Origin of the sequence: Methanosphaera sp. DEW79 (assembly GCF_003266085.1) — an archaeon.
GTDB classification, from domain to species: Archaea; Methanobacteriota; Methanobacteria; order Methanobacteriales; family Methanobacteriaceae; genus Methanosphaera; species Methanosphaera stadtmanae.
The window spans coordinates 1-57,671 of sequence record NZ_MUZW01000019.1 but is presented as its reverse complement, the minus strand read 5'-3'; the positions used below and the strand labels follow the sequence as shown (position 1 = coordinate 57,671).

General features: G+C 29.0%; 57 protein-coding genes and 6 tRNA genes (1 of these 63 running past the window's edge). 24 read left to right on the top strand and 39 right to left on the bottom strand.

Annotated elements, in window-relative coordinates:
• From mfnA to rplJ, 3 genes are all read right to left on the bottom strand, one after another.
• Positions 1-1,036, bottom strand: partial view of a tyrosine decarboxylase MfnA gene (gene mfnA, locus BZ132_RS01760; RefSeq protein WP_011405939.1) — the 5' portion only. Its footprint begins 134 nt before the window's first position; only the first 1,036 of its 1,170 coding nucleotides appear in the window; it begins with the start codon at positions 1,034-1,036; its stop codon lies off the left edge, out of view.
• 289 nt (positions 1,037-1,325) lie between these two features.
• The gene (ppsA, locus tag BZ132_RS01755) at positions 1,326-3,623 is read right to left on the bottom strand and encodes a phosphoenolpyruvate synthase (protein WP_112149343.1); all 2,298 of its coding nucleotides are present in this window, start codon (positions 3,621-3,623) and stop codon (positions 1,326-1,328) included.
• 162 nt (positions 3,624-3,785) lie between these two features.
• Positions 3,786-4,271 (bottom strand): 50S ribosomal protein L16, encoded by a 486-nt coding sequence (rplJ, locus tag BZ132_RS01750; RefSeq protein ID WP_011405937.1) that lies wholly within the window; start codon positions 4,269-4,271, stop codon positions 3,786-3,788.
• A 299-nt stretch (positions 4,272-4,570) separates the two neighbouring features.
• Here rplJ and BZ132_RS01745 point away from each other — a divergent pair, with 299 nt between their 5' ends.
• Positions 4,571-4,795, top strand: coding sequence for a KEOPS complex subunit Pcc1 (locus tag BZ132_RS01745; protein WP_011405936.1), 225 nt, complete (start codon positions 4,571-4,573; stop codon positions 4,793-4,795).
• A 35-nt stretch (positions 4,796-4,830) separates the two neighbouring features.
• On the opposite strand, the gene BZ132_RS01740 is transcribed toward BZ132_RS01745, so the two are convergent.
• Positions 4,831-5,583 (bottom strand): peptidylprolyl isomerase, encoded by a 753-nt coding sequence (locus BZ132_RS01740; protein WP_011405935.1) that lies wholly within the window; start codon positions 5,581-5,583, stop codon positions 4,831-4,833.
• Positions 5,574-6,689: a nucleotidyltransferase family protein gene (locus BZ132_RS01735; protein WP_011405934.1), complete on the bottom strand. Its 1,116-nt coding sequence runs from the start codon at positions 6,687-6,689 to the stop codon at positions 5,574-5,576. The genes BZ132_RS01740 and BZ132_RS01735 overlap by 10 nt, the downstream gene beginning before the upstream one ends.
• A 123-nt stretch (positions 6,690-6,812) precedes the next feature.
• Between BZ132_RS01735 and BZ132_RS01730 the strand changes: the two genes are divergently transcribed.
• Positions 6,813-8,102: a dihydroorotase family protein gene (locus BZ132_RS01730; RefSeq protein WP_286940267.1), complete on the top strand. Its 1,290-nt coding sequence runs from the start codon at positions 6,813-6,815 to the stop codon at positions 8,100-8,102.
• A gap of 53 nt (positions 8,103-8,155) precedes the next feature.
• Here BZ132_RS01730 and BZ132_RS01725 read toward each other — a convergent pair whose 3' ends face one another.
• The 5 genes from BZ132_RS01725 to mcrB all read right to left on the bottom strand — a co-directional run bounded on the left by BZ132_RS01725 (position 8,156) and on the right by mcrB (position 13,484).
• Positions 8,156-8,662, bottom strand: a complete 507-nt coding sequence (locus BZ132_RS01725) for a hypothetical protein (protein ID WP_286940265.1) — start codon at positions 8,660-8,662, stop codon at positions 8,156-8,158.
• Positions 8,663-9,162: 500 nt separating this feature from the next.
• A complete protein-coding gene (mcrA, locus tag BZ132_RS01720; protein WP_011405931.1) occupies positions 9,163-10,821 on the bottom strand; it encodes a coenzyme-B sulfoethylthiotransferase subunit alpha in 1,659 nt (552 codons plus the stop codon).
• Positions 10,821-11,618 carry a coenzyme-B sulfoethylthiotransferase subunit gamma gene (gene mcrG / locus BZ132_RS01715; RefSeq protein ID WP_011405930.1) on the bottom strand — a complete coding sequence of 266 codons (798 nt, stop codon included), beginning with the start codon at positions 11,616-11,618 and terminating at the stop codon, positions 10,821-10,823. The genes mcrA and mcrG overlap by 1 nt, the downstream gene beginning before the upstream one ends.
• A gap of 6 nt (positions 11,619-11,624) precedes the next feature.
• Complete coding sequence (mcrD, locus tag BZ132_RS01710) at positions 11,625-12,137, bottom strand: methyl-coenzyme M reductase operon protein D (protein WP_112149341.1); 513 nt, start codon at positions 12,135-12,137, stop codon at positions 11,625-11,627.
• Between the two features lie 18 nt (positions 12,138-12,155).
• Complete coding sequence (mcrB, locus tag BZ132_RS01705) at positions 12,156-13,484, bottom strand: coenzyme-B sulfoethylthiotransferase subunit beta (protein ID WP_112149340.1); 1,329 nt, start codon at positions 13,482-13,484, stop codon at positions 12,156-12,158.
• Between the two features lie 669 nt (positions 13,485-14,153).
• On the opposite strand from mcrB, the gene BZ132_RS01700 reads away from it, so the two are divergent.
• Positions 14,154-15,077, top strand: coding sequence for a hypothetical protein (locus tag BZ132_RS01700; protein ID WP_286940261.1), 924 nt, complete (start codon positions 14,154-14,156; stop codon positions 15,075-15,077).
• 337 nt (positions 15,078-15,414) lie between these two features.
• Here BZ132_RS01700 and BZ132_RS01695 read toward each other — a convergent pair whose 3' ends face one another.
• The 3 genes from BZ132_RS01695 to BZ132_RS01685 are packed head-to-tail and all read right to left on the bottom strand — an operon-like array spanning position 15,415 to position 18,217.
• Entirely contained in the window at positions 15,415-16,845 is a 1,431-nt protein-coding gene (locus BZ132_RS01695; RefSeq protein WP_011405926.1) for a Ni/Fe hydrogenase subunit alpha, read from the bottom strand.
• A 22-nt stretch (positions 16,846-16,867) separates the two neighbouring features.
• On the bottom strand, positions 16,868-17,785 hold the full coding sequence (locus tag BZ132_RS01690; RefSeq protein ID WP_011405925.1) for a F420-non-reducing hydrogenase subunit G: 918 nt from the start codon (positions 17,783-17,785) through the stop codon (positions 16,868-16,870).
• A gap of 3 nt (positions 17,786-17,788) precedes the next feature.
• On the bottom strand, positions 17,789-18,217 hold the full coding sequence (locus tag BZ132_RS01685) for a hydrogenase iron-sulfur subunit (RefSeq protein ID WP_011405924.1): 429 nt from the start codon (positions 18,215-18,217) through the stop codon (positions 17,789-17,791).
• A 659-nt stretch (positions 18,218-18,876) separates the two neighbouring features.
• Here BZ132_RS01685 and sufC point away from each other — a divergent pair.
• Both sufC and BZ132_RS01675 read left to right on the top strand, forming a co-directional pair.
• Positions 18,877-19,614 carry a Fe-S cluster assembly ATPase SufC gene (gene sufC, locus BZ132_RS01680; protein WP_286940258.1) on the top strand — a complete coding sequence of 246 codons (738 nt, stop codon included), beginning with the start codon at positions 18,877-18,879 and terminating at the stop codon, positions 19,612-19,614.
• A gap of 2 nt (positions 19,615-19,616) precedes the next feature.
• Positions 19,617-20,834, top strand: coding sequence for a SufD family Fe-S cluster assembly protein (locus BZ132_RS01675; protein ID WP_112149337.1), 1,218 nt, complete (start codon positions 19,617-19,619; stop codon positions 20,832-20,834).
• Positions 20,835-21,291: 457 nt separating this feature from the next.
• Here the strand turns inward: BZ132_RS01675 and BZ132_RS01670 are convergent, their stop codons facing one another.
• Together BZ132_RS01670 and BZ132_RS01665 are read right to left on the bottom strand one after the other, a co-directional pair.
• Complete coding sequence (locus BZ132_RS01670; RefSeq protein WP_011405921.1) at positions 21,292-21,561, bottom strand: PRC-barrel domain-containing protein; 270 nt, start codon at positions 21,559-21,561, stop codon at positions 21,292-21,294.
• A gap of 92 nt (positions 21,562-21,653) precedes the next feature.
• Positions 21,654-22,253 (bottom strand): GTP--adenosylcobinamide-phosphate guanylyltransferase, encoded by a 600-nt coding sequence (locus tag BZ132_RS01665; protein ID WP_011405920.1) that lies wholly within the window; start codon positions 22,251-22,253, stop codon positions 21,654-21,656.
• Between the two features lie 158 nt (positions 22,254-22,411).
• Between BZ132_RS01665 and BZ132_RS01660 the strand changes: the two genes are divergently transcribed.
• The gene (locus tag BZ132_RS01660; protein WP_286940257.1) at positions 22,412-23,281 is read left to right on the top strand and encodes a zinc metalloprotease HtpX; all 870 of its coding nucleotides are present in this window, start codon (positions 22,412-22,414) and stop codon (positions 23,279-23,281) included.
• Positions 23,282-23,298: 17 nt separating this feature from the next.
• Here BZ132_RS01660 and BZ132_RS01655 read toward each other — a convergent pair whose 3' ends face one another.
• Genes BZ132_RS01655 through mcrC form a run of 10 tightly spaced genes read right to left on the bottom strand, consistent with a single transcriptional unit; the run spans position 23,299 to position 30,051 of the window.
• Positions 23,299-24,666, bottom strand: coding sequence for a methanogenesis marker 14 protein (locus BZ132_RS01655; RefSeq protein WP_286940255.1), 1,368 nt, complete (start codon positions 24,664-24,666; stop codon positions 23,299-23,301).
• A 4-nt stretch (positions 24,667-24,670) separates the two neighbouring features.
• Positions 24,671-25,603: a tetrahydromethanopterin S-methyltransferase subunit H gene (gene mtrH / locus BZ132_RS01650; protein WP_011405917.1), complete on the bottom strand. Its 933-nt coding sequence runs from the start codon at positions 25,601-25,603 to the stop codon at positions 24,671-24,673.
• Positions 25,604-25,630: 27 nt separating this feature from the next.
• Positions 25,631-25,825 carry a tetrahydromethanopterin S-methyltransferase subunit MtrG gene (gene mtrG / locus BZ132_RS01645; RefSeq protein ID WP_011405916.1) on the bottom strand — a complete coding sequence of 65 codons (195 nt, stop codon included), beginning with the start codon at positions 25,823-25,825 and terminating at the stop codon, positions 25,631-25,633.
• Positions 25,825-26,010 (bottom strand): tetrahydromethanopterin S-methyltransferase subunit F, encoded by a 186-nt coding sequence (gene mtrF, locus BZ132_RS01640; RefSeq protein ID WP_011405915.1) that lies wholly within the window; start codon positions 26,008-26,010, stop codon positions 25,825-25,827. Before mtrF ends, mtrG begins: the two co-directional genes overlap by 1 nt.
• A 4-nt stretch (positions 26,011-26,014) precedes the next feature.
• Positions 26,015-26,764, bottom strand: a complete 750-nt coding sequence (gene mtrA / locus BZ132_RS01635; protein ID WP_011405914.1) for a tetrahydromethanopterin S-methyltransferase subunit A — start codon at positions 26,762-26,764, stop codon at positions 26,015-26,017.
• Between the two features lie 16 nt (positions 26,765-26,780).
• On the bottom strand, positions 26,781-27,074 hold the full coding sequence (mtrB, locus tag BZ132_RS01630; protein ID WP_011405913.1) for a tetrahydromethanopterin S-methyltransferase subunit MtrB: 294 nt from the start codon (positions 27,072-27,074) through the stop codon (positions 26,781-26,783).
• Complete coding sequence (gene mtrC, locus BZ132_RS01625; RefSeq protein WP_011405912.1) at positions 27,075-27,863, bottom strand: tetrahydromethanopterin S-methyltransferase subunit MtrC; 789 nt, start codon at positions 27,861-27,863, stop codon at positions 27,075-27,077.
• Positions 27,864-28,562 carry a tetrahydromethanopterin S-methyltransferase subunit D gene (gene mtrD / locus BZ132_RS01620; RefSeq protein WP_011405911.1) on the bottom strand — a complete coding sequence of 233 codons (699 nt, stop codon included), beginning with the start codon at positions 28,560-28,562 and terminating at the stop codon, positions 27,864-27,866.
• A 2-nt stretch (positions 28,563-28,564) separates the two neighbouring features.
• Complete coding sequence (gene mtrE, locus BZ132_RS01615; protein WP_011405910.1) at positions 28,565-29,434, bottom strand: tetrahydromethanopterin S-methyltransferase subunit E; 870 nt, start codon at positions 29,432-29,434, stop codon at positions 28,565-28,567.
• Positions 29,435-29,448: 14 nt separating this feature from the next.
• Positions 29,449-30,051, bottom strand: a complete 603-nt coding sequence (gene mcrC, locus BZ132_RS01610; protein WP_048059684.1) for a methyl-coenzyme M reductase I operon protein C — start codon at positions 30,049-30,051, stop codon at positions 29,449-29,451.
• 288 nt (positions 30,052-30,339) lie between these two features.
• Between mcrC and mmp10 the strand changes: the two genes are divergently transcribed.
• Complete coding sequence (gene mmp10, locus BZ132_RS01605; protein WP_011405908.1) at positions 30,340-31,581, top strand: methyl coenzyme M reductase-arginine methyltransferase Mmp10; 1,242 nt, start codon at positions 30,340-30,342, stop codon at positions 31,579-31,581.
• Positions 31,582-31,603: 22 nt separating this feature from the next.
• On the top strand, positions 31,604-32,335 hold the full coding sequence (locus BZ132_RS01600; RefSeq protein ID WP_011405907.1) for a class I SAM-dependent methyltransferase family protein: 732 nt from the start codon (positions 31,604-31,606) through the stop codon (positions 32,333-32,335).
• On the opposite strand, the gene cofG is transcribed toward BZ132_RS01600, so the two are convergent.
• The 4 genes from cofG to BZ132_RS01580 form a co-directional block, all read right to left on the bottom strand.
• A complete protein-coding gene (gene cofG, locus BZ132_RS01595) occupies positions 32,332-33,435 on the bottom strand; it encodes a 7,8-didemethyl-8-hydroxy-5-deazariboflavin synthase CofG (RefSeq protein ID WP_011405906.1) in 1,104 nt (367 codons plus the stop codon). The genes BZ132_RS01600 and cofG overlap by 4 nt on opposite strands.
• A gap of 38 nt (positions 33,436-33,473) precedes the next feature.
• A complete protein-coding gene (locus tag BZ132_RS01590) occupies positions 33,474-33,923 on the bottom strand; it encodes a DUF2120 domain-containing protein (protein ID WP_011405905.1) in 450 nt (149 codons plus the stop codon).
• 5 nt (positions 33,924-33,928) lie between these two features.
• Positions 33,929-34,870 (bottom strand): GTP cyclohydrolase MptA, encoded by a 942-nt coding sequence (gene mptA, locus BZ132_RS01585; protein ID WP_011405904.1) that lies wholly within the window; start codon positions 34,868-34,870, stop codon positions 33,929-33,931.
• A 214-nt stretch (positions 34,871-35,084) separates the two neighbouring features.
• Positions 35,085-35,594 (bottom strand): Lrp/AsnC family transcriptional regulator, encoded by a 510-nt coding sequence (locus BZ132_RS01580; RefSeq protein WP_011405903.1) that lies wholly within the window; start codon positions 35,592-35,594, stop codon positions 35,085-35,087.
• Between the two features lie 431 nt (positions 35,595-36,025).
• Between BZ132_RS01580 and BZ132_RS01575 the strand changes: the two genes are divergently transcribed.
• Positions 36,026-36,718: a hypothetical protein gene (locus BZ132_RS01575; protein WP_011405902.1), complete on the top strand. Its 693-nt coding sequence runs from the start codon at positions 36,026-36,028 to the stop codon at positions 36,716-36,718.
• A gap of 213 nt (positions 36,719-36,931) precedes the next feature.
• Here BZ132_RS01575 and BZ132_RS01570 read toward each other — a convergent pair whose 3' ends face one another.
• Complete coding sequence (locus BZ132_RS01570; RefSeq protein WP_011405901.1) at positions 36,932-38,104, bottom strand: tRNA (guanine(10)-N(2))-dimethyltransferase; 1,173 nt, start codon at positions 38,102-38,104, stop codon at positions 36,932-36,934.
• Positions 38,105-38,390: 286 nt separating this feature from the next.
• Between BZ132_RS01570 and BZ132_RS01565 the strand changes: the two genes are divergently transcribed.
• Together BZ132_RS01565 and BZ132_RS01560 are read left to right on the top strand one after the other, a co-directional pair.
• Complete coding sequence (locus BZ132_RS01565) at positions 38,391-39,485, top strand: DegT/DnrJ/EryC1/StrS aminotransferase family protein (RefSeq protein WP_011405900.1); 1,095 nt, start codon at positions 38,391-38,393, stop codon at positions 39,483-39,485.
• A 62-nt stretch (positions 39,486-39,547) separates the two neighbouring features.
• On the top strand, positions 39,548-40,399 hold the full coding sequence (locus BZ132_RS01560) for a TIGR00269 family protein (protein WP_286940248.1): 852 nt from the start codon (positions 39,548-39,550) through the stop codon (positions 40,397-40,399).
• Here the strand turns inward: BZ132_RS01560 and BZ132_RS01555 are convergent.
• From BZ132_RS01555 to comB, 3 genes are read right to left on the bottom strand one after another with little or no spacing between them, the layout of a single operon-like run.
• Positions 40,394-40,609 carry a DUF1922 domain-containing protein gene (locus BZ132_RS01555; RefSeq protein ID WP_011405898.1) on the bottom strand — a complete coding sequence of 72 codons (216 nt, stop codon included), beginning with the start codon at positions 40,607-40,609 and terminating at the stop codon, positions 40,394-40,396. The two genes, BZ132_RS01560 and BZ132_RS01555, sit on opposite strands and share 6 nt — an antisense overlap.
• A gap of 9 nt (positions 40,610-40,618) precedes the next feature.
• Complete coding sequence (locus tag BZ132_RS01550) at positions 40,619-41,914, bottom strand: TraB/GumN family protein (RefSeq protein ID WP_011405897.1); 1,296 nt, start codon at positions 41,912-41,914, stop codon at positions 40,619-40,621.
• 16 nt (positions 41,915-41,930) lie between these two features.
• Positions 41,931-42,629: a 2-phosphosulfolactate phosphatase gene (gene comB, locus BZ132_RS01545; protein WP_286940247.1), complete on the bottom strand. Its 699-nt coding sequence runs from the start codon at positions 42,627-42,629 to the stop codon at positions 41,931-41,933.
• Between the two features lie 217 nt (positions 42,630-42,846).
• Here comB and BZ132_RS01540 point away from each other — a divergent pair, with 217 nt between their 5' ends.
• The 9 genes from BZ132_RS01540 (at position 42,847) to comE (ending at position 52,797) form a co-directional block, all read left to right on the top strand.
• Positions 42,847-43,371 carry a hypothetical protein gene (locus BZ132_RS01540; RefSeq protein WP_286940246.1) on the top strand — a complete coding sequence of 175 codons (525 nt, stop codon included), beginning with the start codon at positions 42,847-42,849 and terminating at the stop codon, positions 43,369-43,371.
• Complete coding sequence (locus BZ132_RS01535) at positions 43,356-44,264, top strand: methanogenesis marker 7 protein (RefSeq protein ID WP_286940245.1); 909 nt, start codon at positions 43,356-43,358, stop codon at positions 44,262-44,264. Before BZ132_RS01540 ends, BZ132_RS01535 begins: the two co-directional genes overlap by 16 nt.
• A gap of 247 nt (positions 44,265-44,511) precedes the next feature.
• Positions 44,512-45,369 (top strand): Mrp/NBP35 family ATP-binding protein, encoded by an 858-nt coding sequence (locus BZ132_RS01530; protein WP_011405893.1) that lies wholly within the window; start codon positions 44,512-44,514, stop codon positions 45,367-45,369.
• A 320-nt stretch (positions 45,370-45,689) separates the two neighbouring features.
• Entirely contained in the window at positions 45,690-46,307 is a 618-nt protein-coding gene (gene psmB / locus BZ132_RS01525; protein WP_011405892.1) for an archaeal proteasome endopeptidase complex subunit beta, read from the top strand.
• A 657-nt stretch (positions 46,308-46,964) separates the two neighbouring features.
• Positions 46,965-48,872, top strand: a complete 1,908-nt coding sequence (locus BZ132_RS01520; RefSeq protein ID WP_011405891.1) for a beta-CASP ribonuclease aCPSF1 — start codon at positions 46,965-46,967, stop codon at positions 48,870-48,872.
• Positions 48,873-49,223: 351 nt separating this feature from the next.
• Positions 49,224-50,252 carry a phosphoribosylformylglycinamidine cyclo-ligase gene (purM, locus tag BZ132_RS01515; protein WP_011405890.1) on the top strand — a complete coding sequence of 343 codons (1,029 nt, stop codon included), beginning with the start codon at positions 49,224-49,226 and terminating at the stop codon, positions 50,250-50,252.
• A gap of 27 nt (positions 50,253-50,279) precedes the next feature.
• On the top strand, positions 50,280-51,311 hold the full coding sequence (gene comC / locus BZ132_RS01510) for an L-sulfolactate dehydrogenase (protein WP_011405889.1): 1,032 nt from the start codon (positions 50,280-50,282) through the stop codon (positions 51,309-51,311).
• A gap of 402 nt (positions 51,312-51,713) precedes the next feature.
• Positions 51,714-52,232, top strand: coding sequence for a sulfopyruvate decarboxylase subunit alpha (gene comD / locus BZ132_RS01505; RefSeq protein WP_286940241.1), 519 nt, complete (start codon positions 51,714-51,716; stop codon positions 52,230-52,232).
• Positions 52,219-52,797 carry a sulfopyruvate decarboxylase subunit beta gene (gene comE, locus BZ132_RS01500; protein ID WP_048059682.1) on the top strand — a complete coding sequence of 193 codons (579 nt, stop codon included), beginning with the start codon at positions 52,219-52,221 and terminating at the stop codon, positions 52,795-52,797. The genes comD and comE overlap by 14 nt, the downstream gene beginning before the upstream one ends.
• A gap of 112 nt (positions 52,798-52,909) precedes the next feature.
• Here the strand turns inward: comE and BZ132_RS01495 are convergent.
• The 6 genes from BZ132_RS01495 to BZ132_RS01470 all read right to left on the bottom strand — a co-directional run bounded on the left by BZ132_RS01495 (position 52,910) and on the right by BZ132_RS01470 (position 53,583).
• Positions 52,910-52,984: transfer RNA gene (locus BZ132_RS01495), tRNA-Glu, on the bottom strand.
• Positions 52,985-53,031: 47 nt separating this feature from the next.
• Positions 53,032-53,106: transfer RNA gene (locus BZ132_RS01490), tRNA-His, on the bottom strand.
• A gap of 35 nt (positions 53,107-53,141) precedes the next feature.
• Positions 53,142-53,225 (bottom strand) — tRNA-Leu (locus BZ132_RS01485).
• A 104-nt stretch (positions 53,226-53,329) separates the two neighbouring features.
• Positions 53,330-53,404, bottom strand: a tRNA-Glu gene (locus BZ132_RS01480).
• 19 nt (positions 53,405-53,423) lie between these two features.
• Positions 53,424-53,497 (bottom strand) — tRNA-Ile (locus BZ132_RS01475).
• A 13-nt stretch (positions 53,498-53,510) separates the two neighbouring features.
• Positions 53,511-53,583: transfer RNA gene (locus BZ132_RS01470), tRNA-Asn, on the bottom strand.
• Between the two features lie 313 nt (positions 53,584-53,896).
• Here BZ132_RS01470 and BZ132_RS01465 point away from each other — a divergent pair.
• The 4 genes from BZ132_RS01465 (at position 53,897) to hisE (ending at position 57,633) form a co-directional block, all read left to right on the top strand.
• Positions 53,897-54,907 (top strand): radical SAM protein, encoded by a 1,011-nt coding sequence (locus BZ132_RS01465; RefSeq protein WP_112149329.1) that lies wholly within the window; start codon positions 53,897-53,899, stop codon positions 54,905-54,907.
• Positions 54,908-55,131: 224 nt separating this feature from the next.
• A complete protein-coding gene (gene gatB, locus BZ132_RS01460) occupies positions 55,132-56,490 on the top strand; it encodes an Asp-tRNA(Asn)/Glu-tRNA(Gln) amidotransferase subunit GatB (protein WP_011405885.1) in 1,359 nt (452 codons plus the stop codon).
• A gap of 41 nt (positions 56,491-56,531) precedes the next feature.
• Entirely contained in the window at positions 56,532-57,338 is an 807-nt protein-coding gene (locus BZ132_RS01455; protein ID WP_048059681.1) for a CBS domain-containing protein, read from the top strand.
• Between the two features lie 7 nt (positions 57,339-57,345).
• Positions 57,346-57,633, top strand: a complete 288-nt coding sequence (hisE, locus tag BZ132_RS01450; RefSeq protein ID WP_011405883.1) for a phosphoribosyl-ATP diphosphatase — start codon at positions 57,346-57,348, stop codon at positions 57,631-57,633.
• Positions 57,634-57,671 lie beyond the last annotated feature (38 nt).

Here is a 57,671-nt window from a genome sequence, read left to right as displayed (position 1 = left end):
GTAGTTGTTTTTGTAGTGTGTCAACATCAATATTGTCTACCTTAAATGATATTATATTTAATTCTGGTTTATGTATTATTGTAACGTGTTTATTTTTATTTAATTTGTTGTATGTGTATGTTGTTAGATTTATTACTTTTTCAACTATTTTTTTATATCCTTCCATTCCATGGTAGTTTAATAATGTCCATGTTGCTGCTGTTGATGCTCCTGTTCTTGTACCTACTATTGTTGTTTGTTTGTCCTTTGTTAGGTATGGTGTTTTAATTGATAATTTTTCAAGATATTTTTTCTTCCTAAATATAATTCCACCTGATGGAACTGGTGCAAGTCCCATTTTATGTGGATCTATAGTTATGGAAGATACACCTTTACACTTAAAGTCAAAGTTTAATTGATTGTTATTTTTATAATTTAAAAAGGGTATTATAAATCCACCAAGTGCAGCATCCACATGTAGATATACTCCATATGATTTTGCAATTTTTGATATTTCGGGAATATCATCAACCAATCCTAACTCAGTAGTACCAGCAATACCAACCATTGCCATGGTATTATCAGTTATTAAATCAGGTAATTTTGTAACATCTATTTTATATTCATTATTCAATGGAACATAAACTGGTTTAACAGACAACATAGACAGTACCTTTTTAAATGAAAAATGAGCACTTTTTGGTAGAATTAACTCAGGAGTACCCTCATTTTCTTCTTCATATAGATACTTTGCAACACACATTGCCATAATATTAGCCTCAGTACCACCAGTTACAATATGACCACAAGGATTCTTTAGATGTAATAAGTTACCAAGAGAATTAATAACCTCTTGTTCCATTAAAGCAGTACCTTTAAACAAACCAGGATCCCCAAGATTAGTTTCAATAAACATTTTATATGCTTCTAATCCCACAGGATCTGGTTTTGTACACATAGATCCTAATATTCTACCTGAACTATACTTCATATCCATATTATGAAAAACATTTAAATCCCTAAATACATCTTCCTTACTTCTTCCTTTATCAAACATTCTTTAACCTATAAAAAAAATTTTAGTTAATATAATCATTATAAAATATATAGTTTTTAATAGATATATCTTAGACAACAACATGATACAAAAAAATAGAATTCATACATTAAACCTACAATATCCAAACTGTATAATACAATATATCTAATTTTTTTAATTATACAATAAATTTAAAAATAGAAATTCCCAAATAATTTATAAAAAAAATGATATGTTTAAAAAAAATATGTAATTATTTTTCTAAAAAAATAATGGGTGGTGAAGAGTGTTTATTCTTTTAAAGTAATTATTCATCCATTAATGCTTTTTTAGCTGCTTCGAGCATGATTTTTTTCTCTACTTTAGCAACAATTTTTCTAATTGTTGGAACTGCATCAGTATTTGCAGAAATACTATCAATACCTGCTTCTACTAATATTTCAACAATTTCAGGTTTACTACCTGCTTGACCACAGATACTTGTTGTTACTCCAGCTGCTTTACATTTTTTAATTACACTTTTAAGTAATTTAATTATTGCTGGATGTGCTTCAGAATAATGTTTTGCTACTAATTCATTATTTCTATCTAAAGCTAAGGTATATTGTGTTAAATCATTTGTTCCAAAGCTTATAAAGTCAAGACCTTCTGCTATGAAATCTTCAATAATTATCGCAGCTGCTGGTGTTTCAACCATCATACCAAAGTCAACATCTTTATGAGGTTCTAAACCTACACTTCTAGCAATTTCTTTTGCTTGACGTAATTCTTCAGGTTTATGTAATAAAGGTAACATTACACCCACATTAGTATAACCTTGTTCATGTAATTTTTTAATTGCCTTAAATTCTGCTTTAAGAATATCAGGTTGATCAATTTCCCTTCTTATTCCTCTCCAACCAAGCATAGGATTTGCTTCATCAGGTTCATTTTCTCCACCTTCTAATGTTTTGAATTCATCAGTTGGTGCATCAAGTGTTCTATACCATACTGTTTTTGGATAGAAAACATCAACTACTTTTAAAATATTATCCACTAATACTTTTACAAGTTCATCTTCTCTTCCTTCATCTATGAATTTATATGGTACTGTTCCTGTTGCTAACATCATATGTTCAGTTCTAAGTAATCCTACTCCATCAGCACCAGTAGCATATGCTTTTTTAGCTGCTTCTGCCATACTTACATTTACTTTTACATCAGTAACTGTTATTAATGGAGCTGCAGATACATTTGTTTGAGTGGTTGTTGATTCTTCAGAATCTTTATCTCCACCAAAGTCTCCTTCATACACTATACCCTTTTTACCATCGATTGTAACTTTAGTATTTTCTTTAAGAACTGAAGTAGCTTCACCTGTTCCAGATACACATGGAATTCCAAGTTCTCTTGAAATAATTGCTGCATGACATGTTACTCCACCTTCATCTGTTACAATACCATTTGCTCTTTTCATAGCAGGTACCATATCAGGTGTTGTCATGGTAGTTACAAGTATATCTCCATCTAGAATTTTATCAAGTTCATCTAATTCTTTAATAACTTTAACTGTACCTGATACTAATCCAGGACTTGCACCTAAACCACGTGTAATAATTACTCTTTCTTCATCATCAAGAGATTGAGTATCTTCTGGAATATCATCAAGTGTTGTAATAGGTCTTGCTTGTAACATGTAAACTTTACCATTTTCAACACCCCATTCAGTGTCCATTGGAGCACCATAATGTTTTTGTATTCTTCTACCAAGTGTTACTAATTGTTCAATATCACTATCTTCTAAAACTTTTTTATCTTTTAGATCATCTGGAACATCTATTTGAATTGTTGAACCTGTTTTAGAATCTTTAGTAAACATGGTTTTTTTAGTATTTACAAGGTATGATTTTACTTTATCATTTATTTTATCATAACGACAAGTATCTGGAGTTACTATACCAGAAACTACACCTTCTCCAAGTCCCCATGCTCCTTCAATTAGCATTTCTTCTGCTCCTGTAGATGGATCTACAGTGAACATTACACCTGCTTTTTCAGAGTCAACCATTTGTTGAACTACAACTGCAATTAATACTTTTGAATGATCAAATTCATTTTCTTCTCTGTAAAATATTGCTCTTGCTTCAAATAAAGAAGCCCAACATTTTCTTACATTTTCTAAAACATCATCTATTCCAGAAATATTTAAATATGTTTCTTGTTGTCCTGCAAATGAAGCATCAGGTAAATCTTCTGCTGTTGCAGATGATCTTATTGCTACTACTACTTCATCTAAATCTACTTTTAAACATAACGCATTATAAGCTTCAATAATTACACGTTGAATATCATCTGGTATGTCTGTTGTTATAATTAGATTTTTAATATCATCAGCTACTTTTTGTAATTCTAATGTATCATTAATATCTAAACCATTTAACATATCATTAATTTGATTGATTATTCCAGTTTTAGTTATGAATTTATTGTATGTTTCAGAGGTTATTACAAAACCTGGTGGTACAGGAATTCCTGCATTTGTTAATTCACCAAGATTTGCACCTTTACCTCCTGCTATAGGTATGTCTTCCTTACCTAATTTTTCAAAAACTTTAACATAATTCATCTATAACACTCTTCTTTAATTTAATTTCATTCCATTACTTTTCTTCGAAATTTAATTTATAACCATATAAAGGATTAAAATTAACCATAGTGTGGTTATATAAATTCCACTATTTATTCTATTATTGAATCCTTTTTATGAATTTATAGCCATAACCTATATCTAGAATTGAACAAGGTCGTGTCCTTTATCAATTACTAATTTACAGGTTACTGGTAATTTCATTGCTGCTCTGTTAAGTGCAACTTTTGCTTTTTCAAAGTCTTTTACTTGAACATATGCAGTGATGATTTTTTGGTTTGCACGTACTAAAGCTTCTGAACTTACTGCTTTACCAAATGCTCCTCTCATACCACTTTGTACCCTATCTGCCCCTGCACCAGTAGCCATAGGATTTTCTCTTACTATGTGGTGAGGATATGTTCTTATTTTTAATCTGTAACCTAATTTACCAGTTGTTCTTTGTAAATATCTGTTTGCAGCAATCCTTGCAGCTTCTAAAGAATTGTGTGATAAATGTGTGTGTTCTTTAACTGCTAATGTTACTTCTAATGGAAATTCTCCAGATAAATTACCCATATCATACTGTACAATTTTTGATGCTGGGATTTTTCTAATATAATCTTTTCTTGTGTATGGTCTAACCATTGATTTTTCCTCCTGTAAAAATAAATACTTTTTTTCTATAAAAAAAATATTTAAAAAAAATTCATTAATAATACAATAAATAGTATTCTTTAAAATTATTGAATTACATGAAAAACATGAATTCGAATATACTAATTTATGATTTGTTAAAGATATTATATAAAAATAGTGTTAATTAATTTAATAAATACTATTAATTTAGTATGTTTTAGTTATCATAATAATTATAAATCATATACAATGAAATATTTAATAATATAAAATAAATTATATACTAAAAAAATATAGGTTCTATTTATATGAAAGTAAAAACTAAGATAACATTCACATATTCAGATAATAAAAATGCTCAAATTGCATATAACTCATTATATCCTGATAATGAAGGATTTATTGAATCAAAAGTTGAAAACAATAAATTAATTTGTTATATTGAAAATGAGAAAATAAGTACTGTTTTAAATACTATTGAAGATTTAATTCAATGTGAAAAAGTAATTGAAGTTACATCAAAAATAGTATGAAAAAAAGTTAGGGATAATAAATCCCAATTAATTACTTATTCTTCATCTAATACTTCTGGAGCATCTTCAGATTCTTCTTCTGGTTCAGGTTTTTCATATTCATCAATAAATTGAACTTTTTCAATTTCATCGATGTTTTCATATGTTTCTCTTGCTACTCTGAATTTAGATAATGTTATTTCTTGTGCAGATCTTTGTTCGAATCCTGCTAATTTATCTAATGTGATTTTAGCTACACCATCTTCAATAAGAATTTCTGTTTTTTCTAAGTCAATGTTAGGATTTCCATAGTATACTTCTATTAATCCTTTAATTTTTTCAACATTATCATCAATTGTATCTACAATTTCAATTTCATAAATTATATCTTTACCAGCTAATTCATGGTTGAAATCTACTCTTACTCTTCCACCATCTACAGTTCTTACAATTCCATGTTGTCCATCTAATGATAAGGGCATGCCTACAAATGGTTTAATGTTTTGTTTTTTGAATTCTTTCATTGGAATTAATTGAATTAAACTTGGATCTCTTTTACCAAATGCTTCTTCACATGGGATTTCTACTGTTTGTTTTTCTCCTACATCCATTTTTTTAATTTCATCATGTAATTTTGAGAGTAATTGAGTAGATCCTACTGCAAGAATCATTGGGTGATAATCTTTGTTTTCGTTTTTGATACCTGCTTCTTCAGCAACATCTTCATATGTTGTATCAAATACGTCTCCAGTTTCTTTAACTTTTCCAGTGTAATTTAATTTTACAAAATCTTTATCATCTATTGGCATACTTTTCCATTTTCTCCTTTTAAATTATTTTCCAAATTAACTTTAAATTTATTTAGAACTTCTTTATTTTTATATCCTAAAATTTTAATTTTTTGTGGATAATTATTAATATATTTATGTATTTCATCCTTAAAAATACATACCTCCAATACACTTAGTATTCTTTGTTTTCTATGACTACTAAATCCAAAAGTAATACTATCTAATAATTCATCAACATTACTAAATGGTCTGTTATTTATTATATTATTAACAGTTTTATTATCTATAAGAGTTAAATTAGATAAATCTTCCCTTGATAAATGATTAGCATTGTATATTAATCGCTTATTTAACCTACAATCATGTAAAGGAGCATGATTTAATTGGATTTCCTTTTCTATCATATTAATAGTTTCTTTAGGTAGCATATCTGATAAATCATTAAATTCATTATTAGATATACATTCTCTTATCCTAGTACCACTAACATTTTCTAAACGAGGAATAAAAATAAATTTATTCTCATAATTAAAATTAATTTTACTTAAGGATTTGGCTAATGAAACAATAACATAGTCATCATTACTTAGCTTACCATTAAGTAACACCTTTTTATCTTCCATTGAAATTATCTTGTATGGTTTAGGTGCTACTCCCTTACCTTTATTTATATATTCAAGTATTATTTTAAATTTAGGGTCATTACTAATATATCCCCTAGGAATATAATCAGCATTTAATGCCTTAAATAGAAGTGCTAAACATAATGAATACTGTCCAGAACCCATTACTCCCATTGGAGGACCTTCTATAGCAATGTCTGCACCTAAACTAATAGCTAACTCTGCTCTTTTTTTACGAGGTAATATATATGGTAATCCTCTACCATTACGTTCAAATAAACCTGGAATAATAGCTACAAACAGACATTCAGGATGTTGTTTTTTTGCTTCATTCATACAAAATAAATGACCATTATGTAATGGAGAATATTCAGTAAAATCTGCAATTATGGGAGTTTTATTCTTATTATTAAGAATTTCTAAACCACTACATTCTAAATCATCATAAAATGTTTTTCTATCCCTATCTAAAATACATTCAACATAATCTTCAAGAGTCATTAAATCAACCTACAACAATATATAATAAAGAAATATGTTTATTATAATATATACTTGTTTAAAAAAAAAACAAACATTAGTGTATAATAAAACATAAATAAAGAAAATAGAAGGTGAAAAAAGATGAGTAATCTAGTACTAAAAAACTGTAAAACAATAGATAATAAAATAGTTAATATCATCATAGAAAATGGAATAATAAAAGATATTAAAAAAACAATACTACCTTCAGAAAAAGAAACAGATACCATCTGTGATATAAAAGAAAATATAATTATTCCAGGATTAATTGATACACATGTACATCTAAGAGATCCAGGTATGACACAAAAAGAAACATGGACCACTGGAACACAAGCAGCAGCACATGGGGGATACACCACCATAATAGACATGCCAAATACACTACCTGCAACAGATACAAAAAAAGCTTTCCAAGAAAAAAGAAACATTGCTACAAAAAAATCATATGTTGACTTTGGATTACATGCAGGTGTAAAAACACGACAAGATGTAATGGATATTATGAGTGAAAAACCTGCATCATATAAAATATTCATGGATTTATATACAAACAAACAATTAGATGAAATGTTTAACTATGTAAGTCAAACAAACAAACCATTATCCCTACACTGTGAAGATAAAACATTAGTTGACTATAATATTAAAACTATGAAGAAAAATCCATTAAATAAGAATAAAACAATCACATATAGTTATGCTAGAAGTGCACTTGCAGAATTAATTGCAGTAAACAGAGCAATTGAATTAGCAAAAAAATACAAACTACAACTACACTTGTGTCATATAAGTACAAGGCAAACATTAGAATTAATACATGAAGCAAAAGAAAAACTAAATATATCCATTGAAGCAACACCCCATCATATATTTCTAGATAACACAACATATGAAAGATATGGAGTTAAAGCTAAGACAAACCCACCACTAAGGGATAGTAACTACAACATAACCATAGATAATTTAAATGAATTTGATAGTATAGGTACTGATCATGCACCACATACAATTGAAGAAAAAGAAAAAGATACATGGAAGAGTGCTGCAGGAATTCCAGGACTTGAAACTGCCCTAAAATTATTATTAACAGAAGTAAATAATAAGAGATTAACATTAGAACAACTAGTAAAATTAACAAGTACTAATCCTGCAAATATATTTAACATACCAAATAAAGGTAAAATCAAAAAAGGTTATGACGCAGATATTACAGTAATAAACATGAAAGAAACAGGAAAAATAAGTATAGAAAACACATACACCAAAGCTAAATATACACCCTTTGAAAATAGAGACTATGTTGGTAGTAACATCATGACAATCAATAGAGGTAATATTATTAGTCAAGATAATGATGTGTATAAATATGATAGTAAATACATCTACTAAAAATATAATCTCCCATCTAATTTTTTTTATAAAAAAAGTACAAAAGAAGACTCTTAATATGGTCTTCCCTCATTATAAGCATCAATATACTCAGAAGTTTTTATTAAAGAATAAATCCATAAAGCTATTGCTGGAATAAATCCTAAACCTAATGTTAAAACTCCTATTATATTTAAAATCCAACATAAAAAGAACATTGCAATTCCATCTGCCCATTTATCCACATAACATAATCCAGCACCAGTAATTAAAAATCCTAATAGAAGACCAATACCCTTACTTTTAGTATTGTATGGTCTATTATACTGATTATTATATCCTTGATTGTTTGGGTAATTGTTAGGATTTTGATTGTTATATTCATTGTTATTTGGATAATAATGAACATCTACTTTGTTATTTGGTTGATTATTATTATCTATAGAAGTTCTATTTTTATCTACTTTTGGTTGACTATTTTCTATATTAGAGTTATTTAGTGGAAAATCCATGGTTTTGCCACATGAATTACATACAGATTCATCATTTTCATTTTCAAATCCACAGAATGGACATTCCATTATTTATCACCATTTAATATTTGTTTATAATTAAGTAAATAAAAGATATCTTTCTTAAAATATATTACTTTAACTAATATTATCCTTCAAAAAAAAAATTCTTAAAATTAAATAAAAAAATAATTATCATATGATAAAAACATGCTTAAATTAGATAATTAAAAATATTATAAAAAAATAGTTTACAAGATAAGTTAAAAATTTAGTAATTTTAAAAAGAATAAAAGAAAGGAAATAAATATAAGGATTAGTTTTCTAAGTAAGAAAGTCCCGTAATTTATTTCCAGTAAAAAAGTACATAATAATTTTACTATGACATGATGCAGATCGTACCTTGTTTACCCAGGTAATACAGGTCGTACCTTGCTCATGGTCACTCTAAATTATTATTTAATATATATAATACTTTTATATTTTTTTACTTGGAAAACTCCAGTCTATATTTATGTTCAACATATTATATAAACTAAACCCTATATTTATCAACAAAATCAACTAACTTATAAAGCTGGGTTGATTAAGTCACGTTCACCGCTAGGCATAAATTCTCTAACAGCACCTTTTGCAATACATTCTCTTGGGTGAGCCCAATCGAAGGATAAGTTTTTATCAGCAAATGCTACTTTTATTAATGGGTTAAGTGCAAATGCGTCTCCTCTTGCTGCGTGTGGTGCTTGAGCAATACCTGCATATTCAGGTTGGTGACCTACGTTCATTGCGTAGTTAGGGTAGTTAGGACCTCTTAATTCGTGAATAAGTCCTTCATCACTTCTTACAGAGAGTGAGTTGGATGATCCACATTGATCTTGTAAGTCGTAACCATAGAATCCTAATCTACTGTGACCTTCTTTGTGTAATAATTGACTTAAGTACCATCCATTTACACCTGCGTTAGAGTTAGCAGTTGCGAATGCTACTGAACAACCTGCACCTGCTGCAAGAACTGCTGCTCTTTGTGATCCACCAAAGTGGTCTTCTAATGCTGCAGGGATTTCGTATTGTTCTAATCCGTATAAGGTTACTTCACTTGCAATGTCTTTTACAACTTCGGAAGTTGCTTCAGCTTGACATAATCCACCATATTTACCTTCTACGTAGTCTTTACCATAGTAAATGAAGTCATCTAATATTTCATCTGTGTATGCTGCTGTAGCATATTGTGTGAATCCTACACCACCAGACATGTATGAACCTAACCATACTTGGTCGTATAATGGTGCTGCTCCACCAATAACTTCTAAAGTTACTTCAGCTGGGTCATCTGTTACTCTGCTTGTTTGTACCATATCAGAGAATGCACCGAAGGTTACACCTCCAGGTTCGTTTGGACCTCTTGCTCTTCTTGATGGCATTGCACTAGCCATGGAAATTACATCTGCGTGTTTTGCTGCGTATGAGAAATCAGCAATAGCTGCTTCTCCTGCACATAATTTGTATGCAGAAATGAAACTCATACCAATTTGCATAGCAGACCATCTGGAGGTTGTACCTCCATCACAAGCACGTACTACTAATGTAGGTACTCTACTTACTTGGTAGGTTTTTTTACCTATGTATTTTTTGAGCATTTCAGCTTGTTCTTCAGGGAACTCTTTGTTGATGTCGATTACAAATCTTTGATCTAATTGATCTAATAAGTCGTCGTCACCAGTGAATATTTTTGCGTAGGAATCAGTTACTAATCCAGGGTCAACTTCTACCATGTGTTCTTGTACAACTGCTCCTCCAGGGAGTGCGTGGTTGATTGTTTCAAGGTATTCGTTGATTGTTTCAGGAGTAACTTCTACACCTAATCTTTGTTCAAGTACACCGTGAGCTGTATCCATACCTACAATTACAGTTCTTTTAATATCGTCTACTAATTGTTGAATTGCAGAGTTGTTACAGAAGTGAAGGTCGTCTCCTTCTACATATGTGTCTGTTCCAGATACTTGGTATGCCATTAATTTTCTTTGTCCAAGAGGTACACCTATATCTGGGTTGTAGAATGGTAATCCTCCACGTGCTTCTACAGCTTTTTCAGCTTCTTCAGCAAATTCTCTTTTTCTTGCGGATTGTTCCCATCCACCATAGCAGTAAAATTTAGTGTTTTCTTCTTCAGGGTCTTCATCGAATTTTTCTTTTAAAGCCTTTAAGAATAATTTTTTCTCATTATCCATTAGTTACCACCTAATTTACTTTTTAAATCGTTGTTGAATACTTCTAAACCATATCCACCATCAGTTCTTGCGAAGTGAATAGCTTCAACTACTTTAATAACTTCTTCATCATCTCTTAAGCTGACGTTGTCAGATCTGTAGATGGTTGTTATTTTCTTAAGTTCGTCTTCTGGTAATGGTTCTCCTACATCAATAGGTTCATCAAGTTCTACTCCTACTTGATCTTTTACGTATACAACGTGACCAGTTTCTTTATCGAATACGTATCTTTGTAATGCATCAAACATTAATCCGTCTTCATCAAGTCTTAATGAGTGACCGTGTACGGTTGCTCCTCTTAAACCTGTTTTAGCGGAATCAAAGAATTCAGATTCTAATAATAATTTGGAAGTTTCTTCTAAGTCAGATTCTCTCATTTCAATTACTTGTCTTCCTGAGAGTGTACCTGTATCTACTCCTCTGAATCTTCTCATGTATGATCTTGCTCTGTCGTATGGTTGAGCAGGTGCATTATACATTGAGTCTGCGAATTGTATGTATCTTATACGAATTCCTTTTTTAGCTCCGTCGATTGGTTCTACGAAGTCTTTCATAGTATCTTCTTCAAAGTCCATTTCATCAAGAGGTGGGTGTACTGTTTTGTAACCTTCTCCTGGGTTTCTGTGACTTAAAAGTTTTACTATATCGTCATCTGCAATATTTCTAAGTTTTTTAAGTTCATGATCTGGATTCATGTGTTTTTTACGGTTTTCTGCAATAACACTTTCTCCAGGATAATATTGTACTTCATATGCCATTTACAATCACCTGATATATCTTATGGTTTCTGATGATTTTGCATTTGGATCAACTAATCCGATAAGTCTTGAATCTATTTTATCTTCAAAACCTTGACCATATTTCATATAATCACTTACAGTTGTATTTGTTTTTGTAAACACACCAACTGAAACATTATATCCGAATTTTAAGGTTTCATCTAAAATATTATTGACTTCTGTTACAAAATCTTCAAGATTGTCTAATTGGACTGTTAAAATTATTTCTCCAACAGATACTCTCAATGGAACATCGTTACCCTTAACATTAATTGTTTTCCTATCAGTGTGATTTACTGGTGCTCCCCTTGCTGGACCCATAGTCACTACTGTAGGTAATCTTTCACCATTTATTAAAATTCTTAAAACACCTTCCAACTTCATTACCTTGTTTAAGATAGTTTCTGTTGTTTCAGGTTTTAAAATTCTATCTGGAAAAATTTTTACATCGGTTGCTTTTATAACATTAACTTCTGCTTCATTATTATCTGTTGACATTTTAAACATTCCTTATAATTAGAGTTTATCTTTTACTTGACTAGCTCCTTCAGCAACATATTTTACTGGTTCTCTTAAATTGTCTACGCTACCATATACTTCTCCAACTAAACCTGATGTAGATTCTACAGAGAACATCTGTGTACCTGCATCTAAAGCCATAGCTGCTGCGTTACATGGGATAGCATATCCTTTACTGTGTCTTGTTACTACGTGGTTACCGTTGAAAACACCAGGTCCTCCACCACCGTAAATACCGTGTGAGAAGAAACTCATACCTACACCTGTACCCATTACTCTACCAAAGTCTACACCAGGTAAACCTGCTTCGTATTCTAAGATATCGTTAAAGTATAATATAGATGATGCTACACCTTGAGCTGCTCTTGCTGCACCTACGTTAACAATTGTAGCTGCAATAAGACCTGCTGCTGCATATGCATTCCATAATGCCCAGTCAACTGGTTCGTATAATTTGAATCCGGAAGGTAATGTTTCTTTTACTCTGATTACTCCATCATCTAAAGCTCTAGATAATAATGAAATAATTACATCACCGAGTGTTGCTTTACCATTTTCTTTTACTAAGTCATAAACTATGTTGTTTGCGTTTAATCCTTGGTATGCTAATCCTAAAAGGTGGCTTCTTTCGAATGCACCTACTGCGTCACCCATTTCGAATGTTGCAGTTTGTTCTAAAATAGAGGATAAAGCTACTGCGTTAAGAGTATTTTTCTTTGTAATAGCTACTACGTGGTTTGCTCCAATGTTTCTTAGACTGTAACCTAATCCTTCAAGGTGAGTTGTTTGACCTAATAAGGTAGTTAATGCTCCGCCTAATTTTACGTTGTGTGGGTATCCACCCATAGCTGCTGTTTTAATTTCAGAAGCTTGATATTTGTTGATGTCAAAAGTATCGAGAATAGCTTGAATTAATGCTGATCCTGTTGCTAATGGTGCTACAGAGTAGTCACCTGCAATACTTAATCTTTCTGAAGGAACTTGAACTAATATTTGTTTTCCTCCATTTAATAAGTTTAAATTGAAATCATCATCATCACTAACTTTTAACATTTTTTCAATTTTGTCAGCAATTGCATCTGCATTGTCAACAATATCTAATTCCAATTCTCTTCCAGGAATAAAATTAGCTTTTCCACCGTATGCTCCGTTTGCTAATGATTTTTCAATACCTGCTAAGTTTATAGCAACAGAACGCTTAATCTCTTGTATAATATTTTTAATTGTAGGGTTTATTACTGGACTAATTGCTTCTAGAGGTACTTGTTCTTCTAAAAGTTTTCCATCTACCCCATACAAATCTATTTTGTCTTCATATGTTGGCATTTATATGTACACCTCTTAAATTATATTCATTAAGAAATGAAATTATCATATTCATTCCGGGTTACTATGTTCTATAATACTCTTTTTTTCCACAATTACTATTGATGTTATTCTCATTAAATTGATTTAGTTGGTGAAAATAATTTAATGAAACAAGAAAGTAATTTTTTTTATATTTGTACATTGAATGTACTGGTGAAAAAAAATTCAGTTTTAAATCAATTATTTATAAACTTAAGTAATAGAAATATACCCCTCCAACTGTTATCTAAAAATACATTTCCATAATTTTTGTGCTCAAATATTCATACAAAGAATAAATACTCCTAGTAACACGAATTACCACTAGGATATAATTTAATAACCGTTTATAGTACGTTTAATTCATTATGAGTAATACAAAGATAAACATTATTATTGAATATTTTGTAATACTAATTGTTATTTGTAATAAATATTCTTACAATTGAAATATATAATAAGAATAAACATATAAATGTTTTTACTTTTTAAGTAAAAATAAATCAGATTTAAAACTATAAAAAAAGGTTTTTTAAGTAAAATAATAAAGAAATTATTTTTAGTTAGACCTTAAGTTTATTAAAAAATGCTTGATTAAAAAAAAATTTAAGTTAAGTTCTTTTGAGTTAAATCCAATGGAGATAAAAAATGTTACAAATAGTGATAAATAATTTAGAAAATGGAAAAATAGAAAGTGAAGATTTAGAATATATTCTCCAATTAGATGATATAGAAAGTATTACTTTTTTATATGAAAAATCACAAGATACTCAAAGAAAATTAAATGAAAATATAAAACTTGAAACTAATATTTATTATCCTGACATTTATGGTGTTGATGATAATTGTCCTACATGTGGTTATAGAACACCACAGTCACATAAAAAATATAATCCTGAATATATTAAAAATATCATAGATTATAATATTAGAGATATTTCATCATATCCAATAGAGGCTATTAATTGTTATGGTAGATGTAATTCTAAAATTGAAGATCTTATCCTAGTTTTAAAAATATTGAGTAGATATGATTTAGGTGTTAATGTTAAATTAGAGAATTTTGATGATTACTATGAAATTAGTAATTACAATATAAATTCATTGATTATTGATTATACACTAACAAATCACAATCCCTTTATTAAAAGAAATCATGTAAATTTCAATAAGAAGATGTCAAAACTATCAAAAATAATTAAAGATAATTCAAATATTCAAATAGTATGTGAATTTATGATAAATAATTGTGAAAGACATGTAGACCTAAAACATACAATTGATAATTTACTTAAAATAAATCCTGATGTTATTGAAATTATAGGATATGATCCATTCTATGATACACCAGAAGAATACAATCCACAGTATACACAAGACTACATTAAAAAAATAATTTCAATACTAAGAATAGTATTTCCAAAAACAAAACTGAAAATAAAATATGCTACAAATAAAAACAATGACATAAAAAACTATCTAAAACTAGGTATTAACATCATTAGTGGAGTATATTTTAATAAAACAAATCCCTCAATATACAATGTAGATGAAATTATAAATCAAATATAAACATACAGTTTTTTTTTGAGAAAAAAAATTAAAAAATCCTACTATTTTTAAAAAATAATACTAATATTTCAAAAAAAAGTAATTTATAAAAAATAAAAAGCATAGCTTCATTAGTCAAGATAAATCTCATACTATGAAGTCTATGTTCCCATTTGTATTATTTTAGTCATAATCTGTTTGTAATATCTAACAAACAATATTAAATACAATACCCTATTAGTTTAAAATATTTAAACTAATTAAATATTTGAAAGAAAAAGAAATAAGAGATAGAATCCCTTATTTCATAATTCAAGTACACTCTTCATTAGAAGATCGTATTTTTAGATTTATTTACTTAGACTTTTTTAACTAAGTTACCCATGTGATCATATACTTCTACTGTAGATAATCTCATTTGGGTATCTAATTGATGAGTAGCACAGGATAGACATGGATCGTAAGCACGAATAACCATTTCCATTAAGTTGAAGATTTTATCGTCAACTTCTACTCCAGGTTTTATGTAGTTTTTAGCTACTTGTTGAATACCCATTTCCATAGCTGGGTTGTTTTGTACTGTAGCTACTACAATGTTTGCTTTAGTTACTAAACCGTTTTCATCAGTTTCGTAGTGGTGAGTTAATGTTCCTCTTGATGCTTCAACAATACCTACACCTTTACCAGTGATTTGTGAACGGTCAATAGCTCCAGGACGTTTTTCTCCACTTAAATCTCCTTCAAGACCATCTACAGCCAATTCAGAAGCTGCTACTAATTCGATTAATCTTGCTGGGTGGAATAATAAAGGTTCTTGAGCATATCCGAAGTCTTTTCTGAATTCATTTAAGTAATCTTGAGCTCTTTCTGCTGCATCAGGCATTTTTGTACATACATTAATTCTTGATAAAGGAGCTACTCTGTAGATACCTTCAGGATATCCTAACTCTTTTATGTATGGGAATTTTAACCAGGAGTATGGTTTTACGCCTTCAGCCATGTAGTCGGTGTAATCTTGTGAACCAAATTCAGCGTAGATGTCACCTTTTTTATCGGTCATTCTTACATTACCGTTGTACATATCCCAACTACCATCTTTTTTATCTACTAAACCACAGTGGTATGTTTCTACATTACCAAGTGTTTTAATAAGATCCATGTTTTCTTCAAAGATAGGTTGTGCTGCATCCCATGTATCTAATGAAAGTTCAAGTGCTTCTTGAGCTTTTACTAAATTATCTTTTTGTTCTTCGTCTGTTAATTCAGTGGTAATTCCACCAGGTGTGTTGGATACTTGGTGAATTGGTCTTCCACCAATTGCAGTTACGATATCTTGAGAGTTTCTTCTTAATGCTAAAGCTTTTTTAGCTAATTCAGGTGCATCTTTAATAATTTGGAATACATTTCTAGTTTTTCTATCTTTTCCACCTATGAAATCAGGTGCAGATAAGAAGTAGAAACTTAATGTGTGTGAGTGCATTACAGATGCCCAGTTCATAATTTCTCTCATTTTGTATGCAGCTGGAAGTATTTCATCGTCATTATAACCAAATACTTGGTCACATGCTTTTGCTGCAGCTAAGTGGTGTTGTACGTCACAAATACCACAGATTCTAGGTACGATTCTAGGTACTTCTTCAATAGGTCTTCCTTGTAAGAATTTTTCAAATCCTCTGAATTCCATTACATGTAATTTTGTATCTTTTACATTTCCTTCTTCATCAAGATCTACTGTAATTTTAGCGTGACCTTCGATTCTTGTTACAGGTTCTAATGTTAATTCTACCATATATTTTTTCCTCCTTCATTAATTAGTTTTTAATTTTTAATGGGATTAAAGCTGCTGGTAATGTGTAAGTATAGAATGTTCCTACTACATCTTCTACTTGATTTGCAACTTCTTCAGGATCTACAGTTTTATCGTCTTCTACACCAAAGTCTGATGAGATAGCACTTATCATTTTTGCTCCTGCATCTAATATTTTGTCAGTAGGACCGTAACATCCACGACATGGTGTATCTACTGCTGGACATTGTGCTCCACATAAAGGACGGGTTGCAGGACCTAAACAAATTATACCTTGTGGTACTAAACATAAATCTTTGTCTGTTGCTCCAACTTCCCATGGCCTTTTAATGGTATCCATTGCCATACCCGTAGGTGGTTTTTCTCTTTCACATACATCACAAAGGTTGTTATCTGGAATTTCCACAGGTTCACCTTTTACTAAAGCAATGACTACTTGTGCAATTACTTCAGATTTTGGTGGACAACCAGGTAATGCTGCATCTACTTTTATAACATCAGCTAAAGGTCTTACTCTGCTTTCTAAGTGAGGTACAGATTCACTTGGAATGATTCCATCAGGGTTTACAGTAGAACAAGAGTTTAAGTATGCTTCTTCTTCTAATTCTTCTGGAGTGTATAAGTTACCTAATCCAGGAATTCCTCCGAATTCTGCACATGAACCGTATGCTACAACCATATCAGCTTTTTCTCTTAATACTTCAGCTAATTCTCTGTTTTCTTCGTTACGGATTCCACCTTCTATGAATATGATATCCATGTGTGGAATTTCATCATATTTTGTATCCATTAATACTGGGCTGAATTCGAATTCTGCAACGTCTAATACGTCTAATAATAATTCGTGTAAATCAGTTAATGCGATGTGACATCCAGAACATCCACCTAGCCACATTGTTCCTATTTTTACTTTATCTGCCATTACTTATGCCTCCTGATTTATTTGTTCTTTGAGTGGTGAAGGACCAAGCTCTTGGATTTCTGCAGTTACTCTTCTAATTGTATTTGCGAATTTTTCACCTTCAGAAGCTGAGATCCAGTCGTGTTGTACTCTTTCTTTTTCAAGACCAAGTTCATCTAATAATCTGTATACTAATCTCATTCTTCTATCAAATTTGTAGTTACCTGCATCGTAGTGGCAGTCACCCATATGACATCCACCTACAAATACTCCGTCTGCTCCTTCTCTTAGAGCTTTGAGAATAAATTGAGGTTCGATTCTTCCAGAGCACATTACTCTGATCATTCTTATGTTAGGTGGGTATTGCATTCTTGATGTTCCTGCTGTATCTGCTCCACCATAGCAGCACCAGTTACAACTGAAAACGATTATCTTAATATCGTCGTTAGCCATATTTTTTCCTCCTATTTAAAAAACATGATTATTTTTTTATTCAAAAAAATAATTCTAACTCATTTTTGTTTTAATGAATTTAGACATTTAAATTAATATTTAAACACGTGCTTATTGTATCAGTTAATGATACAATATTAAAAAAATGTACAAACTAAAATAATGTACAATATTATATCACTATAACTATTATTATAAAGGTTGTTTTATATTATAAACCATTAAGTTTAAATATAATGAAAGAAATTTGTCATGATTTTTAGTATTTTTATTAAGAAAAAAAATAAATTCAAAACGCACCTAATCCACAGATCATGTAGATTAAAGAGCAGACAATCTTTTTTTAAAAATATAATTTTTTTGTAAAAATCCTTAAAAACTTTAGGTAAACCTAAAAAAATAATTATTAACAAATACAAATTTAAAAATAATAACTTATCTTACAAAAACAAAAAATAAGAAATTTTCTTTATTAAAAATAGAAAATAAAACATGAATAAATGATTTTAAAAATTAATATGAAAAATTACAACACAATATGAGACCTAAATTATAAAAGTTAAAAAAAATATATTTCAAAATATATTTAATTAGATATTAAAAATAAAATTTTTTTATGATATAATAATTGTATTATAATTACAATATTTGGTGATGAAATGCTACTTGAAATATCAGATTTAGAAGTAGAAGTAGAAGGAAAAAAAATACTAAAAGGCGTTAATCTTAACATAGATGAAGGTGAAACACACGTATTACTTGGCCCAAATGGGGCAGGAAAAAGTACACTATTTATGACCATACTTGGATTTCCAAAATATAAAGTTACAAATGGAAAAATAATATACAAAGGTCAAGACATAACAGACTTAGAAACTCCTGAAAGAATAAAATTAGGATTAGGAGTAACATTTCAAAATCCCCCATCAATACGTGGAGTTAAATTAAAAGACCTAATAAAACTTGTAGACAAGAAAAATGAATGCAAAGAAGACGAAGAACTAACAGAAGATGTTATTAATCTAGGAAAAAGACTTAAATTAAATGAAAACTTCCTAGAAAGAGATGTTAATCTTGGATTCAGTGGTGGAGAAGTAAAAAGATCAGAACTCCTACAACTATTAGCCCAACAACCAGACCTAATAATGTTTGATGAACCAGATTCTGGAGTAGACATTGAAAATGTTGAATTAATATCCAAGGAAATTATTAACCTACTTGACCAAGAAAATGAAAACAGTCAAAAAGGTGGATTACTCATTACACACCTTGGATACATACTTAGATTTGTAAATGCTACACATGCACATGTGTTAATTGATGGAAAAATAGCACGTACAGGTGAACCTGAAGAAATAATAGAAAAAATCAGAGAATCTGGATTTGGAGATGTATAAACATGGTATCAATAAAAGATAAAGCCGAAAAAGCTATAAATAAAAAAGCAGCAATAGGTGCTGATGTTGACTTATCAGAATTCCATTCAGAACCTACAGATGCACATGAACATATTGATTCATTAGAAGACCTACAAAAAGTAGATCTTGAAACATTAACAAGTGTTGGTGTAGATGCTACAGAAGAAGATAGAGCTGCATCATTTTTACAAATGGACCAATCTGAAATATTTGTAAAAAACATGTTTCCAGGAGTAGAAGTAATGGGAACAGCACAAGCACTTGATAAATACGACTGGTTAAAAGATTATATGTGGAAAGCTGTACAAGTAGATGCAGACAAATATACCGCAGCAACAGAACTTGGTGCAAGAAGTGGATACTTCATAAGAAGTCAACCAAATACTAAATTAGACATACCAGTACAAGCATGTATGTATATTGGTGATGATGAAGTAAGACAAACTGCACATAACATCATAATAGCAGAAGAAAATTCAGAAATAAACATAATAACTGGATGTTCCACTGCAAAACATGTTGATAATGCAGCACACATCGGTGTTTCTGAATTCTATCTTAAAAAAGGAGCAAAAGTAACCTTTACAATGGTACATAACTGGGCTAAAGAAGTGGATGTTCGACCAAGAACTGGAGTTATAATGGAAGATAATAGTACATACATATCCAACTACATACTAGCACATCCAGTAAGAAATCTTCAATCATATCCTACAGCATATGCAAATGGAGATAATTGTAAAGTATTTTTCCAATCTATTCTTGCAGGAAAAGAAGACTCAGTAATTGATCAAGGATCAAGAACCATACTAAAAGGTAAAAATTCACAATCTGAAATGATAACCAGAGCAATATCTGAAGATCAATCTTCAATCTATACACGTGGAGATTTACTAGGTATGTCACCAGATGTAAGAGGACATCTTGAATGTATGGGTCTAATATTATCAGATGAATCAAAAATATATTCTGTTCCAGAACTTAGAGGAGAATCCACAAATATGGAATTATCACACGAAGCTGCAGTTGGAAAAATAGCTGAAGAAGAAATTCAATACTTAATGGCTAGAGGATTAACTGAAGAAGAAGCAGCATCCATGATTGTAAGAGGATTCCTTGATATTGATATTAAAGGATTACCTGATGAATTAGCAAAAGAAACCAAAAATTTAATGGATATGAGTATGGAAGGAATGTGAAATTTCTTCATTCACTCTTTTTTATAATAATTCCCTAATATTCAAAAAATATAGTTAATTCCCTAAGTTATATAATAAATTATGAATCATACTATTATAGATTGTTGGTTTTTCATGACTTAACTGTTAAAAAGCCTACAGATTTATATTTAAAAATCTAAACCATGTAGAAGTTAAGTAATTAACTATAAAATAAATTACTCTTTTTGTAAAAAATGCTCTTTTTGTAAATAAATAATCTCTTATAAAAAAAATAGTCTAAAATATGGAGAATAAAGTGTGCGACAACTATTTTGTCCTATTAATTGGATATATTTTATTAGCTATGTTATACGAATATTTGATAAATATAAACATAATAACAATAAAATCTTGTTAAAAAAATACTAAAACATAATTGTTGCACATTCTCAAATATGCTTAAAAAAAGTAAAAAAAAGATAATGTATCTTTTCCCTTATCCAGAGATTATAATAAATTCTCCAACTTTTTCAACTTTACCAAATGGTACAACTAATAAATCACCATTACGTTTAGCACCTTTAACATTAACAGCTCTGTCAGTTTCAGTTTTAATTATAATGTTAGTAATTTTACCTGTTTTTTCATCTATTGTTAATTCTTCTAGTTGACCTAGAATACGTGCACTACTAGTTGCCACTTGATATCCTTGGATATCTGCCCATAATTTTTCTTCGCCTTTAATTAATTCCCTTTCATTTGTCATATGTGTCCACCTAAACGTATCTTATATTACCTAATTGATAAACATTATTAAATAGTATATTTATTTTCAAAAGTATATATAATTTATTTAAACTACCATCTTTTTTTAATATAATGTTCAGATAAATCTAAATCATCAAGTGTATTGATGTTAAAAGCCAGTTCTATATTTTTTGATACATAAATTGTTTGATCTTGTTCTTTGTTATTTGCCAGTAGTAAATTAACACCTGTTGGAACCAATCCTTCATAAACCATTGTTGGTGTTATTCCATATTTCTCAAATAAATATGCTGGAACTGATACACACATAGCAGGTTTTTTTCTTTCATAATAATTATCTAACACATCATCAATTTGAGTTGATGTGATAAATGGTAAATCAGAAACTATTGTCATAACTACTTCATCCTCATCAACATATTTTCTATTTGAAAGAATATCTGATAAGTCCTCAATATAACCTAGACCCTTAGTTTTTACTACAATAACAGGATATTTTTTCACATAATCTGCAGTACATGGAGTATTTGGACTTACAGCCACCAATATCTTATCAATATATGTTGAAAAGGATAATGCTTCTATTACATAACTTATCATTGGTTTTGTATTGACTTTAACCATTGGCTTTTCATAATCTAAGTCTAATCTAGTACCTTTTCCACCAGCCATAATCAATGCAGTTGTCATATTAAAGCTCCATTTATTATAATGTATATATTTATCTCTATCTATTAATTAATATAAACATAAAATAAATAGTATTTAAAACATAATCTATATAAATAATGAAAATTATATTCTAAAAAGAATTTAAATAAACAAAAACAATATAGGAAAAGAAGAGTATGTTAGAAAATTTAAAAACAGTAATTTTACTTGGATTCTTATCAGCAGTTCTTGTAGTTGTATGTGGATTTATAGGATCAATATTCAGACTAGGTGGACTTGGTATTTTACTTGGTTTAATCTTTGCTATAATCATGAATTTTGTGTCCTACTTCTATTCTGATAAAATTGCACTTTCATCATACAATGCAAGAATAGTAACAGAAGCAGAATCTCCAAACTTACATAGAATTGTTGGTGAATTAGCAGCAAATGCTAATATTTTAAAACCAAAAGTAGCAATTATAGAAACAAGTACTCCAAATGCATTTGCAACAGGACGTAACCAACAACATGCAGTAGTAGCAGTGACTACAGGTATTTTAAATATTCTTGATGAAGAAGAATTACGTGGAGTTATTTCACACGAATTAGGACACGTTAAAAATAGAGATATTCTTATTAGCTCTGTAGCTGCAACTGTTGCTGGTATGATCGTTGCTATTGCTAGTTATGGAAGATATGCAATGTTTTTTGCATCTGATGATGATGCTGGTAATATAATTGGTGCTGTGTTAATGTCAATAGTAGGACCTATTGCAGCAACAATTGTTCAGTTAGCTATTAGTAGATCTAGAGAATATAAAGCCGATGCTACTGGTGCTCAAATATCTGGTAATCCATTAGCATTAGCTAATGCTCTTAGAAAATTAGAATTTGGAAACATCAATGATCCCATGATGGATGCTAAGTCAACTGATGCTCATATGTTTATTATGAATCCATTAAGTGGTGTTGGAAGTAAATTACAAAACTTATTTTCAACACATCCATCTACAGCAGATAGGATTCAAAGATTAGAAGAAATGGCTAATAACCATTCCTACTAAAATCATTTTTTCTTTTTTTATCTTTTTTTAGAAAGTTTTATTCTTTGTTGCATTATGCACATACCACCTCTACTTCCACCAACAGGATTTATAGGTGTTCCAAGGGAATTCATACATCTTGCCATCATTAGTGCCCCAAGTGCTAGTCCATCTGGTGTAAATAATATATTATCAAAGCTATTTTTCAGATACTTTTCTATGAAATATGGTTTGTATCCAGTTATTCCAGCCCTTCCTGTTATTCCCAAAGTTGTTTTTGGTTGAATTATATTTAATTTACTTGTTTGGTCTATGAGTCTTTTAATAAAATATGCATACATATCATCAATTTGAAGTAAAATTTCAGAATTTGTATAGTCTTGTGTTATGTTGTTGAATGTTGTTATTAGTTTTTTAGAATTATTTATTCTTGAACCAATGATATTGATATTTTCTTGTTTTTGTAATGTTAAATCTATTCTAACTTGTCCAAATTCATCAAGATTTTTGGGAACTTTCATAATATCAATAAATTCATGTAATTTAATTGTATGTTTATGAAGAATATCTTCATTAAATTGAATGTTATTTTGATTATTTGCAATATCAATTGTAGACATATTATCTTCAATAACATCACACCCCCTTAATATAATATCAGATATTCCACCAGCCAATCCAATATAATTACATACTAACTTACCATATGGTTTTGAATCATCAACTACTTCTCCTGCAAGTGTTGTTCCCATATCAATAGATATAACAGGATTTCTATAATCAACAGTTGAACTTTTACTTGCTAGCTTAATACCTGCAGTAACAAGTTGACTTTCCATTTCATTAGATACAACACCAGTTTTCTTTGGAGAAGCTACTCCCACAATAGATCCATCAAATTTAATATTATTAAAAAAAGAAGATTTACGAATATGTTCTGGAATGTTATTAATAGAAAAGGGAGCCATCATTTGTGATGGTTTAATTCCAGCATTAAGACAACCATTAGATAATGACTTTATAATAACATCCATGTGATATGATAAAGAAGAAAGAGCAACAACACCAGTTGATCTTACAACAAAATCCAAGTCACTAACATCCAAGCCTACTTCACTAAGTGATTTTTTTATTATTCTAGAAACAGCTTTTTCTATAACTTGACCAGATAAAGGTTTGTTCCAAATAGTATGACCAAATACTTCTTCAGAGTCTCCAGGATTATCAACATTTCTAGTTAAATCCACACATTTATTTAATTCATAACTCTTATTTGTTTTAATATTAGTTGTAATAATAATAGATTTTATAGTAGTATTTCCAAGTTCAACAGATAAGACTGTGTAAAACTCTTTACCCATCTTACTTGAAGAAATACTAGGTATTGTAACTTTTTCTATTGACATAGTATCATAATAAATTTTTATATGGATGAGAATCTACAGCATTTATTCCAATAGCTTCATTAGCCTCTGCAATAAACATGTCAGTCATTGCACATGCAGTAAATGCTTTTCTTGTATTTTCAATAGGTCCAAATAATACAAAGTCCCCACCAACCATTTGCTGAACTATATTTGCACCAATATCACATACAGGCCATACTTCTGGATATTCCTTTTTATATTGTTTTATCCATTCCCATGCTGATGGAACATTATGAATTCCACTACCAGCAGGATAACCCCATATACTTTTTTCCTTAAATGTTGTTTTTACTGCAGAACCTCCACCTTGACCTAGAGGTGTAACAGCAACATCCATCAATGGTTTAATTATTCCACAGTCATCTGCAATTTCAAGTAAACCCTTATCTAAAACTCCAGCACCATCATCCCATAGTTTTATTTTCCCATCAACACCAGGTTGTGTTGGATTAAATCCAAGAATTATTGAAGAGGTTATATCAGAATTTATTAATGTATCAATTTCTTCATTATCAATTGACATATTAATTGAATTGTAGATTGTTCTTTCTGCAAGACCAGATTCTGTTACATATTTTGAACCTGCTATACGTGCCTGTGCAGATGTTGAATCTATTAAAAATGGAGATTCACTAATAGATGTTACAAAGTCAATATATTTTATTATTGCATCACTAGTTGCACCAAATATTTGAACAATATTAGGATTTCCTGTTTTATCAGTCATTTCATCCATAGTATTTAATAAAGTCTCTGCTTTTTCCTTATCAAAAATTCCTTTTTTCTCATCACTAATAATATTATGTCCAGCATAAAAGATAGTTCCAGCAAGTACTGTTGGATATTCACCAGGTTGTCCACCTACCTTTACACCATAAATATCGAATACTTCTTGTTTTTTTTCAAATTTAAACATAAACACACCTTTAAATAATACCTTTTTCTAAATTATATGAAATTTCATTAAAATAATAACTACTAATAATGCTAAGACCACACCATATAATATTCCAATATCTCGTCCTATACTTTTTCCATAATTTTGAGAAAATTCACCATGAGATTCCTCTAATTTTTGCTCTAGACTATCTAATCTATTATTAATATCTTCAATATCCTTTTTTGAATCATTTCCCACTAAAATCCTCCCCTATAATATGAAATAAATGGTAAACCCACTATAAACAAGGTTATTATAAATCCTATGAGAATTCCTTTAAAACGTGTTTTTTCAACACCACAAACTAATCTTTCTTTTCTTCCAATTAGCTGAGATTTATATTCTATAGATTCAACTAACTTACCTATATTATCTAATATCATTTACTCACAAACCTTGAATAATAATTATAAGAAAAACCAATGTTAAAATAAATCCAATAACTATACCTTCTATTTTTCCAGCATAATATCCTGAAGATATTTTTTCTAAAGAAGCAATTTGTTTTATTTCATTATTCATCATACTTATACGATTTTCAACCTCAAGTAGAACTATTGATGCTAAATCAACTGCTGAATCATCAGAAAATGTGACTTCATCAACTTCAAACTCCTCTTCAGGTGTTTCATTAAATTCAACAATCATTGCATCTTCATCATATGCTCCAGGATCATTACTAATACATTCATCTATTTTAGATGATATTTCACTAACATCCTCATTATTTATCATACTAACAATAGAAACTTGTTTTTGGAATCTTTCAACAGCTTCTACTGGTAAGTTTTCAACGAATGGAATAGCTCCAGGAGAACCAATAATTGATTTTTTCTCTTCATCAATACCATTTTCATATAATGCTTCAACTGTTTTACCAGTAATATGTCCTTGAACCTCAGATCCACATATAAGAACATAACGTATGTTTGAATTTGATATTATATTTGCAACAACCTTTTCTATTCCCAAGTTTTCTGTGTGTAATGGTCCTGAAATTGCAGCCCCTGCAGCTACCAATTCATCATTCATATTAGAACCTAGAGAGACTACTGCTACTGGACTTTCAACATTTCCCACTGCATAATCCCCAGTTTCTAAGGGCCAATTTTGAATAACTTCTTTTTTATCTGCCATATAATCTCCCCTTATTTTATACTAATAAAAGTATGAAAACTAATGCTATAATCACACCAATTACAATGTTTGTAATTAATCCTGCTTTTTCATATATTCCTTCTCTTCCAGGTTGTGATAGATTAGATGTTGTTCTAGGATCTAATGATGATTCTAGATTATTAATTGCCACTTCCAGAGTATCTATTTTTTCTACCAGATCATCAAATGGAAGATGTTGTTTTTGATTATTATCTTTTGTTCCTATTATACCATTATTAACATCTAAAACTAAATCATCATCAATTATAACTGCTGTTGTATCTACCAATTATATTCCCCCTTCATCATTATTAGGCCATAGTCCAGACCATTTTATTAGTGCAGCTTGCTGTTTTGTATATTTAATATATAATTTAAATGAAACTAACCATCCAATAATTGATATTATAATGTAAATATACCAGTATGAACTATTTAAAATACTAATAATTGAAATTATTATAAGCATTAAAAATGCATTGGATAAGGATAATGATAATGTTCTATACTGATCTTCATTTGGTCCCATACAAGAATTATATGGATTTTGTATTGCCATGACTGATAATATCATTAATATAATTATAAGTCCATTTTTAATTACATTTGAATAGATTAACATAATATCAGAGGATGAAACTATCAATGTAGACATTCCAATAATTGATATTACTGTTGCAATTGTTAATGTTATGAATGATTTTCTTAATATTTCAACTTGTATTTTGAAGATATGTGTACACATGAGTGAAATTACAAAAGCAATTATCATTGCTATTATCATACTAAATATTGGATATAATAAATTTTGATTAATTATTCTTGATATCATTACACCACATATCATACTAACAAGTCCTGCTGCTGTTAACATATAAACTATTGATGGAACTCCAGTACCTAAACTATATTTTCCTATGTGTCTAAGTGTATTTGTTCCACAAATAACACCTAATATTGTTGCAATAATTGAAAAAATACCACCAACCACAGGTATACTACTTAGTGCTATACAAATTAATCCGCCAACAATAGAACTTAAAATTATTATCTGAGAAGGTATTAAATCATCAGCCATTTAAATTCCACCCAATATTATCATATAAATAATAGCCAAGAATATTGATATTAAAAAACATGAAAATGTACCTGAAACTATTTTTTTCCTAAATTTCTTATCATAAAATCCTTGTATTGTACCACCAATATTGTATGATGCTACTACTGCAATAATAAAAAATAACATTACTGCAAGTATTGCTGAAATAGAATTTGTGTAGATTGATGAAAGATGACAATTTCCCAATATATAATTATAAATTGCCCAAAATGCCAAACTTCCACCAATTCCTCCAAATAATGCTCCAATAACCCCACTTATAAATGAAACTGTTGGTATTCCATGACCTGTTGTTCCAGGACTTACATATTCCTCCTGTTTAAAACCTGTAATTGGATCCCTTTCAAAGTTTGAAGATGCCAATGGAACACCTACCCCATAAACATGTATCATATTTGAAAAAAACATTGTTACAGCCATCATAAGCATTGAACCTATTGCTCCTGATAGAATTATTACTATTTCTGACTGACCCGTCATTGAAAGAGCTGAAAGTATTCCTGTAATTCCCATACCAATAGTTATCATAGGTGCTCCTGTAGGTACTCCAGCAGTTGTAGATAATGCTGCTGGTGCTCCACCTACAGGTATAAAATGAACTCCAAATCCTATTAATGTAGATCCTATTATTATACTAATTAATAATTCAAATATCATTATTATTCCCCATATTTTCCATATATTAAACGTGCATTTCGTTCCAATACATAATTTAGTATTATTAAAAAAATAACCAATATTAATCCTACTATTAATCCTCCAACAATTCCAAATACTAAAAATGTCCAGAAATTCAGAAAGATGATAATTCCAAAACATAAACCAGAGATAGGTCCACCAAATTTAGAACAGAACTTTGCCATGTCAATAGAATTTTCTGAACCTAGAGCTGATTTTGTTGTTATATGCCCATTTACAGAAACTGGAATTCCACTTCCAAATTCATGATGTTGATATAATTTTTCAGCACCATAAAATATATCTCCTACAGCAGAACCAATAGAACCTAACATTATTCCCACAAAGAATGTTACTATAGGTAGAGCTACTTGTATAGGTTGTGTTAATGAATAAACCATGATGTAAGACAGTGTTGTAATTGAAAATAAGCTTATAAATGCATGTGCTGCACTTGTAGGAATGTGTTTATATAGCATGTCCATGAATAATGGTTGATTATATAAAGCTTGGCTTGTTATACGACCCATGTATGAAGTAATGGAAAATATTACTTGAACTATTGTAGCAACAAGTGAAGATATTATAAGTACTAATAAAACTGGTTGGTGTATATATATTAATGTGTATGCTACTGCACCAGATATTGTAGCCATTGAACCAACAAGTAATGGTTCACCAGAAACTGCTCTATTAAATAATTTATGTAAATTACCTATTTGTGGTGCAAGTTGTACTTGTGAATTTGGATTACTAGTTGATGCTACATCAGATTCTAAATCTTCAAATATTCCTGCAATAATTGCAAATAATCCCATTAAAATAACTAAAAACATGTTGAAAATTTCCATATAATTTCTCCAAATTACTTAGTATATTTTACAATGGATGTTTCCACTTTATTTATTATTTCATCTAATTTCTCTTGAGTACATGATTCTCCACGAATAACATCAGTTATGAGTTCAACAATAGTACCCTGTGTTTCAGATTTTTCAGGTTTTACTGCAACAGTATTTACCCCTATTTTTGCAAAATCTTCAAAATCCAATGGATATTGTGCTATAATAATAACAGGTTTATTAATATGTTTAAGAGCATGTTTTGCCTTGTATATTATATGATTTTTTACTCCTCCAAAATGGAACAATACAATATTATGTCTACTCATCTGGGAAATTTCCTTAGGAGTTACACCAAATAAACCTTGTCCTCCACCACTAGGCGTGTCTTTTGGTACTCCAGAACCTGCATTAAGAACCAAGGTACTTGTTTGAATATTTGATTCTCTTAGAGCAAATGTTATTTCACAAACTGGTTTTGTAATATGTCTACGTCCTGGAGACATTGCAACAGCAAGTAATTCATCCCCACATTGTGCATATGTTCCACGCTGAGCAATTCCACCACCTTCACCTATTCCGCGTGTTTCCCTACAGTCAACTATATGTGTATTTTTTCCAATCATTTCTATCATGCAACCTTTGATTAATATGTTCTCAAAATATTATCATATATACTATATAGATATGGATTACATCCATTATATTATTATTTAAAATTATTTTTAAAATATATTTAAAAGTATTACTAATTTAAATTCATTTGAATTAATATTATAATGATTAACAAAAGAATTTGAAGAGAATATATTCCAAAATACGTGAAATAATATCTTATTTTCCTAAAAAAATATTATTTATCCATGAATATTCTATCGATACTATTAAAATATATAATTTAGAAATAAATATTTATGCAAATTATGGCCGATGTTGGAGGAATACCAGGAAAAAACTGTAGAGGTTTTTGTGAATACTGTTATTTCAAAAAAGTTACACAAAAAAAGGTATTAGGTTGTAAAAACTGTCCACCAGGACAAATTGGTTGTCCACATTGTACAACAGATACTAATATGACAAGGGATTATTTCCCACCATACCAAGTATTATCCTCACTACAAACTAATATTTTTCAAACAAGACTTCCTAAAGATACACTGGTTAATATCACAGGAGATGGTGATGTTAGTTGTTATCCTCATTTACTTGAATTAACTAAAGGAATACATGATATGGGTCTACCTATTCATCTAGGTTATACTAGTGGAAAAGGAATAGATGATGTATCAACAGTTGATAAACTCATTAACAATGGAGTTATTGAAACTACCTACACTGCATTTTCCACAGATGCAAAGCTTCGTGAAAAATGGATGCATGACCCTACAGCAGATGTGTCTATTCAAGCATTGAAGCGTTTTTGTGAAAGTTGCGATGTTCATGCAGCATCAATTATAATACCAGGAGTAAATGATGGAGACATACTGGCTAAAACCTGTGCTGATTTAGAATCATGGGGAGCTAAAGCATTAATTTTAATGCGATTTGCAAACACTGCAAATCAAGGTCTTATTCTTAATAATGGTCCTATAATTCCAGGAATAAAAGAACAAACACTGACAGAATTTGAGAATCTTGTAAGAGAAACTGCTAAAAATTATAATTTACGTGTTACAGGAACACCAGTTTGTGATCCTGAAACTGATGCACCATATGCATTATCCAAAGATAAAAATAAAGAGTACCTTGAAATACTTACACCAGTAAGAGCTGAAGCTACTATTGTTACAAGTAAAATATCTGCTCCCTATATTGAGAAGATTCTTGAAAATCTCAATGCTGCAGATTATGTTAATGTAGTTAGTACATCTCAAGAGATTGCATGTTTAATTACTGAACATGATTTAAGAGAAATAGATTTAAATGAAGTGAAGGATACTGTAATTATACCTGGAAGATGTTATGTTCATGACCTTGTTGCTGAGAAAATATTTAGAAGTGATGGTAAATTCAGATTAATACATCGTGGACCAGATATGTTAACTGCTGATGGTGAAATGAGTGGAACATTAAGTAAGAATGATGTTCTAAAACAGGAATTAATGGCATTTGAGGATTTAATTGAATTAATAAATTATATGGGTGTACATATATAATAAAAAATAGAATGGGATAATAATGAAAGGGAAATTAATTGGAGACATATTAGTTGTTAAGAAAGTACCAGAAGATATTGATGAAATAGTAAAACTTCCATATATCAATAGAATTATTAAAATTGGACATATACATGGACAAAAAAGGGAACCTGAAATTGAAATGATATATGGTGAAGGTACTAGAACTATTCATAAGGAAAATTATTGTAAATATGCAATTGATGTTGCAAAGGTAATGTGGTCTAAGGGAAATACTGGTGAAAGACTTAGGATGAGTAAATTACCAGAGGATAATGAAACTATTATTGATATGTTTGCAGGAATTGGATACTTTACAATTCCAATGGCTCTACATTCTAATCCAAAAAAAATATATGCAGTGGAAATTAATCCCAATTCTTATAATCTATTATGTGAGAATATCAAGTTAAATAAGGTTGAAGATATTGTAGAACCTATTCTTGGTGATTGTAATAACCAAGAATTTGATCATGTTGCTGATAGAATCATGATGGGATATATTGGTACTACACATCATTATCTTGATAGTGCAATAACTTATCTTAAAAATGGTGGTATAATTCATTATCATGAATCTACACCTGAACCTATTCTATTTAAACGACCAGTTGAAAGAGTGAAACTCGCTGCTAAAAAGCAGGGACGTGATATTGAAGTACTAAACAAACGTAGTATTAAAAAATATTCACCAGGAGTTCATCATACAGTTGTTGATATTAGAGTACTTTAATTTTTAATTCTTTTTTGAAGTTTCAATGCTTTTTCATAAACTTCTTTTTTTAAATAAGTTTCATCAATGTACTTATCATATACTGGTAATCTTTCCACTAAATTATAATTTATTGAATTTAGTTCATATTCTAATTCTTTAATTTTTGGCCATTTACTCTCTGGATTAACATAATCCATTGTTAGAGGTGATATTCCCCCAACATCATCGGCTCCCATAAATGCAAACAATGATATTAATTTCTGATTTAGATTTGGTGGTATTTGAATACTAATATCTGGAAACATCAAAGTTGCAACTAATGTTAATTTAATTAAATCAACAAGTGGTGGTTCTGGATGATTTTCCATAGGTATTCCACTTTTTGGTTTGAAGTTTTGAAGTATTATTTCCTGAATATGTCCATATTGATCTTGTATTTCTCTTATTTTAAGAAGAGAATCTATTCTATCATTTTTTGATTCACCTATACCTATTAGTAATCCTGTTGTAAATGGAATGTTTTCTTTTCCAGCATTTTCAATGAATTCTATTCTTTTCTTTGGATTTTTACCTGGACTGTCCCTATGTACTATTGTTTTTAATAGTTTTTCATTTGTTGTTTCAAGCATCAGCCCCATTGATGCATTTACTTGTGATAATTTATATAACTCATCCCTTGATATTATGCCCATATTTGTGTGTGGTAGAATATTATAGTTATTTAGAGCCTCTTTTGATAAATCATATAGGTAATCTACCATTGATTCATAATTATATCGTGATAGTTTTTCTTGAATTAATTCATTTTTATCTGCTGATTCCCCAAATGTGAATAATGCTTCTGTACAACCATATTTCATAGATTTTTTAATTGTTGAAAGTACCTCCACTTTATCCATTAATAAAAAATCTGCTTCTTGTGGTGTTTGTTTAAATGTACAGTATCCACAATTATTTTGACAGATGTGTGTTAGAGGTAGAAAAATATTTCTAGAATATGTAATATTCTTATTTGTCTTATTTATATTGATTTTTTTTATTATGTTAAGTATATCAAATATATCATAATCTAAAATATTTCTAGCTTCTTGTTTTGATAATTGATTCAAAAATATCACCTCGAAAAATAGAATAAAAAAAATAGGAAAGATGAAAACTATTCATCTAATGAATGTAATTTTACAACCATAGCTTCAACAAACATTGGTCCAAAACCAGACTTATCTAACCACATGACAACATAGATTGCCATATCTTCCAACTGTCCAACTAGATAATCAGCTTCAAATCCAGTGATTTCAAAAGTATGTTTTAATTTTTCAATACCTGCAATACCATTAGATTCATCAAAAACTTCTGTAGTATTTCTAAATGTTTGATCAACTTGATTTGTTAAAATACGAGCCCTTTCAGAATTAATTTCAATTTTTTCAATATTTAATTCTTTAAATAATTCTTCTAATTTAGGTACAATTTCCTCAGGTTTTAATTTAGTTGCTGATTTTCCACGTATAATCATTGCTTCTGAATTATGAACAACAGGTTTTGAACCTTTAAATGCATCAAGATAATCCATAATTTTACGTGATACTTCCATTACTTCCATATTATCTACTCCTTATTTTCTTCTCGTAATTTACCAAAAGATGCAACTTTTTCAGCATAAGCATTATGTTGATGAATACTTTCTTGATTTACTTGTTTAATTGTAACTACAGAATCATCAGGTAAATTAGGATATTTTTCAAGTAATCCTATTACCATGTTTCTTACACAATCCTCAACAAATACTGGATTTTGATGTGCATTTGTTACAATTCTATTTTCATCTGGACGTTTTAATATTTCACAAACAGGAGAACTCATAGCATCCTGTATTATTTTTATTAAATCATCCACATTAACATCTTGTTTTTCTGGTACTTCAAGAAGTATTGTCCCAACACCCCTTTGATTATGAGAAGCAAATGTTACTACATCCAACACTTTTTGTGTAGTTTCTTCATCTAAAAATTCCAGTAATTTATCTTTAGAATCCTTTTCAACAGATTCTTGTGCACATGGACATACAGTCATTCCAATAACTTCTGCACCAATCATTTTTCTAACAGAAATATTACCCTCATCATCTTTCATAGCAATTGCTCTTGCTATGATATGTGTTGTTTCCTGTGTTTTTCTTTTAGATACTGGAGATAATTTATTTATAATATATTCTCCCCTTGCCTCTGTTTCTGCATGTAATGCATATTCATGTTTTTCAAGTAATCTTTTTACAAGATTTGCACATATATTTTCAAGATGAATTTCCGATTGATTTGCAGCCTCATCAACAATTTCAGATATAGCTTCTGGATTTCTAGACATGTGTACTCCTTTCTGAGTACTAGGTAAATCTACAAAAGCATCAAATGTTGGTATTAGAATAATAGGACGTTTATCTTCTCTTTTTATTTTTATTAATTTCTTTACACCTGTTACTCCAACTCTTGTTAGTGATATTGGAATGGATGGTTGTTTATCCTGAGTATCTGGAAATTCTGAAACTGTCATTATTTATAACTCCCTCTGTTTCTATTAATAGTTTTTATTAAAAATGTAAAATATACTTTTTTCATGTAATCTTCTTAAAATATCATTATAATACTAATTATAATCCTGTGAAAAAATATGTATTATAAGAAAATATGAATTTTTATAATTAAAAAATATAAAATAAATTAATAGAAAAAAGTAAAAAATATTTTTTTCTATTATAAAAAAATAATTATCCTTCAAAATTAATCATAGAAGTATTTAATTCTTCTTTTACTATGTTTAAAACAGTTTGAGTATATGTTTTAATTACATTTTCCTCATTAAGTAATAATTTGATGAATTTATTTAATTCAAAAGTATTTTTAAATTTAGCAATTATAATACCATCAAATTGTCCTGTAACATCATATACTGCTAACAAATTATCTTTAAATTCTTTTTTATCAGTTAAGAAAGCTACTGTTCCACCCTTTATTTCTAAACCTATAATTGCTGTTAATGTATATCCAAGTTTTTCATGATCTATAACTGGAACAAATTTATCTATTATACCAGATTTTGTTAATTTATCAACACGATTATGTACTGTTCCTACTGAAACACCTAATTCTCTGGAAATTTTTCTGTATGATTTACGACCATCATCACTTAATAACTCTAGAATATTTTTATCTAAATCATCCATAGATAATATCATATTTTCTGGTTCAGCATCAAATTCAGTGTACATTTCATCCATATAATCACCCCAACTATAAGTAATATTAATTAATCCATATATAAATGAAATAAAAATATTTCTTATTAATACATTTTTATATTTTATTTGGTATTATTATACAACTTTATATTACCAAACCTTTATATAGTTTTTGAATAAACACATTTAAAATCTTGAAAAAAATCAATTATTTACAACATATGAAATATAAATAAAAGATTTGTTTAAAAATATAGTAAAATAAATACAATATTATCAGAGTATTATTATATATTTAATTTATAAAAAACTCCTAATATTCACATAATTGATTTACATAATCAATAACTCAAAGAAATATTACTAAAATAGTCCATATTATTATAAAGTTTAAAAAAAAAATATAAATTATAATAAATATTTATAAAAATAGATAATTAAACAAGTCTAATAAAAAAATGGTGAAATTAATGAAATGGTACATAGGATTTATTATTATCATTTTCCTACTTATTGGTTTTGTATATGTTTCAACTGAACAATCAACAGGTGATATTGAACCTTTAGGTAGACTTGCATTCGTTAAAATTGCAAATCCAGACATGTATCCAGAACATGTGCATGCAAACCTCCTAGCACAATATGCAGAGGAACGAAACTCTAAATGTGCTATAGTTTTACATTATGCTGGAAGTTCCAACTATAGAAACTTCATGAATGGTGAAGTTTACATTATTGAAATGGCATTTATGGATACGGCTGGAGCACAGGTAGATATTAACTGGAATCAAGTACTTGACTATGGAATTAATGGTGTTCCTGATGATAAATGGAACTATAAAGTAGATGGTCAAATCTTTGATAACTATGAAGATGCATGGGCAAGAGTAATGGAAATGGCTAAAGAACATGGCCAAGAAGGACCTATACCTACAGTATGGCATGGAACTGTCCGTCAAGGAAGTATATTTGTAAATCCAGGATGTGGATTCCCATTATATTATCAGGTATGCTGTAAACAATTTGGACATGTTGGAGGAGTTATGCATGCACTAACAGGATCATTATTCCCATATTTCAACAATCCATATAGATCATATGAAATACAACATGCATCAGAATTACAATATTATTACACACATAATATGTTAAATTATGAATAGTAGAATTTCTACTATTAAAATTTCTTTTTTTGTATAATAGTGTGCAACAATTATTTTGCCCTATTACTTATATTTTATTAGTTACATTATAGAAAAATCATCAAATACTTAATAATTATACACATAATAACAATAAAATCATGTTAAAATATTGAAAAAGAATGTTGTATACTCTCATAAAAATTAAAAAAAAAGTTAAGGAAAAAATTTTCCCTATTTTTCAGGTCCAAGTTTATCTTCTTTTATATCTAAAATTAATTGTTTAAGTTCATCAAGTGGCATGTCTGTTCTCATACCAGTTAACTTGAAATGAGTCCTTGAAATAAAATAGCCCCTATTTCTAATTTCATCCATAACATCATTTATTTTAGGAGAACTGATTTTTAATTTCTTACAAATCTTATGAATATCATAGAAAGTTACAGGACCATCAGCTTCCATATAACACTTTTCAAACAAGGACATAAGATCATCTTTTTTATTTAAATTCAAGTTTTTTACTAGTTCCATAGTATTATAAATAAATTCCTTATCCCATATTTTACCTAACCATAATGGTCCTGCAACATCATATTCCCCACCACATTCTGGACAAGTATGAGGTATCTTAGGAGCAAAACCATACGTAGTTTCTCTATGTAAACAGTTAGGACAATGTGCAATAAAACCAATATTATCCAATGCCTTGTTAGTTTTTTTACCTCCACGTTTTACAATAGCATATACTCTCATGTAATGTTCTGTACTATGTGAAAATAGTACGTGTAAATATTTCTGGTTAACTGCTAAGTTTCTTGAAATGAATGCTATTAAAATTCTAATACCATTTTCATGACAGTACTCTGTTTTTAGAGGTTTAGCACCATACTTTCTCAAACAGGGATCATGGTATGTTCCACATAAAGCTGATGTATCAGTAGCACTAATACAAATTAACCCACCAGGTCGTATATTAGCTGCAGTTGATTGTGTAAACATTGCAGGTGTTCCAAAGGGATCTATATCCACAACATCGAACAATCCCTTATTTGATTGTAATAAAATGTTTGCATCATTTTTTTGAACTTCAACATTAGATATGTTGTTTAATTGCATATTTTTCTTAGAAATCTCAACAGCTAATGGATTTACATCACCTACAACAACTTTTTCCACACCATGTATTTCCTTAGAATATCTTGCTCCCCTAATACCTGTTCCACCAAAAGCATCACATATACTAATATCATGATCTACTTCTTTTCTATACTGGTTAATGACTGCAACAGAAATATCCCTATTCATTTCCATTACTGGATTATAAAAAACAGGTGCTTTTGCAGATACTTTTTCAAAATCAGGTACTTCTATTTTAACTAATCCTTCTTCAATAATATGTGTATCCATAATCTACATCCTAATAATTATTTATTATAAAAAAAGATATTTTCTATAAATCTCTATTATTTTATTTATTAAATTAAGAGTATAAAAAAAATTAGGTAATTAATCAATATTAAATAAAAAATCTAATCATAGAAATAAAAATATTATTATAGATTAAATTAAAAATAATAATACATAAGAAAATATTATATCAAAGATATGTTTGATTTAGAATCTTATAAAAAAAAGAATTATTTTTTATTATTAATAAAATTCAATCATAAAATAATATATAAGGGATGTTTTAATGATAAATATTGCAAAACCAATTATAAGTGATGAAGAAATAGAAGCAGTGACAGAAGTATTAAAATCTGGAATGTTAGCACAAGGACCAAAAGTAGATGAATTCCAGAATAAATTTGCCAAATATGTAGAAGCTAAATATGGAATTGCAACAAGTTCTGGAACAACTGCACTTCACACAGCATTAGTTGCAGCTGGAATAAAACCTGGTGATGAAGTAATTACAACACCATTTACATTTGCAGCTACATCTAACTCCATATTATATACACAAGCAAAACCTGTTTATGCAGATATTGATGCGAAAACATTTAACTTAGATCCAGCTAAAATAGAAGAACAAATAACTGATAAAACAAAAGCTATTGTTCCTGTACATCTTTATGGACAACCAGCAGACATGGATGGTATACTTGAAATTGCACAAAAATATAACTTAAAAGTTATTGAAGATGCTGCTCAAGCTCATGGTGCTGTATATAAAGGCAAAAAAATAGGAAGTATTGGTGATTTTGGATGTTTCAGTTTCTATCCAACAAAAAACATGACCACTGGTGAAGGTGGAATGGTTACTACTAATGATGAAGAATATGCAGAAAAAGCAGGTATGGTACGTGCACATGGAGAAAGTAAAAGATATGAACAATCATTACTTGGATACAACTATAGAATGACAGATATTGCAGCAAGTATTGGACTTGTTCAACTTAAACATATAGATGAATTTAATAAAATTAGAAATGAAAATGCTAAATATTTATCAGAAGGTCTTGCTGATGTTGAAGGTATAACTACACCTGTAGTAGCTGATAATGTAACACATGTATTCCATCAATACACAATAAGAGTATCTAAAGATAGGGATACATTCCAAAAATTCCTAACAGACAATCAAATAGGTACAGGTATACATTATCCTATTGTATTATATAAACAACCATACTATCAAGCACTGTCAATTACAGGAAACTGTCCTTTAGCTGAAGAAGCAGCAAGTCAAGTAATATCAATACCAGTACATCCTTCATTAACAACAGAAGAACTTGATACTATTATTGATACAATTAAAAAAGGTTCAGAAGAATTATTACAATAAAAATCATCAACCCCCCTTTTTAATTTACTTTTTTTTATTGATTTACGGAATATGATTTTACCATGAAGATAGAACAAGATAAATTCAACAGTTATGTTAAAAAAAATGTTTTTGAAACATTAAACGATTATAAATTAATTAATAAGAATGAAAAAATTATGATTGGTGTTTCTGGTGGAAAAGACAGTATTTTAACACTACACATGTTATACCAATATAGACAAGAGTCTGGTATTGACTTTGAATTAGAAGCTGTGTGTATTGATGAAGGTATTTGTGGATATAGAGAACATGGAATTGAATCTGCAAAAGAGAATTGTAAAAATTTAGACATACCCCTTACAATAGCTTCATTTAAGGATGAATGGAATTATAACTTAGATGATATTCATAACCTCTATAAAAGTACTTGTATGCCCTGTGGAGTCTATAGAAGATACTTGTTAAATAAGGTTTCAGATTCACATAAGTGTGATAAAATTGCAACTGGACATAATATGGACGATGAAATACAATCATTTCTCATGACATTTGCAAGAAATGATCAAAATAAGTTTCCAAAATTTGGACCAATACTCAATAGAATAGATAAACATATGGTTCCAAGAATAAAGCCATTATGGCAATTACCTGAAAAGGATGTTGGTATATGGTGTATTGTAAATAACATTCCTATTCATGATGAGGAATGTCCATATTCTGTAACTTCTCTTAGAAGTGATGTGAAATTATTTTTAAATAAATTAGAGGAAAATTATGGAGTAAAACAGAATATATTTAATTCTTTTAAGAAAACATTTAAAATTCCACAAAAAGAGGTTCATTTAGAAAGATGTAATATTTGTGGCCAGGTAACAGCAAAAAGTCCATGTAATGCCTGTAAAATGACAGAAGAAATAAAAGAAATCTTATAATTCATTGGCTGTTCTAAATATAGAACCACCATATATCTCTTCTTGCATTTGTTGAACTGTTTCTGTTGCCTGTGTACTTGATTGGGCAATTTTTAGTATTCTTCTTTTTTTAACATTTAATGTTTTTCCACATGTACATTTTTTTGTTTTTGTTGTTTCTTTTGAATATAAAACACGACCACAATCACATCTATATATTAAATAATTCATTAAAACACCTCATATTCCAAATATTACATGTATGTAGGGAACAAATACATTGTTTAATGTTATTAAAAAACCAATTGTACATCCAATATTCGTTCCAAGTACTACAAGAATTACTCTAAATAATTTATTATGCCATAGATCTTTAAATGATTCAAAATCTGCTAATTCTGCTAAATCATCGAATCCTACCTTACGTAATTTACCTTCAACAAGTCCTGAAAACCATCCAGCAGCTAATAATGGATGAATAACAGTAACTGGTGCTACAACCATTCCCACTAATGCAGATTGTATCTTAGAACCAGATAATAGAGAACCTATTAATGCTCCTCCCCCTGCAAATATAAGATAGGTTATTATACCTTCACCAATATTTAATCCTTGAATATATGCTCCAACAAATACCACAATAAAAAGTATTGGTATGAGATATAGTATTATTTGAATTATTGAAAATCTTGACTCTTTTATTTGAGTAAGGCTATCAATGGGGGGTATCGTGTCTGGATTGTTGAGGTATGTTGTAATTCCATTTTTATGTCCTGCCCCTACAACTGCCACTACATTTTTATCTTCTAAGCTTTTAAGATGATGTGCCATGTAAGCATCTCTTTCATGAACTAGTGCATTGTATCCACCAGGTGATGCTTCTTTGAAAAAGTCCATAACTTCTTTTATTGTATCTTCTTGTTTTAATTGTTCAACTTCCTCTTTAAATGATTCATCTTCATCATCTGAAAATATAAATGACTTAATTAAATCCCATACAAATGATAATTTCTCTTTAAGACTCATTCCACTAATTGTTCTTTTAAGTGTTGTTTGTATGTTTCTATCAATTAAAGCTATGTCTGCATTAACTTCTCGTGCTATTTTTGATGCCTCTAACATTTCTGAACCTGGTTTTACTCCAACTTCTTCCCCCATCTTCTTTTGCATGTGTGATAAGAATGCACTTACTATTGTAACTGTAAGATTAGATGATTTGAGTAGGGATTTTAAGTCAAATTTTTCTTCTCTTTTAATTCCCCTACTTTCATCTACCAATCCTTGATATCTTCCTAAATCTAACTCTATTGCTACAATCTCTGGTTTTTTCTCATAAATAGTTTTTCGTACTGATTCTACACTTTTATCTGATATGTGTGCTGTTGCTACAATCTCTAGAGAAGATTTACTTATTGGTTGAATTATCTCTGTTTCATCAGTTTCTTCTTGAATATTCTGTTGAATATGTGAAAATCGAATAATTGGTGGTTTTGTAAATATTCTATCTGATTCTGTATTATTTTCTTCATTATCCATATTATCACTTTTTTATTTAATCTAATGAGACTATGTAATTATTCTTATAGATTGGAACTGTATCTATCTTGTTAATTAAACTACATATTTCAATATCTTCACCAAATCCAAGATAACGTAATTTATCTGCACTGTGTGAAGTATTTATTAATTGTTTTATTATATTAGAATTATTTGATATTATTTTTGATGCTTTTGCTGATTCTGAAAGTTCTAAGTATATATTTTTTTCTTTAGCTATGTTTACCATTTCATTAATAATTATTCCTGCACCAATACAATCCTCTATTGTAAATCTTTGATGTCTTCCTGCCATAACTAATTCAATTTCATTATCTGCAATATCTAATGCCTTTTGTGCTACTGTTTTTGCATTTATTGATGCTCCAACCAATATATTTACTTCTGAATTTCTTTGTTTTATATTTTCTAATACCTTTGTACCATTTGTTGTTTTCAAAATTAATGTATCACCAGCATAATTTGATATTTGAACTGGTGAATTTGAAACATCAAAATCTGATGATTTAATTTCACCTGCCAATATTGCATTATGTTTTTCTTTTAATTTAATAGCTTCATCTATATCATTAATCGGAACAATTCTTTTAAAAGTATTTAATGCTACACTTATTGTTGTACTTGCCCTTAATAAATCAATTACTATAGCTAAATCATTGGTTTGTGAATTATATAAACTTACATTAATTTTCATATTTTTCTCCATTATACAAAGATTAATTAAAAAAATATTAAAATTCTTACTTTATTATGAATTATTTCATTTTAATATTAATAGTTTTAATTAAAATATTACTAATAAATATGTGAAAATAATTATTTATATAAATAGGATGTTTTTTCAATTGTCTTAATTATATACAATATTAATAACAAAAACATTAATTAGAATGTTAAATAAGTGAATAACAATGAATATTATTACAACACCAATGTGTGAAGATATCTTAAAAATTGCCGGAGTAGATGATTATACTGTTGTAAAACCATCATATATAGAAAATGCTGATGTGGCAGTAGTATTGTCTGAAACAAAAACAGATATTCCTAAAATACCTGTTAAATTAAATACATATCAACAAATTTATGATAGTATTTTTATAATAAAGAATAAATTTAATACTAATATAGATGAAGAAAAAATTAAATTAATTAAATATTTAATTAATGATAATAATAAGAAAAAAGATAATCGAAAAAATATTAAAGTAAAAGTATATGGTAATTTTTTAAAAGATACCATTACAGATATGGGTTATAATATTAGTGATAGTGATTATGATTTCATAATAGTTCCAGATTATATGAATATAGAACTTAAAAATAAAAAGAATGTTATTATAATTCCTTCACATAAAAATGTACCAAAGAATATTATTCAACGGATAAAAGAAAGATATGAATTATTGGAGAGTAAATTATGTATGAAACAATGACATATACTGGTGGAGTTCATAAACATTATGAAATAGAAGAACTTATTGAAGATCTTGGTGGATTCATTCTTCAAAAAAATGAATCTCAAATCGATATAACATTAACTATTGCTGTTCCTTCAGAAGATACTGATAAAATAGAAGCTAAAGCAAAAGAATTACTTGGTTCTGTTGAATTATCTCCCCTTGCCAGTACAGAAATAGCTGTTGTATCCCCAACTCTTGCACGTCAACACTTACCCCATGCTGCTTGTGATATAGCAGAATATTTAAGAAGATATGGTACAAAAACCAACATGATAGGTCTTGCTCGTGGAGCTGGAAAGGGAATTGCACAGATAAATAAAGAAGAAAAGGATTTAATTGAAGAACATGACTTAGCAATATTTTCATTAGGAAGTTTTGATGATTGTATACGTAAAAAGAAATTCTTATTTGAGGATATTGATATTCCAGTTATTGTAACAGGTAGCCCTGAAATTGTTGCTGAAGAAATCAATGCTAATGCTTATGTTACAGGATTTGGAAGAATTCCTCGTAGATTAAAACGTGGAGAAAATATTAGAGCACTTAGAAAATTAGTTAAAACTTCTGAAGATATTATTTCCAAACAAAAAGAAGAGTTAAGTGATGATCCTCTGATTATATCACCAGTTATTGTTAAAATTACATTAGAAAGAGAACTTCCTTCTATAAAAGATGTTAATGCCCCTATGGCCATTGTAAGTCAATTAGATGGTGTTCGTGTAAAATTACCTTATGATGAATATTACAAAGAAGTGGCTAATGTTGTAGTTGAAGGTTATAGATTAGGTGATATTGCTGAGATTAAAAAATCTAAAATGTACGATCATATTTTAGTAAAAATACTTCCAGAAACATCAATTTTATAATTTTTTTATTTTTTAATTATTTTTTTATTAAATAAGTCTTATTATTAATTATTTTTTAAATTAAAACAATTATATTCATTTTTTTAATTATATTGTGTTGATTACCATTCATTTAAATATAGATTAATTTTATAAACAACTAACTAAATAATCCATTATATAGAATATTAAAAGAAAAAAGAACAAATTATTTAGAACAATATTTTCATATTATAATAATATTCTTAAATAACTAGGAGTTATGATAATGGCACACGAACATGGAGCTAATTTATCTGAAGAAGATAAAAAGGCTATGATGGAACAAAATATTAATATAACCCGTAATTTAGCAAATATTAAATATAAAATTGCTGTTATGAGTGGTAAAGGAGGAGTAGGAAAATCTACTGTAGCTGTTAATTTAGCCCAAGCATTTAATGCTATGGGATTAAAAACAGCACTTTATGATGTAGATATTCATGGACCAAACGTACCTAAAATGTTAGGTATTGAAGACAAACAACTTAGTGTAAAAGGAAATAAATTAATACCTGTTGAAACTGATGATGGTATTTTAGTAGCATCAATGGCTTTTCTTATAGAAAGTAATGCTTCCCCAATTATTTGGAGAGGACCACAAAAAACAGGTGCAATAAAACAATTAATTTCCGATGTTGCATGGAGTAATGTAGATGTTATGATCTTTGATAATCCTCCAGGTACTGGTGATGAACCTTTAACAGTATTACAAATGATTCCAGATTTAGATGCTGCTGTTATGGTTACAACACCAAGTTCTGTATCAGAAGAAGATGTGACTAAATGTGTTTCAATGACTCGAATGTTGAACATTAAAAACATAGGATTAGTTGAAAATATGTCCTATCTTGAATGTCCACATTGTGATGAAAGAATAAATCTCTTTGGTGAAAGTAAAGGTAAGGATTTTGCTGAAGCTATGGATGTTGATTATCTTGGAGATCTTCCATTTAGAACAAGTGTTTCTGAATCAGCAGATATTGAAGAAGTACCTATCGTTAAATCCAAACCTGAATCAGATGCAGCAAAAGGCTTTATGAAAATAGCCCAAGAAATCAAATCAAAATACATGAATAAAGATTAATTTTTTTAGATAATCTTTAATTTTATTTTTTTTTATGAAAAATTTTAGAAAATTCATAGATTTTTTTGAATTTTTATTTATACAAAAATTTTTAAAAATGTATTTTTTTAGTTGAATTATTTATCAAGAAAAATATCTTTGTCAATACCCAGAGTGATGGTTATTAATATTAAAAAAATATTTTTAATTAAAATAAACTTTTAATAACCAAAAGTTATATAATAGAATAATAACATAATTTTTAAGCATAAAAAAGAAAATAAAAAAAAAATAATTATTCTCATTATTTAATATTGATAGAAATATATAGAGGTGTACAAATGAATCAAACAGAAAATATGGAAGGAACAACAACAGTAGGCTTTGTATGTACAGATGGAGTTGTTTTAGCAACAGAAACCAGAGCAACAATGGGAAGTTTAGTTGCAAATAAAAATGCAGATAAATTATTCCAAATAGATGATAAAATAGGTGCAACAATTGCAGGAACAGTATCACATGCACAATCATTAATGGATATTCTTAAAGCAGAAATTTCATTATATAAATTAAGAAATGAAAAAGATATGTCCATTGATGCTTTAGCTGTTTTAACAAGTAACATACTTAAATCAAGACCATATTATGTTCAAACTATTCTTGCAGGTGTTGATAAAGATGGAGCTAAATTATACACATTAGATCCAAGTGGAAGTTACATTCCAGATACCTTCACATCAACAGGTTCTGGTTCTCCTTATGCATTTGGTGTATTGGAAGATAGGTATAATGAAGACATTACTACAGAAGAAGGTAAAAAAATTGCTATAAAAGCTATAACTTCTGCAATGGAACGTGATGTATATTCTGGAAATAACTACAGACTTGGAGTTATAACCAAAGATGGAATGAAAATATATACTAAAGAAGAAATTGCTCAAATTAAGAAACAACTTTAAAACACTTTCTTCTTTTCTAAATTTTTTTCAATAATAAAATTTATTCCTAAAAACAATAAAATTATAATTATATTTTTTTACTTAAATAAAAAAAAGAATTATTTCTTAAAAATAAGAATATCTTAGTTAATTAAATATTATTTAAAAATAATATGAATATTTTTTTAAAAAAGATTATATATAAGATAAAAACAGAGTAATTATTATATTGTTTTTAAAAATATTACATTCTATATAATTAAAAAAAAAATTTTTTGAATTTAAAACAAAACATGGGATGTAATGTAAAAAAATGAAAAAATCAAATCACTTTTACTGCTAATTATAGTTTATTAATAAATAAAATATTCTTTTGATAAAAACATAATCAATTAATGAAAAGATATTTTATATTAAATATGAACATGACTCTATTTTAGAAATAAAAAGGAATTTAAAAAAATTCTACAATTTAATAAAAATAGTACTATTCTACTTACAATTAAAATAAACACGAAACCTAATTAAATAAAATATGTAAATTTCATATTTTAATAAATAAAATCATTAAGTAAAACAGTGTAGCAGATAAAACATTAAAACAATTATTATAAAGTTTTTTAAGGATAATAATTTGTTCTACATAAAAATTATCAAAAAATGAGAGAGTGATAATGTATGACTAATATGATCGATGAAATCAAAGATCAAATTATAGAATATTTACCTGAAAAAGTAAAACTAGCAAAAGTTGAATTTGAAGGACCTGAAATTGTTATATATACAAAAAATCCTGAAATAAACAAAGATCATGGAGATATAATTCGTGCATTAGCAAAAAAAATAAGAAAACGAATAATTATCAGATCAGACAAATCAGTTCTTTCACCACCACCTGAAACAATAGACAAAGTAGAAGAAATTGTTCCTACAGATGCTGATATTACAGACATATCCTTTGATGATGTAACACACGAAGTTATTATTGAATCAAGAAAACCCGGACTAGTTATTGGAAAATATGGAACAACATCCCGTGAAATACTAAAACAAACAGGATGGACCCCAAAAATATTAAGAACACCACCAATTAATTCTGAAACAATCCAAAGAATCAGATTATCATTAAAAAGAAATAGTAAAGAAAGAAAAGAATTTTTACAAAAATTAGGAAAAAGAATCAGACGAGAACCTATGTTTGATAATGATTGGGTTAGATTAACATCACTTGGTGGATTTAGAGAGGTTGGACGATCTTGTTTATTCTTACAAACACCAAACAGTAAAGTTATATTAGATTGTGGAGTAAATGTAGCAGGTATTGATGAAAAAACAGCATATCCTTTCTTAAATGTTCCAGAATTTAATCTTCAAGATTTAGATGCAGTTATTATTACCCACGCTCACCTTGACCATACTGGTTTTGTACCATACTTATATCATTATGGATATGATGGACCTACATACTGTACTACTCCAACAAGAGATATGATGACTCTTCTCCAACAAGACCATCTTGATATCTCCCATAGAGAAGACAAACCACTTCCATTTAATATAAAAGATGTTAAAGAAACAATTAACAAAACAATTACACTAGATTATGGACAAGTTACTGATATATCACCTGATATACGTTTAACACTACATGATGCAGGACATATTGTTGGTTCTGCTATGGCCCACTTAAATATAGGTGATGGAAAACATAACTTCCTATATACTGGTGACTTTAAGAATGAACAAAGTAGATTACTTGGAACACCAAAACAACATTTTGCTCGTATAGAATCTATGGTAATGGAAAGTACATATGGTGGACGTGAAGACAACACCCCTACACGTAACACTGCAGAAAAAGAATTAGTTAAAGCAATATATGATACAATTCAAAAAGGTGGAAAAATACTTATTCCAGTATTTGCTGTTGGACGTGCACAGGAAATTATGATTGTTCTTGAAGAATTTATTAATAGAGGTATTTTAGGTAAAGTACCAGTATATTTAGATGGAATGATATGGGAAGCTACAGCTATACATACTGCACATCCAGAATTCTTAAGTAATGAATTACAAAAACAAATATTCCATGCAGGTGAAAATCCATTCACATCAGATGTATTTAATAAAGTAACAAACAATGAACAAAGACGTAAATTACTAGAAAGTAATGAACCATGTGTTATTTTATCAACATCTGGTATGTTAACAGGAGGAAATTCTGTTGAATACTTCAAAGAACTATGTGAAGATGAGAAAAACCGTATCATCTTTGTAGGATATCAGTCAGAAGGTTCATTAGGTAGAAGAATTCAGAAAGGATTCGATGAAGTTCCACTAGAAAAAGATGGAGTAACACAATTATTCCATATTAACATAGAAGTTACAACAATTGATGGATTTAGTGGACATAGTGATCGTAAACAATTAATGGAATATGTTCGTAAATTATCACCAAAACCTGATAAAATCCTAGTTTGTCATGGTGATGCATATAAAGCATTAGATCTTGCAAGTAGTATTTATAGAACATATAAAATTGAAACAAAAACTCCATTAAATCTTGAAACTACTAGATTACAATAAAAAAAAATACAACTCTCTCTTATACTCTCCTTTTTTTATTATTTTATTTTAAGTATATGAGAATTTAGAATGGAAAAAAATACTTTTTCAACAGTTATTATATTAAGTAGATAAAATCTATTTAAAAATATATAACAATTAGAAAAAAGAAATATAATTAATAAATAAAAAAAGTGAATAATAAAACGTGTCACTATTTTTTTAAATATAAATATACATTTTAAAATTAATCATGAATAATTTTGATTAATTAATTAATTCAAAAACCTGTAGAACACAGGGGTTAGCCCAATTATCAGGGAATCTTTAATTATAGTATTAAGGAAGTTCAATAATGTTATAGGTGAAATAATGGTTACATATTCTGAAGCAGGTGTTGATATTAGTTTGGAAGAACAAACTGTACGTGCATTAACTGGAGAACTATCTGAAACATTAGATTACAGAAATATTATAAAAAATAAAGGACATTTCGCAGCATTAGTTGATTTTGGTTCACGTGCAATAGCTATGAGTACTGATGGTGTTGGAAGTAAAATATTAATTGCAAATTTAATGAATAAATTCGATACTGTAGGTATTGATTGTATTGCTATGGTTGTAAATGATATTTTATGTGTAGGTGCTGAACCAATAGCTATGGTTGATTATTTAGCAGTGGAACATCCAGATCCTGAAGTTGCAAGTCAAATAGGTAAAGGATTGAAAGTAGGTTGTCAACAAGCAAAAATAGCAATGATTGGTGGAGAAACTGCTTCATTACCTAAAATTATTAAGGATTTTGATCTTGCTGGAACTGGAATTGGAACTGTAGACAAGGAAGATATAATTACTGGTACACAAATAAAAGATGGTGATATTATCATTGGTATTGAAAGTAGTGGTGTACATAGTAATGGACTAAGTTTAGCAAGAAAGGCTTTACTTGAAATAGCAAATTTCAATGTAGATGATAAATTACCAACTGATAATTCAACCACTGTTGGAGAAGCATTACTTGAACCTACTATAATTTATGTTGATGCAATTATGGACTTATTAAATTCTGATATTGAAGTTCATGGACTTGGACACATAACTGGTGGTGGATTTAGTAACTTAAAAAGATTAAATCATGATATGACTTATATTATCAATAATCTACCTGAAACATTACCTATATTTAAAGCAATACAAGCTACAGGTATTGAAGATAAAGAAATGTATCATGTATTTAATATGGGAATTGGTTTTGCTGTAATTCTTGATGGAAAATATCAGGATGAAGCTCTTGAAATACTAAATAAATACCATAAATCATATGTTATTGGAGAAATTAAAGAAGATTCAGACAATCGTGTTCTAATAACAACAAATGAAAACAAAAAAATTGAATTATAAAACATTTAATATCGAGGAGATACATTCATGAAAATTAGCATAGAAAATGAAACTAAATTAATTGAAGAAATTTTAGAAGCATATGGCGTTGTACATAAGGAAGCTTCAATTGTTGCTGATGTTATAACTGATGGTGATCTTAAAGGATTTTCAACACATGGACTTGGAAGATTTCCACAATACATAAAAAGTATAGAAGCAGGTACTATTAAAATTGAAGGAGATTATGAAATAGAAAAAGAATCAGCTTCTTCTGCAATGATAAATGGAAATCATAAATTTGGTCATTATGTAACAGTAAAAGCTATGGATTTAGCTGTTAAAAAAGCAAGTGAAACTGGTATTGGAATTGTAGGTATACATGATAGTAATCACTATGGAATTGCTGGATATTATTCTGATTTAGCATCACTCCAAGATATGATTGGTATTGTTATATCAAATACTGAACCTGCTATGGCACCTTTTGGTGGTAAAAAAGCATTACTTGGAACTAATCCAATTACAATAAGTATTCCTACAGATGATATTCATAATTATATTTGTGTAGATATGGCTACAAGTATTACTGCTAGAGGAAAACTTTTAGAAGCTAAAAGAAAAAATGAAGAAATTCCTGAAGGTTTAGCATTAGATAAAGATGGAAATCCAACAACAGATCCTCAAGCAGGACTTGAAGGATCAATATTACCATTTGGTGGATTTAAAGGATATGCTTTAGCATTTATGTTTGAATTATTAGCAGGACCTCTTGTAAGTGCTGCTTGTGGTGATAAAGTTGAAGGTACAGCAACACCAGATGTAATGTGTACTAAAGGAGATTTATTAATAGTAATAGATCCTGAACACTTTGCTGGTTCTATGCAATTCAAATTCTATGTTGATCAATTTGTTCGTGAAATTAGAGAAGAAAATGGAGTTATTCCAGGTGACCGTGAAATTGCCATGATTAATGAACATCATGCAAATGGAATACCTGTTGATGAAGCTTTATATGAACAATTAACAGAAATTGCAAATAAAAAAGAATTAGATATTACAGCATACTTTGAGGAATAGATTTTTTCCTTAAAATAGAATATACAACAATTATAGTTAGTCATAACCAATAAATATTATTTCTTTGACTAGATAATTGTTTTTATTATTATTTTTTCTGTTTAAAGTTAACCCATTACTTCTTTTTCTTCTTGTTTTATTTCAATTATATTTTATTATATAAGCTGTAATCATTTCTTGTGTTTTAGTGTTTTGTAGTCCTATTTCCTGATTATTTGTAGTTTAGATTGTATTTATTCTATAAAAATTGTGACTCAAACTATTAACATACTTTGTTATATATAGTTTTTCCTTATGAATATGATTTAAATTCATAGAAAAATATTTTTTATTTAATTAATTAAAAATATAAATATGAGAACATAATTTTATTATTACAAATTTTTAGAGAAGTGATTATTTTTGGATAGTACAGATGTTATTTATAATGGAATTAAAGACGCCGGAATTAACTTCATAGTAAGTGTTCCATGTGCTAATTTAAAGAAGTTATTGGAATTAATTGATAAAGATGATACAATAAAACATGTACCTGTTACACGTGAAGAGGAAGGTTTTGGAATATGTGCTGGTGCATATATGGGTGGATTAAAACCTGCTATTTTAATGCAAAATTCTGGATTAGGTAACAGTGTTAATGTTTTAGCTTCCCTTATGAAATTATATAATTTTCCTATTTTAATGATTATTAGTCATAGAGGTAGTCTTGGTGAGGCTGTATATGGCCAGATACCAATGAGTAAAGCTACAACCAAAGTGTTAGATAGTTTAGATATTAGATATTATAAAGTTGATTATCCTAGTGAAAGTAGAGAAATTATTAATAAAACTTGGAATCTATCTTTAATATCAGAAGAACCTATTGCATTATTATTTGATATTAGTTATTGGAGAAGAGGTGTTGATAATGAAAAGATATGATGCTATTAAGAAGATTATCACTGACTTAGATGATGAACTAGTTATTTCAAATATTGGATTTCCATCACGTGAATTATATGGAATAAAGGATAGAAATAATAATTTTTATATGTCTGGTTCAATGGGTATGGCTACACCTATTGCATTAGGTTTGTCCCTTGCTCTTGAGGAAAAATCAGATGATAGAAAAGTTATTGTTATTGATGGTGATGGATCTTTATTAATGAATTTTGGTGAACTTATTACAGTTTATGCACAAAATCCAAGTAATCTTATAATTGCTCTTATTGATAATGAAGCATATGGTTCAACTGGCTCACAAGAAACTTATACTTCAAAGGTAAATCTATCAAATATTGCAAAGAGTATTGGATATAATGAAGTTTACTATGTTGATGCTAGAAATAGTGTGGATAATATAGATATAAAGCAATATTTAGATAAAAAAGAACCTGTATTTTTACACATTAAAGTAAAACCTGGAAATACAAAAGCACCAATTATTGATAAAACGCCATCTCAAATAAAAAATAGATTTATGGAATCAATTAACAAAGAAAATTAACCTCCACCAATAACTCTTTTTTTTCAATTAGATAATACAATAATATAAATATAACTTTTATTAAAAATCAATAATTTTAAAAATAAATCTAAAACAAGTAACATAAATTAAATGCTCCGACCGGGATTCGAACCCGAGTCTTCGGCTCGAAAGGCCGAAATGATTGGCCGGACTACACTATCGGAGCAACTAACTTAAATTTATATAATAAATATAAACTCATATTTTTTTAAATGGGGCCGGGGCCGAGAATCGAACCCGAGTCACGGGATCCACAGTCCCGAAGAATAACCACTATCCTACCCCGGCATTTAAAAACCCATTACGAAATCCCTTATCTAAAGTGCGGGAGCAGGGATTCGAACCCTGGGAGGCCTACGCCAACAGGTCCTAAGCCTGTCCCCTTTGGCCAGCTCGGGCACCCCCGCATATAAAATACTTGTATCCGCAAACTTTATTTAGGAATGTTTCGCTTAAAGTGTTCTAGAATCTAAAATCATACCAAATTATAAATAAGAAAGGTTCTAGAAAATGCTCCGACCGGGATTCGAACCCGAGTCTTCGGCTCGAAAGGCCGAAATGATTGGCCGGACTACACTATCGGAGCAAAATTTATAATTGTAAAATGGGCCCAATGGGGTTCGAACCCATGGCCGCCCGGTTATGAGCCGGGCGCTCTACCTGGCTAAGCTATGGGCCCAAAAGAATTATAGCGCCGTCGACAGGACTTGAACCTGTGACCAATCGGTTAACAGCCGAACGCTCTACCTACTGAGCCACGACGGCACATGACAAATTCATCTTACAATAGTTTATTTATAACTACGTATATATAAACTTACCTATCAACTATAAAAATAAGTTATTATTAGTTTTCAAGGCACAATATAATGTTTGTTTTCATACTATATAAACGTTACGGTTATGTTTTTTAATAGCAAAAAAATAGTGTAAAAAACGAAAAACATCTTAAATACCTACTTTATACTGGATCAGAAATAAATATTACAGTAAAAAAATTCTCATAGAGATATTTATAATTAATGAAAAATAAACTACATAATAGGATATGTTATTAATCTAAGGAGATTTATAATAAATGGATGTTATTGAAAAAATAAAAAATAAAGAAGTATTTGACCTACTTATCGAAGCTAACAAAATAACAGAAAAAATTCATGGAAAAGATGTAAGTCTTGAAAGAGCTCTTTTCTTATCATGGTGGTGCGAAAAAGGAGATTGTAAATTCTGTTATATGTCATCACAAAAAGACAGAATTCAAAATCCAGATAAAGCACGTAGACATGTGAAGGGAATATATGCTGAAGCAGAACTTACAAAGAGAATGGGATGGAATATTGAATTTTTATCTGGAGGATATGGAGTATATTCTACTGATGAAATAAGAGAAATCTCAGAAAACATATACTACATTACAGACAAACCTGTATGGTTAAATATAGGTATAACTGATGAATTAGATGCATATGGCGAAGAAATTATAGGAGTAACAGGAGCTGTTGAAACTGCAAATCCCAAATTTCACAATGAAATATGTCCAAGTAAATCAATTACAGATATTAAAAACATGCTAATACAAGCAGATAATCTTGGATATAAAAAAGCAATAACTATTATCATTGGCCTTGGAGAAGAAATCGATCATCTAAATGATTTATTTAATTTAATAGAAGAATTAGATATTGATCGTATTATATTCTATTCCCTAAATCCACATCCAGATACCACATACCATTTAACACCACAACCTGCATCATTATACTATGCTAGTATCGTTGCTAGTGTAAGAATTAGATTCCCACATATAGAAATAATTACTGGAACATGGACAGATAACCTTGCAAATATAGGAGTACTTCTAAAGGCTGGAAGTAATGGATTAACAAAATTCCCATTATTTAAAATGTATGGAAATCGTTTTGGTAAGCGTGTTGAAGAAGAAGTATACTGGTCAAATCGTAATCTTATTGGAAGCTTTTCTAATATGGATTTATTAACACAAGGTGATAATCTACGACCTGAACTTGATCCATTTATACAAAGATATATTGATATGTGTTATGAAAACTTAGATATTAAAAAAATATAACACAGAAACTTATAATTAAAAAATATATTTCAAGTAACTAATATTGACTATATTCAATACTAAAAACACTATATTAATATATTATTATAAATAAATAACATAAAAATTTAAATTAATAGATATAAATATAATTATATAATATTTACTAGTATTTTATAAAAAACAAAATATTAACTTAATTACATAAAAGATTATTTAAAGTTGGAGGAATCATTATTACAGATATGATGTGTGGACTTGAAATCCACGTACAATTAAATACAAACTCAAAACTATTTTGTAGTTGCCCTACAAACTATCAATCTGCACCAAACAACACAAATATATGTCCAGTATGTTTAAATCAACCTGGTGCAAAACCATATCCACCAAACCAGGCAGCACTTGATAATGCTATAAAAGTAGCATTGATGCTTGGGTGTGAAATTTCTAATGAAGTTATTTACTTTATGAGAAAACACTATGATTATCCTGATTTATCTAGTGGATATCAAAGAACATCAGTTCCAGTAGGAATAAAAGGAGAACTAAATGGTGTAAGAATACATGAAATACACGTTGAAGAAGATCCAGGACAATATAAACCTGACAGAGGTACTGTTGACTTTAATAGATCAGGTATACCACTTATTGAGATTGTAACAGAACCTGATATGAAATCACCAGAAGAAGCAAGAAACTTCTTAAATGAATTAATTCGTGTACTAAACTACAGTGGTAGTGCACGTGGTGAAGGTACAATGAGAGCTGACGTTAACATTTCAATTGAAGGTGGAAAAAGAGCAGAAGTTAAAAATGTTAACTCTATACGTGGAGCCTATAAAGTACTTAAATTTGAATTAATAAGACAAAAAAATATTCTTCGTAGAGGTGGAGAAGTACAACAAGAAACTCGTGCTTATCTTGAATCTCAAATGATTACAGTACCTATGAGATTAAAAGAAGATGCTGATGATTACAGATACATACCAGATCCAGATCTTCCTCCATTAAAAATTGATCCTGCACATGTTGAAGAAATTAGACAAAATATGCCTGAACCTGCTCACTTAAAAACTGAAAGATTCGTTGAAGAGTATGGTATTGACAAGAAAGATGCAAAAGTATTAACTTCAGAACTAGAATTAGCTGATGCATTTGAAGAAGTATGTAAAGAAGTTGACGCTAATGTTGCTGCAAGATTAATGAGAGATGAATTAAAAAGAGTATTACACTACAATAAAATACAATATGCAGAAAGTAAAATAACACCTTCAGATATCGTTGAATTAATTAATTTAATAGAATCTAAACAAGTAACACCAGAAGCTGCACACAAACTCATAGAACAAATGCCTGGTAATGATAAAACACCAACAGAAATTGGTAATGAAATGGATATTATTGGTGTTGTTGAAGATGATGCTATAGTAAATGCTATTAATCAAGCAATAGAGGAAAATCCTAATGCAGTGGAAGATTATAAAAATGGTAAAGATAATGCTGTAAACTTCCTTGTTGGTCAAGTAATGAGATTAACTCGTGGAAAAGCAAATGCTGGTGAAACTAATAAGATGATTAAAGAAAAATTAGATCAGTTATGATTTTTTTTCTTAATTTTTTCTATTAAATGGAGTGGATAAAGATGAGTGATTATAAAAAAGTTAAAGATTACATGACACGAAACGTCATTACAGTAAATTCCAACATGCCCATAAAAGAAATTAAAGAGATTATTAAAAAAACAGGACATGATGGATTTCCAGTAGAAGACAATGATGAAATTGTTGGCATAATCACAGCATCTGATCTTCTTATTAAAGATATAAGTCCAACTGTTGAAGGTATGATGTCAAAGGATATTGTTATAGCCAATGAAGAACTATCTATTAATGATGCTGCAAGAGTTATGTTCCGCCTTGGAATATCAAGACTTCCAGTAACTGATGAAAATAAGAAAGTTCTTGGAATCATAACCAATACTGATATTTTACGTTCACATATAGAAAGATCTACACCAGAAAAAGTAAATCAATTTAGAAAAACTCTTGAACAACTATATGGTATTAAAACAACACTTGATAAAGAAAAAGTGGATATTGTTAATTTAAAACCTACACAAGATAAGGTTTATGCTGATGAATTAGAGGGAAGAACTTATGAAATAGAAAGGGGTTTAGCTGAACCTATTATAGTTGTGAAAATAAATGAACATAAATATTTAGTTGTTGATGGACATCATAGATTAGTTGCATCATATAAGATGGGTAATGATAAAATCACAGCATATGTTATTTCATTAAGTAAGAATATCAAGTTAGGAATTGAAAAAACTGCTGAAAAGAATGGTATTCATAGTTTGAAAGATATTGAAATAATTGCTGATGCACAACATCCATTGATTGCAATAACTGGTAGTTTAAGAGATAAAAATACAACAATAAAGAAGTGAGGATAATATGAAAGATGAAATAATAAGAGAAGTTTATGATACATTAGTTGATAGAAAAAATAATCCTATAGATTCTTATACTTCAAAATTAATGCAAGATTCTGATAAAAAAGCTGAAGATAAAATTCTTGAAAAATTAGGAGAAGAGGCTACTGAAGTTATTTTAGCTTCAAAAAATAATGAAGATCTTGTACATGAATCTGCAGATTTAATATTCTTTACAATACTTAATTTAGCATACAAAGGTATACCTTTAGATGATGTCTTTGATGAATTAATAAGTAGACATAACTAATTATTTTTTTCCTCCCCTCTTAAAATAATCTTTTTTTA

What these genes read in the sequence shown, in the direction of transcription:
- BZ132_RS01555 (WP_011405898.1), bottom strand. Translation starts at nt 40,609, where the DNA reads ATGAATTATTTAATATATAGATGTGATTGTGGTCGTGTTTTATATTCA.
- mtrH (WP_011405917.1), bottom strand. Translation starts at nt 25,603, where the DNA reads ATGTTTAAATTTGAAAAAAAACAAGAAGTATTCGATATTTATGGTGTA.
- BZ132_RS01570 (WP_011405901.1), bottom strand. Translation starts at nt 38,104, where the DNA reads ATGGATACACATATTATTGAAGAAGGATTAGTTAAAATAGAAGTACCT.
- BZ132_RS01580 (WP_011405903.1), bottom strand. Translation starts at nt 35,594, where the DNA reads ATGGATGAAATGTACACTGAATTTGATGCTGAACCAGAAAATATGATA.
- BZ132_RS01670 (WP_011405921.1), bottom strand. Translation starts at nt 21,561, where the DNA reads ATGACAAATGAAAGGGAATTAATTAAAGGCGAAGAAAAATTATGGGCA.
- BZ132_RS01675 (WP_112149337.1), top strand. Translation starts at nt 19,617, where the DNA reads ATGGTATCAATAAAAGATAAAGCCGAAAAAGCTATAAATAAAAAAGCA.
- BZ132_RS01735 (WP_011405934.1), bottom strand. Translation starts at nt 6,689, where the DNA reads ATGACTCTTGAAGATTATGTTGAATGTATTTTAGATAGGGATAGAAAA.
- comB (WP_286940247.1), bottom strand. Translation starts at nt 42,629, where the DNA reads ATGAAAATTAATGTAAGTTTATATAATTCACAAACCAATGATTTAGCT.
- purM (WP_011405890.1), top strand. Translation starts at nt 49,224, where the DNA reads ATGGTTACATATTCTGAAGCAGGTGTTGATATTAGTTTGGAAGAACAA.
- mcrC (WP_048059684.1), bottom strand. Translation starts at nt 30,051, where the DNA reads ATGATTGGAAAAAATACACATATAGTTGACTGTAGGGAAACACGCGGA.
- BZ132_RS01565 (WP_011405900.1), top strand. Translation starts at nt 38,391, where the DNA reads ATGATAAATATTGCAAAACCAATTATAAGTGATGAAGAAATAGAAGCA.
- mtrF (WP_011405915.1), bottom strand. Translation starts at nt 26,010, where the DNA reads ATGATATTAGATAATATAGGTAAGTTAGTTGAATCTATAGAATATAAA.
- psmB (WP_011405892.1), top strand. Translation starts at nt 45,690, where the DNA reads ATGAATCAAACAGAAAATATGGAAGGAACAACAACAGTAGGCTTTGTA.
- ppsA (WP_112149343.1), bottom strand. Translation starts at nt 3,623, where the DNA reads ATGAATTATGTTAAAGTTTTTGAAAAATTAGGTAAGGAAGACATACCT.
- mptA (WP_011405904.1), bottom strand. Translation starts at nt 34,870, where the DNA reads ATGACAGTTTCAGAATTTCCAGATACTCAGGATAAACAACCATCCATT.
- mcrA (WP_011405931.1), bottom strand. Translation starts at nt 10,821, where the DNA reads ATGGATAATGAGAAAAAATTATTCTTAAAGGCTTTAAAAGAAAAATTC.
- mtrC (WP_011405912.1), bottom strand. Translation starts at nt 27,863, where the DNA reads ATGGCTGATGATTTAATACCTTCTCAGATAATAATTTTAAGTTCTATT.
- BZ132_RS01665 (WP_011405920.1), bottom strand. Translation starts at nt 22,253, where the DNA reads ATGACAACTGCATTGATTATGGCTGGTGGAAAAGGTACTAGATTAGAC.
- comE (WP_048059682.1), top strand. Translation starts at nt 52,219, where the DNA reads ATGAAAAGATATGATGCTATTAAGAAGATTATCACTGACTTAGATGAT.
- mcrB (WP_112149340.1), bottom strand. Translation starts at nt 13,484, where the DNA reads ATGCCAACATATGAAGACAAAATAGATTTGTATGGGGTAGATGGAAAA.
- BZ132_RS01560 (WP_286940248.1), top strand. Translation starts at nt 39,548, where the DNA reads ATGAAGATAGAACAAGATAAATTCAACAGTTATGTTAAAAAAAATGTT.
- BZ132_RS01660 (WP_286940257.1), top strand. Translation starts at nt 22,412, where the DNA reads ATGTTAGAAAATTTAAAAACAGTAATTTTACTTGGATTCTTATCAGCA.
- mtrA (WP_011405914.1), bottom strand. Translation starts at nt 26,764, where the DNA reads ATGGCAGATAAAAAAGAAGTTATTCAAAATTGGCCCTTAGAAACTGGG.
- mcrD (WP_112149341.1), bottom strand. Translation starts at nt 12,137, where the DNA reads ATGTCAACAGATAATAATGAAGCAGAAGTTAATGTTATAAAAGCAACC.
- rplJ (WP_011405937.1), bottom strand. Translation starts at nt 4,271, where the DNA reads ATGGTTAGACCATACACAAGAAAAGATTATATTAGAAAAATCCCAGCA.
- BZ132_RS01740 (WP_011405935.1), bottom strand. Translation starts at nt 5,583, where the DNA reads ATGCCAATAGATGATAAAGATTTTGTAAAATTAAATTACACTGGAAAA.
- BZ132_RS01690 (WP_011405925.1), bottom strand. Translation starts at nt 17,785, where the DNA reads ATGGCAGATAAAGTAAAAATAGGAACAATGTGGCTAGGTGGATGTTCT.
- mmp10 (WP_011405908.1), top strand. Translation starts at nt 30,340, where the DNA reads ATGCAAATTATGGCCGATGTTGGAGGAATACCAGGAAAAAACTGTAGA.
- BZ132_RS01725 (WP_286940265.1), bottom strand. Translation starts at nt 8,662, where the DNA reads ATGGAATGTCCATTCTGTGGATTTGAAAATGAAAATGATGAATCTGTA.
- BZ132_RS01655 (WP_286940255.1), bottom strand. Translation starts at nt 24,666, where the DNA reads ATGTCAATAGAAAAAGTTACAATACCTAGTATTTCTTCAAGTAAGATG.
- hisE (WP_011405883.1), top strand. Translation starts at nt 57,346, where the DNA reads ATGAAAGATGAAATAATAAGAGAAGTTTATGATACATTAGTTGATAGA.
- BZ132_RS01520 (WP_011405891.1), top strand. Translation starts at nt 46,965, where the DNA reads ATGACTAATATGATCGATGAAATCAAAGATCAAATTATAGAATATTTA.
- BZ132_RS01700 (WP_286940261.1), top strand. Translation starts at nt 14,154, where the DNA reads ATGTTACAAATAGTGATAAATAATTTAGAAAATGGAAAAATAGAAAGT.
- mtrE (WP_011405910.1), bottom strand. Translation starts at nt 29,434, where the DNA reads ATGGAAATTTTCAACATGTTTTTAGTTATTTTAATGGGATTATTTGCA.
- BZ132_RS01745 (WP_011405936.1), top strand. Translation starts at nt 4,571, where the DNA reads ATGAAAGTAAAAACTAAGATAACATTCACATATTCAGATAATAAAAAT.
- BZ132_RS01550 (WP_011405897.1), bottom strand. Translation starts at nt 41,914, where the DNA reads ATGGATAATGAAGAAAATAATACAGAATCAGATAGAATATTTACAAAA.
- gatB (WP_011405885.1), top strand. Translation starts at nt 55,132, where the DNA reads ATGATGTGTGGACTTGAAATCCACGTACAATTAAATACAAACTCAAAA.
- BZ132_RS01535 (WP_286940245.1), top strand. Translation starts at nt 43,356, where the DNA reads ATGTATGAAACAATGACATATACTGGTGGAGTTCATAAACATTATGAA.
- mtrD (WP_011405911.1), bottom strand. Translation starts at nt 28,562, where the DNA reads ATGATATTTGAATTATTAATTAGTATAATAATAGGATCTACATTAATA.
- BZ132_RS01575 (WP_011405902.1), top strand. Translation starts at nt 36,026, where the DNA reads ATGAAATGGTACATAGGATTTATTATTATCATTTTCCTACTTATTGGT.
- BZ132_RS01590 (WP_011405905.1), bottom strand. Translation starts at nt 33,923, where the DNA reads ATGGAAGTAATGGAAGTATCACGTAAAATTATGGATTATCTTGATGCA.
- comC (WP_011405889.1), top strand. Translation starts at nt 50,280, where the DNA reads ATGAAAATTAGCATAGAAAATGAAACTAAATTAATTGAAGAAATTTTA.
- BZ132_RS01685 (WP_011405924.1), bottom strand. Translation starts at nt 18,217, where the DNA reads ATGGCTAACGACGATATTAAGATAATCGTTTTCAGTTGTAACTGGTGC.
- BZ132_RS01730 (WP_286940267.1), top strand. Translation starts at nt 6,813, where the DNA reads ATGAGTAATCTAGTACTAAAAAACTGTAAAACAATAGATAATAAAATA.
- BZ132_RS01695 (WP_011405926.1), bottom strand. Translation starts at nt 16,845, where the DNA reads ATGGTAGAATTAACATTAGAACCTGTAACAAGAATCGAAGGTCACGCT.
- BZ132_RS01600 (WP_011405907.1), top strand. Translation starts at nt 31,604, where the DNA reads ATGAAAGGGAAATTAATTGGAGACATATTAGTTGTTAAGAAAGTACCA.
- BZ132_RS01465 (WP_112149329.1), top strand. Translation starts at nt 53,897, where the DNA reads ATGGATGTTATTGAAAAAATAAAAAATAAAGAAGTATTTGACCTACTT.
- BZ132_RS01540 (WP_286940246.1), top strand. Translation starts at nt 42,847, where the DNA reads ATGAATATTATTACAACACCAATGTGTGAAGATATCTTAAAAATTGCC.
- BZ132_RS01455 (WP_048059681.1), top strand. Translation starts at nt 56,532, where the DNA reads ATGAGTGATTATAAAAAAGTTAAAGATTACATGACACGAAACGTCATT.
- BZ132_RS01530 (WP_011405893.1), top strand. Translation starts at nt 44,512, where the DNA reads ATGGCACACGAACATGGAGCTAATTTATCTGAAGAAGATAAAAAGGCT.
- mcrG (WP_011405930.1), bottom strand. Translation starts at nt 11,618, where the DNA reads ATGGCATATGAAGTACAATATTATCCTGGAGAAAGTGTTATTGCAGAA.
- sufC (WP_286940258.1), top strand. Translation starts at nt 18,877, where the DNA reads ATGCTACTTGAAATATCAGATTTAGAAGTAGAAGTAGAAGGAAAAAAA.